The sequence below is a fragment of the Mesorhizobium sp. M0317 genome (genome assembly GCF_040321555.1).
Classification (GTDB): domain Bacteria; phylum Pseudomonadota; class Alphaproteobacteria; order Rhizobiales; family Rhizobiaceae; genus Mesorhizobium.
In genome coordinates this window covers 1-55778 of sequence record NZ_JAMYRV010000028.1, presented here as the reverse complement: position 1 = coordinate 55778, position 55778 = coordinate 1, and the positions used below count along the sequence as shown (strand labels likewise).

The 55778-nt window shown below is 62.5% G+C and carries 54 protein-coding genes (1 of these 54 running past the window's edge); 24 read left to right on the top strand and 30 right to left on the bottom strand.

Going from position 1 to position 55778, the window contains the following annotated elements; all coding sequences use genetic code 11:
* From NKI88_RS19685 to NKI88_RS19655, 7 genes are all read right to left on the bottom strand, one after another.
* Positions 1 to 707: the 5' portion of a DUF5681 domain-containing protein gene (locus NKI88_RS19685; protein WP_352656697.1), read on the bottom strand. It extends 112 nt beyond the left edge of the window; 707 of the gene's 819 nt are visible here — the first part of the coding sequence; the start codon lies at positions 705 to 707; its stop codon lies off the left edge, out of view.
* Complete coding sequence (locus NKI88_RS19680; RefSeq protein WP_352656695.1) at positions 704 to 2092, bottom strand: site-specific DNA-methyltransferase; 1389 nt, start codon at positions 2090 to 2092, stop codon at positions 704 to 706. Before NKI88_RS19680 ends, NKI88_RS19685 begins: the two co-directional genes overlap by 4 nt.
* Before the next feature lie 981 nt (positions 2093 to 3073).
* Complete coding sequence (locus NKI88_RS19675) at positions 3074 to 4060, bottom strand: methyltransferase (RefSeq protein WP_352656693.1); 987 nt, start codon at positions 4058 to 4060, stop codon at positions 3074 to 3076.
* Positions 4061 to 4297: 237 nt separating this feature from the next.
* Positions 4298 to 5689, bottom strand: a complete 1392-nt coding sequence (gene chrA, locus NKI88_RS19670; RefSeq protein ID WP_352459733.1) for a chromate efflux transporter — start codon at positions 5687 to 5689, stop codon at positions 4298 to 4300.
* The gene (locus NKI88_RS19665) at positions 5686 to 6504 is read right to left on the bottom strand and encodes a chromate resistance protein ChrB domain-containing protein (RefSeq protein WP_352656691.1); all 819 of its coding nucleotides are present in this window, start codon (positions 6502 to 6504) and stop codon (positions 5686 to 5688) included. Before NKI88_RS19665 ends, chrA begins: the two co-directional genes overlap by 4 nt.
* Before the next feature lie 140 nt (positions 6505 to 6644).
* The gene (locus NKI88_RS19660; RefSeq protein ID WP_352656689.1) at positions 6645 to 7433 is read right to left on the bottom strand and encodes a 3-hydroxybutyrate dehydrogenase; all 789 of its coding nucleotides are present in this window, start codon (positions 7431 to 7433) and stop codon (positions 6645 to 6647) included.
* A 348-nt stretch (positions 7434 to 7781) separates the two neighbouring features.
* Complete coding sequence (locus NKI88_RS19655; RefSeq protein ID WP_023670057.1) at positions 7782 to 8318, bottom strand: TetR/AcrR family transcriptional regulator; 537 nt, start codon at positions 8316 to 8318, stop codon at positions 7782 to 7784.
* 149 nt (positions 8319 to 8467) lie between these two features.
* Between NKI88_RS19655 and NKI88_RS19650 the strand changes: the two genes are divergently transcribed.
* Positions 8468 to 9772, top strand: coding sequence for an efflux RND transporter periplasmic adaptor subunit (locus NKI88_RS19650; RefSeq protein ID WP_023670058.1), 1305 nt, complete (start codon positions 8468 to 8470; stop codon positions 9770 to 9772).
* Positions 9769 to 12852, top strand: a complete 3084-nt coding sequence (locus NKI88_RS19645) for an efflux RND transporter permease subunit (RefSeq protein WP_352656687.1) — start codon at positions 9769 to 9771, stop codon at positions 12850 to 12852. The genes NKI88_RS19650 and NKI88_RS19645 overlap by 4 nt, the downstream gene beginning before the upstream one ends.
* Before the next feature lie 164 nt (positions 12853 to 13016).
* Here NKI88_RS19645 and NKI88_RS19640 read toward each other — a convergent pair whose 3' ends face one another.
* Entirely contained in the window at positions 13017 to 13478 is a 462-nt protein-coding gene (locus tag NKI88_RS19640) for a L,D-transpeptidase (RefSeq protein WP_023683946.1), read from the bottom strand.
* A 331-nt stretch (positions 13479 to 13809) separates the two neighbouring features.
* Between NKI88_RS19640 and NKI88_RS19635 the strand changes: the two genes are divergently transcribed.
* Together NKI88_RS19635 and NKI88_RS19630 are read left to right on the top strand one after the other, a co-directional pair.
* The gene (locus NKI88_RS19635) at positions 13810 to 14142 is read left to right on the top strand and encodes a hypothetical protein (RefSeq protein ID WP_023670061.1); all 333 of its coding nucleotides are present in this window, start codon (positions 13810 to 13812) and stop codon (positions 14140 to 14142) included.
* Positions 14143 to 14175: 33 nt separating this feature from the next.
* Positions 14176 to 14346 (top strand): hypothetical protein, encoded by a 171-nt coding sequence (locus NKI88_RS19630; protein WP_023670062.1) that lies wholly within the window; start codon positions 14176 to 14178, stop codon positions 14344 to 14346.
* Between the two features lie 71 nt (positions 14347 to 14417).
* On the opposite strand, the gene NKI88_RS19625 is transcribed toward NKI88_RS19630, so the two are convergent.
* Complete coding sequence (locus NKI88_RS19625) at positions 14418 to 15122, bottom strand: response regulator transcription factor (protein WP_023670063.1); 705 nt, start codon at positions 15120 to 15122, stop codon at positions 14418 to 14420.
* A gap of 94 nt (positions 15123 to 15216) precedes the next feature.
* Here NKI88_RS19625 and NKI88_RS19620 point away from each other — a divergent pair, with 94 nt between their 5' ends.
* Positions 15217 to 15945 (top strand): response regulator, encoded by a 729-nt coding sequence (locus NKI88_RS19620; RefSeq protein ID WP_023670064.1) that lies wholly within the window; start codon positions 15217 to 15219, stop codon positions 15943 to 15945.
* Positions 15946 to 16167: 222 nt separating this feature from the next.
* A complete protein-coding gene (locus NKI88_RS19615) occupies positions 16168 to 18258 on the top strand; it encodes a PAS domain S-box protein (protein ID WP_352656684.1) in 2091 nt (696 codons plus the stop codon).
* A 235-nt stretch (positions 18259 to 18493) separates the two neighbouring features.
* On the opposite strand, the gene NKI88_RS19610 is transcribed toward NKI88_RS19615, so the two are convergent.
* On the bottom strand, positions 18494 to 18874 hold the full coding sequence (locus NKI88_RS19610; protein ID WP_023670066.1) for a hypothetical protein: 381 nt from the start codon (positions 18872 to 18874) through the stop codon (positions 18494 to 18496).
* Positions 18875 to 19377: 503 nt separating this feature from the next.
* Between NKI88_RS19610 and NKI88_RS19605 the strand changes: the two genes are divergently transcribed.
* The gene (locus NKI88_RS19605; RefSeq protein WP_023696407.1) at positions 19378 to 20580 is read left to right on the top strand and encodes an aromatic ring-hydroxylating oxygenase subunit alpha; all 1203 of its coding nucleotides are present in this window, start codon (positions 19378 to 19380) and stop codon (positions 20578 to 20580) included.
* A 15-nt stretch (positions 20581 to 20595) separates the two neighbouring features.
* Here NKI88_RS19605 and NKI88_RS19600 read toward each other — a convergent pair whose 3' ends face one another.
* Positions 20596 to 22008 (bottom strand): aminotransferase, encoded by a 1413-nt coding sequence (locus NKI88_RS19600; RefSeq protein ID WP_023701365.1) that lies wholly within the window; start codon positions 22006 to 22008, stop codon positions 20596 to 20598.
* A 292-nt stretch (positions 22009 to 22300) separates the two neighbouring features.
* Between NKI88_RS19600 and NKI88_RS19595 the strand changes: the two genes are divergently transcribed.
* The 3 genes from NKI88_RS19595 to NKI88_RS19585 all read left to right on the top strand — a co-directional run bounded on the left by NKI88_RS19595 (position 22301) and on the right by NKI88_RS19585 (position 25204).
* On the top strand, positions 22301 to 23218 hold the full coding sequence (locus NKI88_RS19595) for an ABC transporter permease (protein WP_023701363.1): 918 nt from the start codon (positions 22301 to 22303) through the stop codon (positions 23216 to 23218).
* Positions 23215 to 24039: an ABC transporter permease gene (locus tag NKI88_RS19590; RefSeq protein WP_023745792.1), complete on the top strand. Its 825-nt coding sequence runs from the start codon at positions 23215 to 23217 to the stop codon at positions 24037 to 24039. The genes NKI88_RS19595 and NKI88_RS19590 overlap by 4 nt, the downstream gene beginning before the upstream one ends.
* Before the next feature lie 91 nt (positions 24040 to 24130).
* The gene (locus tag NKI88_RS19585) at positions 24131 to 25204 is read left to right on the top strand and encodes an ABC transporter ATP-binding protein (protein ID WP_352656681.1); all 1074 of its coding nucleotides are present in this window, start codon (positions 24131 to 24133) and stop codon (positions 25202 to 25204) included.
* Positions 25205 to 25243: 39 nt separating this feature from the next.
* Here the strand turns inward: NKI88_RS19585 and NKI88_RS19580 are convergent, their stop codons facing one another.
* From NKI88_RS19580 to NKI88_RS19560, 5 genes are all read right to left on the bottom strand, one after another.
* A complete protein-coding gene (locus tag NKI88_RS19580; protein WP_352656679.1) occupies positions 25244 to 26539 on the bottom strand; it encodes a flavin monoamine oxidase family protein in 1296 nt (431 codons plus the stop codon).
* The gene (locus NKI88_RS19575; protein ID WP_023715005.1) at positions 26536 to 27612 is read right to left on the bottom strand and encodes an extracellular solute-binding protein; all 1077 of its coding nucleotides are present in this window, start codon (positions 27610 to 27612) and stop codon (positions 26536 to 26538) included. Before NKI88_RS19575 ends, NKI88_RS19580 begins: the two co-directional genes overlap by 4 nt.
* A 116-nt stretch (positions 27613 to 27728) precedes the next feature.
* Positions 27729 to 28811 carry an ABC transporter substrate-binding protein gene (locus NKI88_RS19570; RefSeq protein ID WP_023696413.1) on the bottom strand — a complete coding sequence of 361 codons (1083 nt, stop codon included), beginning with the start codon at positions 28809 to 28811 and terminating at the stop codon, positions 27729 to 27731.
* A gap of 58 nt (positions 28812 to 28869) precedes the next feature.
* On the bottom strand, positions 28870 to 29550 hold the full coding sequence (gene betI / locus NKI88_RS19565; RefSeq protein WP_023715006.1) for a transcriptional regulator BetI: 681 nt from the start codon (positions 29548 to 29550) through the stop codon (positions 28870 to 28872).
* A gap of 27 nt (positions 29551 to 29577) precedes the next feature.
* Positions 29578 to 30378 carry a class I SAM-dependent methyltransferase gene (locus tag NKI88_RS19560; protein WP_023715007.1) on the bottom strand — a complete coding sequence of 267 codons (801 nt, stop codon included), beginning with the start codon at positions 30376 to 30378 and terminating at the stop codon, positions 29578 to 29580.
* A gap of 201 nt (positions 30379 to 30579) precedes the next feature.
* Here NKI88_RS19560 and NKI88_RS19555 point away from each other — a divergent pair, with 201 nt between their 5' ends.
* Genes NKI88_RS19555 through NKI88_RS19540 form a run of 4 tightly spaced genes read left to right on the top strand, consistent with a single transcriptional unit; the run spans position 30580 to position 35280 of the window.
* Positions 30580 to 32199: a phytoene desaturase family protein gene (locus NKI88_RS19555; protein ID WP_023715009.1), complete on the top strand. Its 1620-nt coding sequence runs from the start codon at positions 30580 to 30582 to the stop codon at positions 32197 to 32199.
* Positions 32186 to 33751 carry a phytoene desaturase family protein gene (locus tag NKI88_RS19550; RefSeq protein WP_352656676.1) on the top strand — a complete coding sequence of 522 codons (1566 nt, stop codon included), beginning with the start codon at positions 32186 to 32188 and terminating at the stop codon, positions 33749 to 33751. Before NKI88_RS19555 ends, NKI88_RS19550 begins: the two co-directional genes overlap by 14 nt.
* A gap of 51 nt (positions 33752 to 33802) precedes the next feature.
* On the top strand, positions 33803 to 35029 hold the full coding sequence (locus NKI88_RS19545) for an aminomethyl transferase family protein (RefSeq protein ID WP_352656674.1): 1227 nt from the start codon (positions 33803 to 33805) through the stop codon (positions 35027 to 35029).
* A 2-nt stretch (positions 35030 to 35031) separates the two neighbouring features.
* Complete coding sequence (locus tag NKI88_RS19540; protein WP_352656672.1) at positions 35032 to 35280, top strand: hypothetical protein; 249 nt, start codon at positions 35032 to 35034, stop codon at positions 35278 to 35280.
* Between the two features lie 3 nt (positions 35281 to 35283).
* Here the strand turns inward: NKI88_RS19540 and NKI88_RS19535 are convergent, their stop codons facing one another.
* The 4 genes from NKI88_RS19535 to NKI88_RS19520 form a co-directional block, all read right to left on the bottom strand.
* The gene (locus tag NKI88_RS19535; RefSeq protein WP_352656670.1) at positions 35284 to 36342 is read right to left on the bottom strand and encodes a dipeptidase; all 1059 of its coding nucleotides are present in this window, start codon (positions 36340 to 36342) and stop codon (positions 35284 to 35286) included.
* A 249-nt stretch (positions 36343 to 36591) separates the two neighbouring features.
* Positions 36592 to 36891, bottom strand: coding sequence for a GNAT family N-acetyltransferase (locus NKI88_RS19530; protein ID WP_023683956.1), 300 nt, complete (start codon positions 36889 to 36891; stop codon positions 36592 to 36594).
* The gene (locus NKI88_RS19525) at positions 36884 to 37516 is read right to left on the bottom strand and encodes an alpha/beta hydrolase (protein ID WP_352656668.1); all 633 of its coding nucleotides are present in this window, start codon (positions 37514 to 37516) and stop codon (positions 36884 to 36886) included. Before NKI88_RS19525 ends, NKI88_RS19530 begins: the two co-directional genes overlap by 8 nt.
* Positions 37517 to 37520: 4 nt before the next feature.
* Positions 37521 to 38453, bottom strand: coding sequence for a VOC family protein (locus tag NKI88_RS19520; RefSeq protein WP_352656666.1), 933 nt, complete (start codon positions 38451 to 38453; stop codon positions 37521 to 37523).
* A 218-nt stretch (positions 38454 to 38671) separates the two neighbouring features.
* Here NKI88_RS19520 and NKI88_RS19515 point away from each other — a divergent pair, with 218 nt between their 5' ends.
* The gene (locus tag NKI88_RS19515; RefSeq protein WP_352656664.1) at positions 38672 to 40210 is read left to right on the top strand and encodes an alkaline phosphatase family protein; all 1539 of its coding nucleotides are present in this window, start codon (positions 38672 to 38674) and stop codon (positions 40208 to 40210) included.
* A 103-nt stretch (positions 40211 to 40313) separates the two neighbouring features.
* Here the strand turns inward: NKI88_RS19515 and NKI88_RS19510 are convergent, their stop codons facing one another.
* On the bottom strand, positions 40314 to 41618 hold the full coding sequence (locus tag NKI88_RS19510) for a PRC-barrel domain-containing protein (protein WP_352500615.1): 1305 nt from the start codon (positions 41616 to 41618) through the stop codon (positions 40314 to 40316).
* A 258-nt stretch (positions 41619 to 41876) separates the two neighbouring features.
* On the opposite strand from NKI88_RS19510, the gene NKI88_RS19505 reads away from it, so the two are divergent.
* On the top strand, positions 41877 to 42797 hold the full coding sequence (locus NKI88_RS19505) for a diacylglycerol/lipid kinase family protein (RefSeq protein WP_023670088.1): 921 nt from the start codon (positions 41877 to 41879) through the stop codon (positions 42795 to 42797).
* A 26-nt stretch (positions 42798 to 42823) separates the two neighbouring features.
* Here NKI88_RS19505 and NKI88_RS19500 read toward each other — a convergent pair whose 3' ends face one another.
* Positions 42824 to 43051: a hypothetical protein gene (locus tag NKI88_RS19500; protein ID WP_023670089.1), complete on the bottom strand. Its 228-nt coding sequence runs from the start codon at positions 43049 to 43051 to the stop codon at positions 42824 to 42826.
* A gap of 112 nt (positions 43052 to 43163) precedes the next feature.
* Here NKI88_RS19500 and NKI88_RS19495 point away from each other — a divergent pair, with 112 nt between their 5' ends.
* Positions 43164 to 44738, top strand: coding sequence for a sensor histidine kinase (locus NKI88_RS19495; protein WP_502909478.1), 1575 nt, complete (start codon positions 43164 to 43166; stop codon positions 44736 to 44738).
* Positions 44739 to 44795: 57 nt separating this feature from the next.
* On the opposite strand, the gene NKI88_RS19490 is transcribed toward NKI88_RS19495, so the two are convergent.
* The 3 genes from NKI88_RS19490 to NKI88_RS19480 all read right to left on the bottom strand — a co-directional run bounded on the left by NKI88_RS19490 (position 44796) and on the right by NKI88_RS19480 (position 46481).
* Positions 44796 to 45257 carry a hypothetical protein gene (locus NKI88_RS19490; RefSeq protein ID WP_352656659.1) on the bottom strand — a complete coding sequence of 154 codons (462 nt, stop codon included), beginning with the start codon at positions 45255 to 45257 and terminating at the stop codon, positions 44796 to 44798.
* Positions 45258 to 45268: 11 nt separating this feature from the next.
* Positions 45269 to 45595, bottom strand: coding sequence for an ElaB/YgaM/YqjD family protein (locus NKI88_RS19485; RefSeq protein WP_023670092.1), 327 nt, complete (start codon positions 45593 to 45595; stop codon positions 45269 to 45271).
* 124 nt (positions 45596 to 45719) lie between these two features.
* Positions 45720 to 46481, bottom strand: a complete 762-nt coding sequence (locus tag NKI88_RS19480) for a Crp/Fnr family transcriptional regulator (RefSeq protein WP_023670093.1) — start codon at positions 46479 to 46481, stop codon at positions 45720 to 45722.
* Between the two features lie 279 nt (positions 46482 to 46760).
* Between NKI88_RS19480 and NKI88_RS19475 the strand changes: the two genes are divergently transcribed.
* The gene (locus NKI88_RS19475; protein ID WP_023670094.1) at positions 46761 to 47138 is read left to right on the top strand and encodes a response regulator; all 378 of its coding nucleotides are present in this window, start codon (positions 46761 to 46763) and stop codon (positions 47136 to 47138) included.
* A gap of 56 nt (positions 47139 to 47194) precedes the next feature.
* On the opposite strand, the gene NKI88_RS19470 is transcribed toward NKI88_RS19475, so the two are convergent.
* On the bottom strand, positions 47195 to 47746 hold the full coding sequence (locus NKI88_RS19470) for a sigma-70 family RNA polymerase sigma factor (protein ID WP_023670095.1): 552 nt from the start codon (positions 47744 to 47746) through the stop codon (positions 47195 to 47197).
* A gap of 3 nt (positions 47747 to 47749) precedes the next feature.
* Entirely contained in the window at positions 47750 to 47953 is a 204-nt protein-coding gene (locus NKI88_RS19465; protein WP_023670096.1) for a NepR family anti-sigma factor, read from the bottom strand.
* 212 nt (positions 47954 to 48165) lie between these two features.
* Between NKI88_RS19465 and NKI88_RS19460 the strand changes: the two genes are divergently transcribed.
* From NKI88_RS19460 to NKI88_RS19435, 6 genes are all read left to right on the top strand, one after another.
* The gene (locus NKI88_RS19460) at positions 48166 to 48960 is read left to right on the top strand and encodes a response regulator (RefSeq protein WP_023670097.1); all 795 of its coding nucleotides are present in this window, start codon (positions 48166 to 48168) and stop codon (positions 48958 to 48960) included.
* A gap of 220 nt (positions 48961 to 49180) precedes the next feature.
* A complete protein-coding gene (locus NKI88_RS19455) occupies positions 49181 to 49348 on the top strand; it encodes a DUF1328 domain-containing protein (RefSeq protein WP_023670098.1) in 168 nt (55 codons plus the stop codon).
* Positions 49349 to 49508: 160 nt separating this feature from the next.
* On the top strand, positions 49509 to 50543 hold the full coding sequence (locus NKI88_RS19450; protein ID WP_023670099.1) for a sensor histidine kinase: 1035 nt from the start codon (positions 49509 to 49511) through the stop codon (positions 50541 to 50543).
* Positions 50544 to 50672: 129 nt separating this feature from the next.
* Positions 50673 to 50849 (top strand): hypothetical protein, encoded by a 177-nt coding sequence (locus NKI88_RS19445; RefSeq protein ID WP_023693685.1) that lies wholly within the window; start codon positions 50673 to 50675, stop codon positions 50847 to 50849.
* A gap of 142 nt (positions 50850 to 50991) precedes the next feature.
* A complete protein-coding gene (locus NKI88_RS19440) occupies positions 50992 to 51318 on the top strand; it encodes a hypothetical protein (RefSeq protein ID WP_023670101.1) in 327 nt (108 codons plus the stop codon).
* Positions 51319 to 51401: 83 nt separating this feature from the next.
* Entirely contained in the window at positions 51402 to 51644 is a 243-nt protein-coding gene (locus tag NKI88_RS19435) for a YMGG-like glycine zipper-containing protein (protein WP_023670102.1), read from the top strand.
* A 39-nt stretch (positions 51645 to 51683) separates the two neighbouring features.
* Here NKI88_RS19435 and NKI88_RS19430 read toward each other — a convergent pair whose 3' ends face one another.
* The 3 genes from NKI88_RS19430 to NKI88_RS19420 all read right to left on the bottom strand — a co-directional run bounded on the left by NKI88_RS19430 (position 51684) and on the right by NKI88_RS19420 (position 55612).
* Positions 51684 to 53330 (bottom strand): CHASE domain-containing protein, encoded by a 1647-nt coding sequence (locus NKI88_RS19430; RefSeq protein WP_352656656.1) that lies wholly within the window; start codon positions 53328 to 53330, stop codon positions 51684 to 51686.
* A 155-nt stretch (positions 53331 to 53485) separates the two neighbouring features.
* Positions 53486 to 54283, bottom strand: coding sequence for an ATP-binding cassette domain-containing protein (locus NKI88_RS19425; protein ID WP_023693682.1), 798 nt, complete (start codon positions 54281 to 54283; stop codon positions 53486 to 53488).
* Positions 54284 to 54295: 12 nt separating this feature from the next.
* Complete coding sequence (locus tag NKI88_RS19420) at positions 54296 to 55612, bottom strand: sugar ABC transporter permease (protein ID WP_352656654.1); 1317 nt, start codon at positions 55610 to 55612, stop codon at positions 54296 to 54298.
* Positions 55613 to 55778 lie beyond the last annotated feature (166 nt).

Below are 55778 nucleotides of genomic sequence, written 5' to 3'. Positions count from 1 at the left end.
TTTTTTATGACTTTTATGTCGTTTTGAATGTTTCTAATGAGGCGCTTTCGTCGGGTCGGACTGCTTTCGGCTTCAAGCGCTTCCTCAGAGCCCGCAAGTCGGTTCTTGATGAATTGCACCATTTGGCGCGAATCGTCTCGGTATTCTTCATAGGCAGCGATCGATTGGGCTTTTTCCTCCTTGGTCCAAGGGTCAACAAACCAAATCTGGTTGTTGCGGATATCGATCGTGATCTGGTCGGGATGGGGGATGATTTCCGGTAGGTCTTTTAGGCCAAGTCGAGCACGTCGCTCGAGTTCTTGCTCCGCCCAGATTTTGTAGTCTATGAATCCTGAAAAGTTTTCGCGTTCAATTCGGGCCTGCTCCTGCTGGGCAGCATGCAACAGTTCGGTAGCTCGGCGCTGGGCGTGTACGTTGCCCTTGAGAGCATTGATGCCAATCGCGCGCACTACGGCCCGTGCGACCGATAGCTTGATCGAGCGCCCGCCGTCATTGATCTTGATGGAGCGCTGAGCTTCTTCCAAGACGATGGATGTGAGGTCGCTATCCTTGACTTTGTTTTTGGAGCCACGCGGGCGACCGGCGGGATTGCCTGACCGACCGGGCTTGAATTTTCTCTCGGCCGGCGGCTTGGCATAGCCGACCTCGTAGTGTCGTTCTGGCTTCTGCGAAGAAAGCTCTCCACCTTGGTTCTTTGCCTTCCTCATTGTGCTGCCTCCTGGAATTTGGAACTGGTTGACGTGCCTTCAACGATACGGATCGCTTCGTCCTTGGCGTAGACCTCCCAGCGTCGAATGATGCGACCGCAGTAGATCGGGTCGAGTTCGCACAGAAAGCCCCGCCGGCCGGTCTTCTCGGCCGCAATTAGCGTCGAACCTGAGCCGCCGAAAATATCGAGAATGATATCGCCGCGGCCAGAGCAATCCTTGATCGCGTCGGCAATCATCTGAACGGGCTTAACCGTTGGATGAAGCGCAAGCTCGTCCATTCGGCCGGCTTTCAAAGTGTTGACGCCCTTGTACTGCCAAACGTTGGTTCGATAGCGCCCGTGCTGACCAAGCTCGAACGTGTTGATGTGCGGCGCCTCGCCATTCTTGAAGGCAAAGATCAGTTCATGGCGAGAGCGGTAGAATGTTCCCATTCCGCCATTGTCCTTTGCCCAGACGATCAGGTTCTTCAGGTCGGAATAGACACCTTCGCCGGCCTTGAGCATTTCACCCATATGGCGCCAGTCCATGCAGATGAAGTGAATTGAGCCATCGCAGGAGTGACGCACGAGATTGCGAAACGAGGCGCCTAGGAAGTCGGTGAACTCAGTAGAGGTCATCTCGCCCGAAGCCATCGCAAACTCGCGATGCTTCGTCTTTCCCGAACCGCCGACGTGTCCCTGGATCTCCACGTTATAGGGCGGATCGCTAAATACCATTCTTGCGATTTCGCCATCCATCAGGGTGGCGATCACCTCAGCGTCGAGCGCGTTGCCACAGACCAGACGGTGCCGGCCAAGCTGCCAGACGTCGCCTAAATAACATCGCGAGGCTTCTTCGAGCGGAGGTAAGGAGTCGTCTTTGGGGTTGCCTTCTTCCTCTGGGATCAGCCCTTCCACTAGGTTGTCGATCTCAGCGATCGAGAAACCGGTGATCTCGGCGCCGAAGCCAAGGTCCACATCGACATCCAAGAGCGCTTTGAGTTCTTCGGCAAGCAAGTCTTCGTCCCAGCCTGCGTTGAGAGCCAGCTTGTTGTCTGCCAGTACGAAGGCGCGCTTCTGCTGCGGCGTCATCGTGTGCAGCATGACGCAGGGGACCTGGTCCATTTTGAGCAGCTTGGCTGCCTCGACCCGGCCATGACCGGCTAGAATAGTTCCCTCCTCATCCAGCAGGATCGGGTTGGCGAAGCCGAAGGTTGTGATGCTGTCGGCGATCTGTTTGAGCTGTTTGCGGGAGTGCGTCCTTGCATTGCGCGCATAGGGCGTCAGCGATGCAATCTGGCGGTATTCAATCTGCAGTCCCTCGTTGTGCGTTCTAGTGCCAGTGGGTCGTTCTCGCTCTCCATCACGAGGGCTTAACTTACATGTTCTATTCTTGTTCGACATACGTAATCCTTTTGTTCACACATTGTGTAAGGTCCGACCGACACTGGCTGCGCAAAGCGTGGTGGCGGCTCTCGGCGCCGCGAATAAGGACGCGCCCACGCCCGGCAACTAACAAATGTCTTGGGGTGATTCGTTTTATCGCGTCGAGATCGTACTATTTCTGTCCCACGATCTAATCACTCACACACTAAACGGCGCTGAGTTGAAGGCGACCAATTTGCGTCAACGGCTGTCAGAACGGTTCTAGCCGAGATGCGAGATAGCCCGCTTCGCGAAGGTCGAGGGACTTGCAGGGATTTCCGGAGTTCCTCGCAAAGGCAATCAAGGACGCTGTCGTCGCCGTCCGATCCCATGTGCCGAGCGGCCCGATGCTCAAAGAAGAGACAAAGCCATAAGTCCTTAGCGCTTCCACGCCAAGGCGAACGGCCGTCCCGGACATCTGTGGCGATCGTGCGGTGCATACGAGCGAGCTCATCAAACCCGCCGGCTTCCTTGTAGCCATTCAAGAAATGCGCAAAGCGCGCCGACTCACTCCAGAGGAAGGGATGCGGTATTCGGGAGAAATCCCCAGCTAGCGACCGTCGCTCCCAATCTTCCAACTTGTCGTCCAAGTGTGTTGTTACGGCCGTTATCCTGATGAAGACGTTCGCTCTGGTGCGGGACGACCGCAAGTCCTTTTTGCAGGGTTTTGGTGACTAGGTCCACGACCGGAGAGACTCGAACGCCTGGCGATAATCAAATTCCGCAGCTTCGAAAATTTCAGTTTATTGGGTCAGCGATAGGTTTCGGAGGATCTAGTTTCTGTTGTCGGTTCCCTGCTACGAAAAGGGCACGCGTTAATTATATCCACCTGATTTTATTAAACTAAACAGCAAAATGTGGGGCGAGGCAACGTCGCTAAGGGAGAAAATCAATGTAATTTCCCTGTAAACAGGCAGAGACGGGTTCGCCTCAGACTGCGTCCTTCACCAGCAGCCACGATCAGTCCGTGAGGCGCCCACGAAACAACGTGGTGCCGTCGGTCAGCTGCGACCTGGAGATATCCCGGAACCCAGCTTCGGCCATCCACCCGCGATACTGACCTTCCGTGTACGATTCGCCTGCGCGGTAAAGGTTCAGGAAGGTGAGATTGAGAAAGACGCCCTCAGGCGGGCCGAGACGGTCGTCATCGACGACACCCCACCCCGCAATTGCGATCTCGCCTCCTTGGGTGAGGCAACGCGCCGCGTTCAGGATCGAACTGCGCGCCTGGCCCGGCGGCAGGACCTGGACGACAGCCTTCAGGATTGCCAAGTCATGCCGGCCGGTCGATGGCGCGACCGTTATGTCGCCTTCTTCGACAACCACATCGCCGGCACCGTATTCCGACAGGATCGCTGGTGCGACCGCCGCGACCGTCGGGAGTTCCATCAAAGTCGCCGCAATATGCGGCCATCGCTCGCGAAGACCGACCAGAATGGTCCCGGCGCCGCCGCCGATGTCGATCACCGAACTGACCGCCGAGAAGTCCAGTTCACGGGCGAGATTTCGGCCGAAAATCACCCCTCCCGGTGCGAGCATGCGGCTGAAGGCCGCTGCGGATTCTGGCCCCGCTTCGGAAAAGTCGTGCAGCGCGGCCGGCCGGTTCTGCCGCAGCGACTCTGCGGTCAAAAGGTCGGCTCCCCAGAGTTCGCGCAGCAGCACATGATCGCCGCCGCGATAGGTCGGCTTGGACGCGTCAAGAAACTCCGACGCTTCGGCTCCGTTGCGAAACTGACCATCCTCGACGTCGAGGAGACCGATGCTGGCGAGCGCGTAGAGGAGCCGCGACAGACGAGCGGGCTCGACTTTGAGCGCTGCCCCAAGGCTGTCGGCAGTCGCAGCATCGCCGCCGAGCCAGGTGAAGATGCCAAGGTCCAGCCCGGCACGAAGCGCCAAGGCGGGGGGCACCCCTGCGATCAGCTTGTCGATCCGATCGGAATCCACCATGTCATATCCCGTTGTGCGATCCAGGATCGACTTTGAACAGCTCGGCCAACCTCGTCAAATCAGTTCGCCAGCGCGCCGCTCTCCGCGTCGAGCAGGTTCAGCTTGGCGGTATCGGGTTCGACGTAAAGCGTATCTCCGGGGCCAGCGCTGATCCTACCAGCGCCCGCGACCGTTGTGCGCCGGCCCGGCATACCTCAAAAATCCGGCTGTGATAATGGCTGGTCGCGCCTTCGGACGCTACGCAGGCAAGGCCAGCAGCGCCAGTCCGGCCAGCGCCGAGCCGGCCAATGTCGGCAGCATGCCGATCCTCAGTTTCAGCATGGCGACCATAGCGGCTGCCGCCAGCAGCGCGGCACGCCAATCCAGCGACGACAGCACCGGCACCTCCATGCCCAGGCCAACGCGGTGCACCGCGCCGAAGACGACATGCAGTGCGAACCACAGCGCAAGGTTCATCACCACGCCGACGACAGCCGCCGTGATCGCACTCAGCGCCGCCGACAGTGCCTTGTTGCCGCGCAGCGCTTCGATGTAGGGGGCACCGAGAAAGATCCAGAAGAAGCACGGCACGAACGTCACCCAGAGCGTCAGCAATGCGCCGAGCGATCCGGCGACAAGCGGTCCCATCGCACCGGCGTGACGATAGGCGGCGACGAAGCCGACGAATTGCAGCACCAGGATCAATGGTCCCGGCGTCGTCTCGGCCAGGCCAAGCCCATCGACCATTTCACCCGGCGCCAGCCAGCCGAACGAGGTCACGGCTGCCTGCGCGACATAGGAGAGCGCGGCGTAGGCGCCGCCGAATGTGACCACCGCCATCAGGCTGAAGAAGCCGCCAAGCTGTGCCCAAACACTGGCAGGGCCGGTCAGCGCCAGGATCAGTACGACCGGCCCGAGCCAGATCGGCAGCCAGATCGCGATGGTGCGCGGCGCGTGCCATTTCGTCGGCTTGGTGTGAGCGAGTTCGCCGCGTTCGAACATGACGTCGACGGCGCCCCTGACATCGGGCAAATTGTCCTTGCCGCGTGCGGCTCCGGAAAAACGCGCCGGTGCCAGGCGGTTGCCGATCCAGCCGGTCAGCCCTGCAACCAGGATGATCAGCGGAAACGGCAGCCTGATGACATAAATGGCAAGGAACGCGGCCGCCGCGATCGCCATCATCACCCGGTTCTTGAGCGCCCGTTTGCCGATGCGGAGGACCGCCTCGACGACGACGGCCAGCACCGCCGCCTTGATGCCGAAAAACAGCGCCTCGATGACGGGCGCATCATTGTAAAGCACGTAGAAGATGCTGAGGCCCAGCATGACAAACGCACCGGGCAGCACGAACAGGATGCCGGCAACGAGGCCGCCGGCGGTCCGGTGCAGCAGCCAGCCGATATAGATGGCGAGCTGCTGTGCCTCGGGGCCTGGCAGAAGCATGCAGTAGTTGAGCGCATGCAGGAACCGCTGCTCGCCGATCCAGCGGCGATCCTCGACCAATTCCTTGTGCATCAGCGCGATCTGTCCGGCCGGCCCGCCGAAGGAGAGCAGGCCGATCCTTGCCCACAGTTTCGCGGCTTGGCGGAAGGTCGGGACGATCGGAGCCTCGGTAGCCTGTGCATCGTCGTCCGCGGCGAGGGCGCTCATGGCGCTTTGCCCGCGCTGGGCCAATTGTGGGTTTCGTCAGTGGCATCGCGGCACCATCTGAAGAACGCATCGTAGAGCAGCATGCCGGCATCAAGCTGTTCGAGATCGTCGCGGAACATGCGCGACAGCCCGAGCGATGCAGCGAGGAACCCGGCCGCCTGCGGTACGAGATCGAGGCGCGCCGTATCGGCTGCACGCACGATCAGCGCAAGGCGATCGAGCGCTTCGGACCGCAACCCGAACTCTTCGATCATCGTGTCGAAGGTGCAGCGCTCGCCGCGATGGCTCCAGAACACGTCGTCGATGTCGAAGGCAACCGCCCCAAACCGATCGGCGGCCGCCAGCACTTCAGACGGCTCGACAAACAGGAACACCGCCGAGGGATCGACGAAGCGGCGGATCAGCCAAGGACAGGCGATGCGGTCGACCTTGGGGCGGGCACGCGTCACCCAGACCGTGCGGCCCTTGTCGTCGCGGGGCGGTATCTTGTCGGCCTTGACCAGAAGTCCCTTGGCCGCCTGCCACGCCTCGAAGCCGCCTTCAAGGGATTCGGCAGCAATGCCCTCATGGCGCAGCCATGCGGCAACGCCTTGCGAGAGCTTCAGCCCCTTCTGGCAGATGACGACAGCATGAGCCTCCGTGAATTCGGCCGCCCAGCTCGAAACAGACTTGAAGTCGCGCCGGCACGAGGCCGGAAGCAGCCGCGGATCGGCGTCGTAGTCTTCGTCGATGCGGACATCGACAAGAACAGGCGCGTCGGACAGACCGACAAGGCGGGAAAGCTGCGCTACGGTGATTGCGGTTGTTGACGGCATGGCGTCCACCTCCAGAGTGAGAGTTTGGACGCGATCATTGGGCTGACGCCTCACGGGGTCGTCGCGAAGGAACCCCTTGCCACAATGCTGGATTGATCCTTCGTCTTTGTCAAGGAAAGAGCGGCGCCGGGGGACCGCGCCTACTGCGCCGTCCAGCCGCCATCCATCGGCAAAGTCGTGCCGGTAATCTGCCTGGCCGAGTCCGAGCACAGAAACAGCGTTAGCGCGGCGAGCTCCTCCACGGTGACGAATTGCTTCGTCGGCTGTGCCGCCAGGAGCACGTCGCGCTTGACCTGTTCCTCGGTCATGCCGCGCGCCTTCATCGTGTCGGGGATCTGCCTTTCGACCAGTGACGTCCAGACATAGCCGGGCGCGATGGCGTTGACGGTGATGCCGTCCTGCGCGACTTCCAGCGCTACCGCCTTGGTCAGACCCGCTATGCCGTGCTTGGCCGAGACGTAAGCCGACTTGAACGGCGAGGCGACCAGTGCATGCGCCGACGCGGTGTTGATGATGCGGCCCCATTTGCGCGCCTTCATGCCGGGCACCACGGCCTTGATCGCGTAAAAGGCGGCAAGCAGATTGATGCGGATGATGGCTTCCCACTTGTCGTCGGGAAACTCCTCGATTGGCGCGACATGCTGTATCCCGGCATTGTTGACCAGAATGTCGAGGCTGCCTAAGGCCTGCTCGGCTTCGCGCACCATGGCGGTCACCGCTGCGCCGTCCATCATGTTGGCGCCGGAGTAGCGGCACTGGACGCCGAAATCCTTCTCGATGCCGGCGCGCTCCTGTTCGATCGCCGCGGCTTCGCCAAGGCCGTTGATCGTGACGTTGGAGCCCTCGGCGGCAAGGGCGCGGGCAATGGCCAGGCCAATGCCGCTGGTCGATCCGGTGACGAGCGCATTCTTCGAAGAAAGGGAACCCATGGAGATCTCGCGACTGTTAGGAGGACTACAAAGGCACATAGTTTGTGCGCCGCAACATGACAATGCCATAACCATATGCCGGCGCCATCACAGCCCTAAAACGCGCTTTGCCGGCCTCGCCGAGCGCCGTCTCAAGGCTGACACGTCAAGGCTGGCACGGCAGTGTTATGGTGCGGCGCAACATAGTCGGCCGCGCATTCGCGCAGTCATTCCTGAAGCATCGATCCAACGAATCAGGGGGGCTGTAGCTTGAAATCGCCGATGTCGTGATGCGTGCCTATGCCATGCCGCTCACTAACCGTCCTTTCCGCCCGGCCCGTATCGCTTCTTCGACCGCGACGCCCTAAGCTATCCCGCAATCTCCAGTAGGGCCGATACCAGCAAGTGGCGTTCGTCGGCGGACAGCACGTCGGAATCGAAGAGGTTCATGCTGCGCAGCCCTTCGATGGCCAGAAAGCAGACCAGCAGCGTCTTGAGGTCCGGCGTCTCGCTCTTCAGCCGCTGCAGCAGCTGTGACTTGAAGGCTTTTATCGGCGTCAGGAAATCCGGATCCTCGGCGATCGCCGAGAATATCCACGAAGCCGTCGGCTTCGGCTCCTCACAATCATCCGCCGAGAGCCGGATATAGGTGGCGAGCAGGCTCTCGCCGCTGGCGCCGGCGACACGGCCCGATTCCAGCGCCAGCTCGAACGCGCGCAGGTAATTCTCCACCAGGCCCTGCATCAGTTTGGCCTTGGTCGGAAAGTTATATAACAGGCCGCCTTTCGACACGCCGGCGCGGCTGGCGACGGCGTCAAGCGACAGGCTGCCGGGACCGGTCTCGCGTGCGACATCGGCGGCGGCGGCGAGTATCTTGTCGCGCGAATTTGCCCTTTGGGTCTTCATCGATCCCTTCCCCCGCACCAGCCTAGGCGGAATTGACAAGACCGTCCAGACGGTACAGTAAGTTCGCCGTCATTTGTAATCGGGACCTGGCGTCGATAAGTGTCCCGCTATTCGGCTATTTTGCCGGACACCGGCCGAGGGGACAGTTCGTGAAGCGCTTCATCTCTATCACCGCAATTCTGCTTCTGCTCGCTCTGGTGTGCGTCGGCGTTGTCGGCTTCAACCTGTTCCGCGACAACGCTATCAAACAGTATTTCGCCACCATGAAGCCGCCGGCGACGACCGTATCGACGGTTGTCGTCAAGCCTTCCGACTGGACGCCGGGCGTCGAGGCGATCGGCACGGTACGCGCCGTGCGCGGTGTCGACCTTACCGTCGAGACCAGCGGCATCGTCAAGGACATCCTTTTCCATGCCAACCAGAAGGTGCCGGTCGATTCGGTCCTGCTGCAGCTCGACGATGCCGTCGAACGCGCGGATCTGGTCGCGGCCAAGGCGCAGTCCGTGTCCGACAAGACGGCGCTCGAACGCGCGCTGGAGCTGCAGCGGCGCGGCGTCGGAACGGATGCCACGCTCGACACCGCTCAAGCCGCTGCATCGGCCTCCGCCGCGCAGGTCAACAAGCTGCAGGCCGTGCTCGATCAGAAGCAGCTGACGGCGCCGTTCGCCGGCACCGTGGGCATCCCCAAGATCGACCTCGGCCAATATCTCTCGCCCGGCAACGCAGTGGTGACCTTGCAGGATCTGGACACCATGCGGGTCGATTTCTCGGTACCCGAACAGCAGCTGCCGCTGCTCAAGATAGGCCAGGCGGTGCGGCTCGGCCTCGGCGGCACCGGCGGCGGCGCCGACATGCCGTTTGCCGGCTCCATTCGCGGCATCGATCCCAAGATCGACGCTTCAAGCCGCCTGGTGTCCGTCCGCGGCGAGGTCGCCAACCCTGACGGCAAGCTGACGCCCGGCCAGTTCGTCCAGGTTCGCGTCGAGCTGCCGCAGGAGAAAAACATTCTGTCCTTGCCGCAGACGGCATTGACGTCGAGCCTCTATGGCGACTTCGTCTTCGTCGTCGTTCCGGCGAAGCCGGCGGAAGGCGCCCCAGCCGCGAAACCCGAGGAAAAGCCTGCCGCGGGGGCCGACGCAGCAAAGCCGGCGGCAGATGCAAAGCCGGCAGACGCGAAACCGGCTGCCGAAGACGCCGCGGCGAAGCCCGCGGACAAGCCGGCTGTCGACCCCGCGAAGCCCGCGGCAGAACCGGAAAAGCCGGCGCTCGTGCTGTCGCAGGTGTTCGTGAAGCCCGGCCGCCGCAACGACGGCATGGTCGAGATCATCGAGGGCATCAAGGCCGGTGACGAGGTCGTCACCGCCGGTCAGAACCGTCTCTTCAACGGCATGTCCGTCGCTGTCGACAACACCATTGACCCCAGCAAGTCGGCTAACCAGCAGGCTCAGCAATGAACTTTTCCGACATCTTCATTCGCCGGCCGGTCCTCTCCACCGTCCTCGCCTGCATGATCCTGCTCCTGGGTTTCCAGGGCATCTTCAACCTGTCGATCCGGCAGTATCCCAAGGTTGACGAGACGGCGATCACCATCACCACCGCCTATCCCGGCGCCAGCGCCGACCTGATCCAGGGCTTTATCTCCGCCCCGATCGCGCGGGCCGTCGCCTCGACCGAGAACATCGACTACGTCACCTCGTCCAGCCGGCCGTCTTCGAGCACTGTGGTCGTCCAGATGAAGCTCGGCTCCAATCCGGATGTCGCGCTCACCGAGGTCCTGTCGAAGGTGCAGGGCGTACGCGGCACCTTGCCGGATGCATCCAAGGACCCGGTCATCGTCAAGGGCACCGGCCAAGAGTTCGCGATGATGTACATCTCGATGCAGAATCCGAACATGAGCAAGGAGCAGCTCACCGAATATATCGAGCGCGTCGTGCGGCCCCGCATGTCGACGGTCGAAGGTGTCGCCGACGTGCAGATCTTCGGCGCCGAGGAATATTCGATGCGGGTCTGGATCGACCCGGTCAAGCTTGCTGCGCGTGGCGTCACCGCCGCCGAAGTGCTGGCGGCGATCAACAACTCCAACTTCCTGTCGGCGCCCGGCAACACCGAGAACGAATATGTCGTCTCCTCGATCACGGTTCGCTCGACGCTGCAGACGCCTGAGGCCTTTGCCGAGCTTCCGCTGCGCTCGACGGACGGCCAGGTGGTGCGCTTGCGCGACGTGGCGCGAGTCGAGCTTGCCGCCGAGAGCACCGACACGAGGGTGAGCTTCAATGGCAAGCCCGGCACCTTCCTCGCCATCTTCCCGACGCCGGCCGCCAACCCGCTGACAACGGCGGAGGCGGTCCACAAGATCGTGCCTTTGATTCAAGAGACGCTGCCGAAAGGCATGACCATCGAAATCGTCTACGATTCCACCGAACAGATCAGCGCCTCGATCGATGAAGTGTTCAAGACCATCGCCGAAGCCGTCGCCATCGTCGTCGTGGTCATCCTGTTGTTCCTCGGCTCATTCCGCTCGGTGATGATGCCGATCGTGACCATCCCGCTGTCGCTGGTCGGCGTCTGCTTTCTTTTGTTTGCGGTCGGCTATTCGATCAACCTTCTGTCGCTGCTGGCCATGGTGCTGGCCATCGGCCTTGTCGTCGACGACGCTATCGTGGTGGTGGAGAACATTCATCGCCACATGGAGGAGGACCACATGTCGCCGATGCAGGCGGCCTTCAACGGCATGCGCGAGATTTTCTCCGCCATCGTGGCCATGACCATCACGCTCGCCGCCGTGTTCGCGCCGCTGGCCTTCACCGGCGGCCTGACCGGCGCGCTGTTCCGCGAGTTCGCGGTGACGCTCGCCGGTTCGGTGGTGCTGTCCGGCCTCATAGCCGTCACCATCACGCCGATGATGGCGGCGCGTCTGCTCAAGGCGGGATCGCACAGTCGCTTCCAGCGCGTCGTCGACGGAACCTTCAGCCGTGTCGAGCATGTCTATGAGCGGGCGGTCACCGCCTCCTTGAGAAATCGACCGGTGACACTGCTGATGGTCGTGGCGCTGGTTGCGCTCACCGGCTTCATGTTCACCAAGACCTCGAGCGAACTGGCGCCGGAAGAGGACCAGGGCTTCCTGTTGTCGATCGTGACGGCACCGCGCTACGCGACCTCGGACTACACCGAGACCTACGTCAACCAGATCCTCGGCCTGGTGAAGGACATTCCCGAAACCAGGGCGCAATTCTCTGCCGTTGCCTTTGGCGGCGCCACCAACGGCGCCTTTGTCGGCTTCGCCTTCAAGGATTGGGCCGAGCGCCAGCGCAACTCAAAGGAGCTTCAAGCCGATATCCAGGGACGCCTCGGCAAGGTGGCCGGCGTCGAGGCCTTCGTCTTCGCGCCGCCGACGCTGCCGGGCTCCGGCGGCGGCCTGCCGATCTCCATGGTGGTGCGCTCGACCGGTGGTTCCGCCGAGGTCTACGAGGCGGCCGAGCAGATTAAGAACAAGGCGCAGGCCTCCGGCCGCTTCATCGTCGTGCAAAACTCGATGTCCTTTGACGCTCCGCAGGTGACGGTGACCATCGACCGCGACCGCGCGGCGGCTCTCAACCTGCCGATCGCCGACATCGGCCAGACGCTGACGCTGCTGGTCGGCGGCGCCGAAGTGGCTCAGTTCGACCGCGACTCCAACAGCTACGACATCATCCCGCAGGTGCCGAAGGAATTCCGCGACAATCCCGAGAAGCTCGGCGAATATTTCGTGCGTAGCGTGACCGGCGAAATGGTGCCGCTTTCAGCGGTAGTGAAGATTTCGACCAACGCCGCGCCGGCCGCGATCGAGCAGTTCAACCAGCTGAACTCGGCGACGATATCAGCGCTGCCGCTTCCCGGCGTCACCACGGGCGACGGGCTGCAGACCCTGGAGAACCTTGCCAAGGAGAGCCTGCCCGATACCTTCTTCATCGATTATTCCGGCCAGTCCCGGCAGGAGAAGGAGCAGGGCAACACGATCCTTATCGCGTTCGCAGCCGCCGTAATCGTCATCTATCTGGTGCTGGCGGCGCAGTTCGAAAGCTTCCGCGACCCGCTGATCATCATGATGGCGGTGCCACTGTCGATCTTTGGCGCCATCGTGCCGCTCAATCTGGGGCTTGGCACGCTCAATATCTACACGCAGGTCGGCCTGATCACACTGATAGGTCTGATCACCAAGCATGGCATTCTTCTGGTCGAGTTCGCCAACCAGCAGCGCGAGCTGCATGGCATGAGGCGGCGCGATGCGATCGTCGCCTCGGCCAAGGTGCGCTTGCGGCCGATCCTGATGACGACAGCGGCGATGGCGCTCGGCGTCGTGCCGCTGATCGTGTCCAGTGGTGCTGGTGCGGCGGCGCGCTATTCGATGGGCCTCGTGATCTTCACCGGCATCCTGGTCGGAACCATGTTCACCCTGTTCGTGGTGCCGATGTTCTACACCTTCATCGCCAGCAAGGACCTGCCGCACCACGCCGAAAAGCCAGACCCGAAGCTGATGCCGGTGCACGCGGACTGAGCTGCGAACGGCGTTAGCGAACAAACGAAAAGAGGCCGGAAATTTCCGGCCTCTTTTTTGACTGGATTGATTTACCGCGAAGCTCTGATGGAGCTTCAGGCGGGAACTTGCGGTGCGGCATGACCTGGCCGGCTGCGCTGCACCATCGCTCCAAACGCAGTCTGCTACTTGACGATGACGATGCTGGTGTTGGTCGGGCCGAAGGTTTCGACCAACTGGTAGAAGTCGGCGGCATTGTCGGGATGCAGCCGCACGCAGCCATGCGACGCCGGCCGTCCCAGCCGCTTGATGGCGTTGGTCGCATGCACGGCGTAGCCGCCGCTGAAGAAGACCGAATGCGGCATCGGCGCGTTGTCGTATTTCTTCGAATGCCACATCTCGTGCATGCGGGTCGGCTTGAACGAGCCGGTCGGCGTGACATGCGCACTGTCGCCGGTCGAGACCTTCCAGGCGAAAGTCGGCCGGCCATCGACCAGCACTTCCATGGTCTGCTGCGACAGCGAAACACGCGCCACGATCTGGTTTGCCGCGGCATGGGCGGTGCTGTTGGCGGTGCCAAGCAGAAGCGCGGCGCCGCCGGCTGCGGCGGTGACGTTGATGAGTTTGGCGGAAATGGCTTTGTACATGATGGCTCCTCTTTGCCGGTCCTGCCGGCGTCAATTCGGTGGCCGCCTTATCCCCGCGCCATGTTTCAGACTGACTTCGCTGAGGCTCGTTTGTGTTTCGAATCTGTTTCCTCTGGTTAACAAGCAAGGTGGACAAGGGAAGCGTGCTCCGCCTTCGCTGCGCACTCCCGATCACGCACCGCGCCCCCAAACGAAAGTGCTGATGTCCTTATATGAAAGAAGATTGGCTTCGCTCGAAACCGACTTGCAACAAAGCGCGGCCTGGGCGGCATGATCTGGTTACAGGCTCGCGGCACAGTCATCCCAACGAGAACAGCCGGCGCCAACGAAAATGAGCATCAAATCGACCACCCTGTCCTGGCTCTTCAGGATAAGCATCGCCGCATTTGTCGTCGGCGGCATCGGCACAGTAGCCGGCACCCCGATGACGAAACTGGCGGTGATGAATTCGGGTGAGATTTCGACGCTGCATGCCGCGCTGTTCATAGCCTTGGTCTGGATTGTCTCCAGTCTGCGCATCAACCGTCTCAGGGCCCTCTGGCGGGTCGGCCTCGGGTTGAAGTGGATGCGCGGCCCCTCCGGCAACTTGCTGCCGAGAGGACCGAAGGCCCGCGTCGCAACGGGGGGCTCCGTGGGCGACGCGGGCACTTCGGGTTTATCCTGAAGCACCCGCGGTTCTGATTTTTGGGGACAACCGATGAAGACGAAATCTGCAGCCTCCGTGCTTTCGGTACTGCTCTATGCACAAGGCCTGCTCGGCTTTGCCGGTCTCGCCACGGTTCTCCTGAAGGACCGCGCGCATGCCGCCAGCGAAATCGTAGTCGCCAGCGAATTGCCGTCGGGACCATCGCTTCTGGTGGTGCGCTGACGCCTATGCATGGCGCCCGAGATTGCGCAGCTTTTTTGGGCGAGCCGAGGAACAATCCAGCCTCCCGACCCTCAGTCGGCGCGCTGCGTCGGCGGGTCGAACCGGTAGCCTGCGCCGCGTATAGTTGTGATGGTTTCGGTGTCGAGCTTGCGGCGCAGCCGCACGATGCGCGAATCGATCGAGCGGTCGAAGGCATCGGCATTTTCGGCGGGCGCCGCCGCAATGATGTCGTCGCGCGTCAGCACCTTGCGCGGGCTGGCCAGAAACAGCCTGAGCAGCGCCACCTGGCCCGGCGACAGCTGTTCTTCCGTACCCGAACGGTGCATGACGATGGCCGACCGCAAATCGACGGTGGCATTTTCCAGCACGATCAGTTCCTGGGCGGACCTGCCGCGCCGCGTCAGCAGGCCGCCGATGCGCGCGGCAAGCTCCCTGACATTGAGCGGACTTTCGACGACATCTGCGGCGCCAAGCTCGAGCGCCAGCACCTTGTCGACCAGATCGGCCGGCCGGCAGATCAGGATGAAATCCGGCCCCGCCTTCCCGTCCGCGCTCTGGCCGCCGCCATAACGCCTGAGCAGGTCCCGCCCTTCCGCCTGGCTGAGGCTGTCGCCGACGATGACGATATCGATGCCTCCGGCCGAAAGCAGGGATTCAGCTTCCCAGGGCTGCCGCGCCTCGCGCACGTCATGGCCGCGCCGGTCGAGATGATCGGCAAGATCGCCGGCCACCACATCGGCGACGGAAACCAGCGCGATGACGGATCGTGCAGCCATGTTTTTCTTCCCGTTCCCCCGCAACCGGATATGAGTGCTGGACATCATGTTTATACCCAATCTACTTTCCGCTGAAAGCGGGAGCGAGGCCATAGTGCGGGCACGGATTGTCATCGTCGAGGACGAGCCCGATCTCCGGGACGCGGTCGCCGAGTATCTCGGCGCCAACGGCTACGATGTGACCCAGGCCGGAAGCGCGGCCGAGGCGCGCGCCTTGCTGGAGACGGAATCGTTTCATTTGGCCATTCTCGACATCGCCATGCCGGGCGAGGACGGACTGTCGCTCGGCCGCTGGCTGCGCTCGAAAATACCGGTCGGCATCATCTATGCCACGGCTGCCGGCACCGCACTCGACCGCATTGTCGGGCTGGAGCTTGGCGCCGACGACTACATCGTCAAGCCCTACGAGTTGCGTGAGGTGCTGGCTCGTGTGCGCAGCGTGCTGCGCCGCGTTCCGCAGCCGAGCCCGCCCCAGGCGGCGAAGACACAAGCCGATGGCGGCCGCCGCCTGACCTTCGGCCCGTTCCAGGCCGACCTCGACGGCAGGCTTGTCACCGGCGCCAACGGCGCCGTCATCGACATGGCCAAGAGCGAGTTCGATGTGCTGGAGGTTTTCCTGACCCGCGCCAACCGGCTGTTGACGCGATCGGCGATCTCCGAGGCGATTGGTTTTGTTGAGGATCCTGAATCGTCGCGCGCCGTCGACATTCGCATCATGCGGCTGCGCAAGAAGATCGAAACCGATCCGGCCAATCCGAAATTTTTGCGCACAGTGCGCGGCGAAGGCTATATCTTCTCGCTGCCGACCGGTGACGGGCACTAGAGCAATTACAGGAAAAGTGTACGCGGTTTTCCGCCCGGAATTGCGTAAAAACAAAGAGATAGAGGCTTCTCCGTTTCCGTGAAACGGTGAAACGCTCTAGCAATTCCAGGAACAGTGCGTAGCGATTTCCGTTCGGGATTGCATTGAAACATGGAGCGTTTCACCTTTTTCGTGAAATGCTCCATAGCTGCCTAATTCGACGGCCCTTTACTGATGGCTGACATGACCGCTGAACCAGCACCACGTATGGACCCGCAAGGCGCTCGCCAGAGCGCCGCGATGGCGGCTGTGCGCGTCGTCCGCCGGTTGCGCGATGCCGGCGACTGGCAGCGCGAGATGGAAACCATCCTCGAAACGCTCTGCAGCGCCATGAATTGCCAGCGCGGCATCCTGTTCAGGCTGCGCGAATTGCCCGGCCAGGGCTTCGCCCAATCGGTCGCCGCCTACTGGATCGATCCTCGCTTCGGCGGCGAACTGGCTTCGCCGACGGTGATCATGCAGTCGATCGTCGATACCGATCCGCTGCTGGAGCGGATTGGAGAGGACGAGCGGCAAGGCAAGATCTTCGCCGGCCATACGCGCGATCTCGACGGGTTCCTCAGGGCCGATTTCGAAAAGCAGCACATCAAGTCGTTCCTGTCGGTATCGGTGTTCGCGCACGGTCATCTGTGGGGCACGTTCGCGGTCAATGACTGCCTAAACGAGCGCGAATGGACCGAAGAGGAAGAGGCGACGATGCACATCATCGCGCTCGCCATCGGCGACGCCATCGAGCACTCGCCGTCCGACGCCCATGCCAGCGAAGTCATCCGCCGCACCATGCTGCAGGCGTCGCTCGACGCCATCATCGTCATCGACGAGACCGGCTCGATCATCGAATTCAATCCGGCCGCCGAAAAGATGTTCGGCTATCAGCGCAGCGACATCCTCGGCAAGGACCTGCTCGATACCGTGGTGCCGGAATATTACCGCAAGGGCTATGTCTCGGGCGCCGAATACATGTCTGGCCGCGGCGCGCCGATGGTTGGCCAACGGCTTGAGACCGTGACACAGAATGCGGCCGGCGAGGTGTTTCCCATCGAATTGACGGCGACCGAGATGCGGGTGGCTGACCGTCAGCTCATCTTCGGTTCGATCCGCGATCTGCGCGATAAGCTGCGCGCCGAAGAAGAGATCAACCGCCAGCGCGAAAAACTGCACCAGAACGAGAAGATGGCGGCGATGGGTTCACTGCTGGCCGGTGTTTCGCACGAGCTCAACAACCCGCTCGCCGTGGTCGTTGCGCAGTCGACGCTGCTGCATGAATTCGCCACCGACCCGCAGACCAAGGTTCGCGCCGAGAAAGTGCGCGCCGCTGCCGAGCGCTGCGGCCGCATCGTCAAAAGCTTCCTGTCGATGGTGCGCCTGCATCCGGCGGCGCAGGCCGAGACCGATCTCAACCAGGTGATCCGCGCCGCACTCGAAGTAACCGCCTATGGCGCACGCTCGAGCGGCATCATCATCGACACCGATTTCGCGCCCGGCCCGCTGCTGGCGATGGCCGATGCCGACCACGTCACGCAGGTGGCCGCCAATTTCCTGATCAACAGCCAACACGCTCTGGCCGGTATCGGCGGCGACCGCCTGATCAAGGTGCGGACATTCCGCAGCGATCGCGGCAACCCCGGGTTTTCGGTCGAGGACAACGGACCGGGCATTCCCGAGGCGATCCGCAGCCGCATCTTCGAATCCTATTTCACCACCAAGCCGGTCGGCGTCGGCACCGGCATCGGCCTGTCGATCTCGAAATCGATCGTCGAGCGCCACAACGGCAATATCTGGTTCGAGGAGGTGCTGCCGCGTGGCGCGCGCTTCGTCGTCCAGCTGCCGGTAATCACCGGCGGCGCGGCAGCAGCCGGCGACAGCCCGGCTCGTTCCAGCGGCTTGCGCCATGCGCTGATCATCGACGACGAACCCGACGTCGCCGGCTCCCTCTCCGACATCCTGGAACTGATGGGTATCAAGTCGCGGGTCGTGCCGGCCTGGACGTCGGCGGCGGCGACCTTGACCGGCCACATGCCGCCAGACATCGTCTTTTCCGACTTGCGCATGCCCGGCACCAGCGGCATTGCCATCTACCGCGAATTGCTCGCCGACAACCTGGCGCTGGCCAAAAGCTTCGTGCTGGTGACCGGCGACCTGATCGGCGCCAAGGCCGAGATCGAAGCCTTGCCGGCGCCGCAGCGCCCGCAAATCCTGGAAAAGCCGTTCTCGACGCTGGACGTCCGCGGCGTACTCTCGGCAATAGCCGACCAGGTCGCCGCCGCCGGCTAAGTTTTCGGAAGCACCCATGTAGGGTCTATCGAGATTCGGGTCAGGCCGAGTCGAGAATGGTGGTTCCCGAGAACCGGAGCGGAGCGTACTTGAAGTACGCGAGCACCGGAAGCGCAGGGAACCTCCATGCGCAGGCCGGCCTCACCCGAATATCGATAGGCCCTAAAAAAGAGGCTCCCGACCGAGGGAAGCGGCGGGAGCCAAGAACGAGCGCGGGAGGAAGCGCTCGGGAGGTTCAGAAAACGTTGGGTGTCGTGGTCAGCGGCGCTGCGTTGGCGATCATGCGGACGGAACGCGCCTTGTGCACGCCGGACTGGGCGGCGATGACGCGCAGGCACTCCGCGCTCTCGGCGCCCCAGGCCTGACCCTGGCAGGCAAAATCGATTTCCGGCTCCGGCAGCCGGGCGGTCTTGATGGTGGTCGGCGCGCCCTGGACAACATTGGCCGGCGGGTTGAGCGAAGCAAAAGCCGGACCGGAAGCCGGTGTCAGGAACATGACGGCCAGAGCGCAGGCGCCCAGCATGGAGAACATCGCAACCGGATGGTCGCTGGCGCGCTGACGCAGTGCCAGTTTGGCGCGTCGTTCGTTGCTAGTGATCTCGACTTTCGTATGCATTGCTGCTCCCCTTCGTTTTCTTATGAAACGAACCTAAGCGCGCCTGGTAACGGGCGAATGATGCGCTTGGCTTGCCCGCGTAACAGGTTTGAAACAAGAAATTCGGGCATATCCGGACAGATCCGGTCATGTGCCGACGGCAAGATGCGTTTGCGAAGCTGTTTCATCCGGGCAATCAAATGTTGACGACAGGCGGGCCGCGAACGCACCAAGCCCGCTTCCTGTCGGCCGCACTATGAACAAGCTCACACTGCGGATCGAATTTGCGGACGCCAGGTATTTTCGTCTCGGAGCGGGCCGTGTTTGCAAGCTCGGCACGGCCAAATCCGCATGCCGGACAGCTATTTCACGCCCCCGGTTAACGCCCGGATATTCCGGGATTTTCTGGCTTTCAGCTGGTCCTGTTGTGCCGACTTGAAAAGTTGTGATTCCTACAAGCCATTGCATTTCAATGTAAAATATGGTTTTATTGAATGAGTATTCAATAAAAGAAGAGCTTTTTTATGAACCCGCATCTCCGTGACGTGGCGATCCCCAATGATTGGGACCGGCGGGGTCTGCCGGGCTGGAGTTATCACTCCGACGCGCTTCTCGAACTTGAGAAGGAATACGTCTTCCGCAACCATTGGCAGATCGCCGGCCATGTCTGCGACGTGCCGAATGCCGGCGACTATCTGACTATGGACGTGGTCGGCGAGCGGGCGCTCATCGTGCGCGGCAAGGACGGCGTCGTGCGCGCCTTCAACAACATGTGCCGGCATCGCGGCAGCCGCGTCGTCGCCGACAGCCAGGGCACCTGCAAGAACGCGCTGGTCTGCCCGTTCCATGGCTGGGTCTACAATCTCGACGGCACGCTGCGCGGCGCCGCCCGGCCGCGCTCCTTCCCCGAGCTCGACAAGACCGAATTCGGCCTGATGCCGCTCGACCTTGAGATATGGATGGGCTTCATCTTTGTCCGCTTTCGCAAGGGCGGCCCGCAGCCTTCGGTGGCCGAACTGTTGAAGCCGATCGAGGCCGAGATGGCACACTACAACGTGGCCGAGATGGTGCCGTCCTGGGGCATCTGGACACAGAAAACGCCGGTCAACTGGAAGTCGGTGCGCGACGTCGACAATGAAGGCTACCACGTCGCCATGGCGCATCCGGCGCTGCAGGATCTCTACGGCTCGACCTATTTCGACGAGCCGTTCATCAACGGCGTGTCGCGCTCGTTTGCCACCTACAATCCGCATGCCGGCCGGCGCTGGAGCGTGCGCGAATACATCAAGCTCACGCCCGATGCCTCACACCTGCCGGAGCATCTGCGCAGGGCCTGGATCTATTACGGCATCTTCCCCAACAACGCGCTGTCGATCATGCCGGAATCGGTGCAGTTCTATCAGGAGTTCCCGCTGTCGACCGGCGAGACGCTGCTGCGCGGCGCCATCTACCGCTACCCCGACGAGACCCGGGAACAGGCGGCCGCCCGCTATCTCGCCTACCGCATCGACCGCGATACCATGAACGAGGACGTGCAGCTTTCCGTCTGGTCAAACGAGTCCATGATCTCGGAGGCCTTCGAGGGTTTTTATCTCTCCGACCTCGAATACGGTGTGCGCACCCACCACGACCATCTGCGCAAGCAGATCCCGGTGCTGGGCCTGGAGACGGCGCCGGAGGAGAAGGACATGTGGAACCTCAATGAGGCTATGCGCTCGCAGGTGTAGGGGCGGAACTGCCAGTCACCCCTGCCACACGCCCTCTTTGCGCAGATCGTCCATGGTCCGCGAAATGCCTTCGCGCAGGATCGCCACCATGTCGTCGATCTGCTCTCGCGTGATGATCAGCGGCGGCGACATCACGCACATGTTGATCAGCGGCCGGACCAGGAGGCCGAGTTCGTGGCAATGCGCGTCGATGCGCTTGCCGACATCCTTGTCGAGCTGCAGCGGATCCTTGCTTTCGCGGTCGGCTACGCACTCGACGCAGCCCATCAGGCCCATGCCGCGGACTTCGCCAACCAGCGGCAGTTCCTCCAGCGTCTTCAACTGCGCCTGGAAATAGGGCGCGACATCGCGCGTGTGGGCCAGCACGCTGTCTTCCAGGATATCGAGGTTCTTCAGCGCCACCGCGCAGCCGATGGGATGACTGGTATAGGTCAGGCCATGGCCGAACATCGCATCGGGATGGTTGGAACGGCGCATTTCCTGAAGCAGCCGCTCCGAGATGATGACGCCGCCAAGCGGGAAATAGCCTGATGTAACGCCCTTGGCGAAGGTGATCATGTCGGGGTCGATGCCGAAGCCATCGCCGGAGGCAAAGACATGGCCGAGCCGCCCGAAGCCGGTCACCACCTCATCGGAGATATAGAGGATATCGTTGTCCCTGCAGATTTCGCGAATGCGCTTGAGATAGCCATCCGGCGGCACGACGACGCCGCCGGATGCCTGCACCGGTTCGCCGACGAAAGCACCGATCTTCTCTGCGCCGACGCGGGCGACCGCATCGCGAAACTGATCGACCAGGAAATCGCAGAAGGCGGCGATGTCAATGCCTTTCGGCCGCCGGAACGGGTCTGGCGAGGACAGTTTGACGACCAGATCGTCGGCGCCGTCCATCCAGTCGCGGTCGCGCGGCCGGCCGTTGAGCGAGGCCGACAGATAGGTCGAGCCGTGATAGGCGCCGCCGCGGCTGAGGATCAGCTTCTTTTCCGGCCGCCCGCGCACATTGTTGTAGAACTGCATGAAGCGCAGTGCCGTCTCGACAGCCGACGATCCGCCGGTGGTGAAGAAGGTATGGCTGAGATCGCCCGGCGCATGATCGGCGAGGCGCTTGGCGAGCTCGGCCGACGGCGCATTCATCGTATACCAGGGCGTGTTGTAGGACAGCATCATCGCCTGGTCGTACATCACCCTGGCCAGCTCCTCGCGGCGGTGGCCGACATTGATGCACCACATGCCGGCCGGCCCGTCGATCAGTCGCTTGCCTGTTACATCGGTGATGTAGATGCCATCGCCCTCGCCGATCAGCGCACGCGCTTCATTGCCGACCGAGCCGGCATAAGGCCAGGGCTGGATGAGATGGCGCTTGGCCAGCTCGACCGCATCGCCACCGTCAGCCATTTCCATCGCTCTTAGGTCTCTTGCAGCCGCCATCATTGCCTCGCATCGTCTGAGCGTAATTTCACCGGACAGAAAGCGAAGCGCCAAGGGCAGGAAAGCCGGCTTTCTTCACTTCATTTTGAATGTCCGTTCAATCAATATTACAGAAATAGCGCTTGATTTCAATGCACGGATGCGCTCATGATGAAAGAAAGCCGGCAAGCTTGGAGCGCAACCAGCAAAGCGCGCTCCGCAAAAATTGGGAACAGGCAGCCGGCCCGGTCAATGGGAGCATCATGGCGGAACAGTTCGAGCCAGCAACCGAGATCACGCCCGGGTCGCTGCAATGACGGTAGCTGCCGAAGGGGTGCCCACGCGACGCATGACGCGAGCAAGGCGAAACGCCCTTCTGCAGTCCGAATCCGTCCAGGGCCTTGCCCTGATCAGCCCGACCTTGGTCTACGCTTTGATCCTGCTGCTGGTGCCGATCCTGGTGGTCTTCGCCCACTCCTTCTGGACGCAGAACTACCTCACCATCGACCATACATTCACGCTGGAGAATTATCGCATCGCGCTGACCGAGCCGATCTACCGCGATCTTCTGTGGCGCTCGCTCTACATTTCCCTGACGGTGAGCTTTTTCACCGTCATCCTCGCCTATCCGATCGCCTATTTCATCTCGTTCCATGGCGGTCGCCACAAGAGCCTGTGGCTGTTCCTGATTACCATCCCGTTCTGGACCAGCTATCTCCTGCGCGTGATGTCATGGAAAGTCATCCTCGGCTATAATGGCGTGCTGAATTCCGGCCTGATGGGCCTCGGCATCATCGACGAACCATCGACCGCGCTACTCTACAATTCCAGCGCCGTCATCATCACGCTCACACACGCCTGGGCGGCCTTCGCCATCCTGCCGATCTTCGTTTCGCTCGAGAAGGTCGACCGCACCTTGGTCGAGGCTGCCACCGATCTTGGCGACGGCCCGCTGCGCTCCTTCCTGCGCGTGACGCTGCCGCTGTCGGCGCCGGGCGTCATCTCGGCCGCTCTCATCGTCATGATCCCCACCGTCGGCGACTACGTCACCCCAAGGCTGGTCGGCGGCAAGGATGGCGTGATGATCGCCAATGCCATCGAGTCGCAGTTCCATAAGGCCTCCAACTGGCCACTCGGCGCGGCATTGTCCGTGACCACCATGCTGGTCGTGACGCTGATGGCGGGCGCCACCGTGCTCATCATCCGCGCGCTGCAGAGGCTGGCGCGATGACGGCGAGGCGGCGCCTTTTTCCCGGCGGCTGGCTGTCCGCCTACGCCTTCCTCTACGTCGTCTTTCTCTATCTGCCGGTGATCTTCCTGCCGATCTTCTCGATCAACACCACGCCGACGCCAAAATTTCCTCTCACCGGCTATACGCTGAAATGGTACCAAGACCTGCCGAAGACGCCGGCGCTGCTTGACGCCGCCTGGAACAGCCTGATCGTCGGTATCTCGGCATCGGTGCTGGCGACGCTGCTCGGCATCCTCGCCGCCCGCTCGATCACCCGCTACCGCTATCCCGGCCGCCGCACAATCAATGGCCTGATCATGGCGCCGCTGGTGCTGCCGGAAATCATCCTCGCCATCTCCATGCTGCTGGTCATGCTGCAGTTAGGCCTGAGCCTGTCGCTGTTCACCGTCGTGCTCGGCCATGTCCTGATCTGCATTCCCTATTCGATGACGGTGCTGACCGCCGGTTTCGAGGGCTTTGACCGCAGCCTCGAAGAAGCCTCCGCCGATCTCGGCGAGAGTGCCTTCGGCACCTTCCGGCGGGTGACGCTACCGATGGTGGCGCCGGCGATCATTTCCAGCCTCCTGGTCTGCTTCACCATCTCGCTCGACGAGTTCGTCATCGCTTTCTTCCTGACCGGCACCGAGACGACGCTGCCGATCTATATCTGGGGCCAGTTGCGCTTTGCCGCCAAGCTGCCGGGTGTGTTGGCGCTGGGCACGCTGCTGCTGGTTGCCTCTTTCGTTTTGATGACCGTTGCCGAGATCCTGCGCCGCCATGCGGCCAGACGCACCCAGAGCGAGGGAGGCCTCTATGCCTGAGCAGTCCCGGGCCGAACGGCCTCAGGATGAGCCATCCAAGCAAGATAATTCCGAGCGGGCCCAATCTGATCGACCCCAAACCGACCGGGCAATGATCGAAATCCGCAGCGTTACCCGCAGCTATGGGGCGTTCAAGGCGCTCGACGACGCCTCGCTGACCATCAAGGAGGGCGAGTTCTTTTCGCTGCTCGGCCCTTCCGGCTGCGGCAAGACCACGCTGCTGCGCATGATTGCCGGTTTCGACAACCCGACCAGCGGCTCGATCTCGGTCGGCGGCCAGTCGATGGAAGGCATCCCGGCCAACCGCCGGCCGACCAACATGGTATTCCAGAGTTATGCCATCTTCCCGCATCTCAATGTCGAGCAGAATGTCGCCTATGGGCTGAAACGGCTCAGGCTGGGAGGAACGGAAGAAAAGCGCCGCGTCGAGGAAGCGCTGGCGCAGGTGTCGCTCACCGGCCTCGGCAAACGCCTCGCCACCGAGCTTTCCGGCGGCCAGCGCCAGCGCGTGGCGCTCGCCCGCGCCTTGGTGATGCGGCCCAAGGTGCTGCTGCTCGACGAGCCGCTGTCGGCTCTCGACAAGAAATTGCGCGAGCAGATGCAGCTCGAACTGCGCCGCCTGCAGCAGGCGGTCGGCATCACCTTCGTGCTGGTCACCCATGACCAGTATGAGGCGCTCGCTATGTCCGACCGCATCGCCGTAATGTTCGGCGGCAAGATCGCCCAGGTCGCCTCGCCCAAGGAAATCTACCAGCGGCCGGTCAACCGCCAGGTCGCCGATTTCCTCGGCGGCATGAATTTCGTAAAAGCGCAGATCGTCGAGGAGAGCAGCGCCTCGCTGGTCGTCGACACGCTGGGCTTCGGCCGGGTCAGGACCGACAAGCCGAAGGCCTTCGTGCGCAATGGCGGCGGCGCCACTCTGGGCATCAGGCCGGAGCGATTGCGCGTGCTGTGGGACAATGCGACGGCGAAATTCGAAGTGGCCGGCAAGGTGGTCGAACGCCACTATTTTGGCGAGATCACCCACCTGATCGTCGAGATACCCGGATTGGAAAAGCCACTGTCGGTCACCGAGACCAACGACTTCGGCGCCGACGATATCCCCGTCGGCACTTCGATCCGCCTCGGCTACGATCCGGAGGCCTTGGTGGCGATGGCGGACTGAGCATGATCCCGAAAAGTGGAAACCGGATTCGGAATAAGATCATGCTCCACTAAGAATTTTAAGTTCCGTCGCGATCTGTTTGGCTGCGATCCGCCCCATCACGATGGCGCCTTCGACATAGCCCGGGAATGACGGCGACAGTTCCGACGATGCGAAATGAACAGGATCTGCGCCGGCACGGATCGTGCGCTCGGCATCCCGTGCCGTCACATCGACAATAAGGTCGCTGTAGGCGCCGCCGCTCCAGCGGTCATCGATCCAGTCCCGCTGGCTGAAATCGATAATATCGGCCGCCTCCGGGCCAAGGGCATCAACGAGCCTTGCCGTGACCTCCGCACGCAACGCCGCGTCCGCGAGCGGACGCCAATGCAAGGCCAGCGGTCCGCCGACGAAGACGACCAGCGCAGCATGTTGCGCATCCTTGCTGGCGTCACAGGCGAACAGGCCCGGCAGGTCGCGCCACATCACCATGCCGCACAGGTCGCGCTTGCGCCAGAACGGCGTGGGATAGCGCACCAGGATCTTGATCACCGCACCGCTTTCCCAGACGCCGAGCGCCTTTGCGAGAGCGGGCGGCAGAGCGGGCGCGAAATCCAGCTTCGCGGCCCTCGCCGGCGGCAGCGCGACCAGCACTCTTCGCGCTTCGATGGCGCTGCCTGCCGAGACGGCACGAACCCCTTGCGGCCCGTGCTCGATGCGCGTAACCGGCTCGTTCAGCCGAACGCTATCGCCGAGATCTCCCGCCATGTCCTCGGCCAGCGACTGCATGGTTTCGAGCAGCGAATATTGCAGCTCGGGCACCTCGTTGGTGATGCGGCGGTCATTGTCGATGAGGTACCACAGCGGCACCTTGTCCATCGCCAGGCACCACAGGCCTTCGATCATCGAGCGGAAAGCCGTCTTGGCGTCAGTGGGATCATGCTGGCATTCGAGCCAGGCGGCAGCGCTCATGCCGGCGATCGAGGGATCGTCCGGCTCGATCGCATTCATCCGCTCGCGGATTGCCATCGCGCCATGATAGGTCCGTTCGGCCTCTTCGACCGACAGCGATGGATGGGTGATGAAATCGCCATTCACATAGGTTTCGACGAAGGCCTTGCCACGGGACGCGGCCAGCGCCGTCACCTCCGGCATGTCTTCGCAGAAAAACTGGCCGCCGCTGTCGATGCGCTCGCCAAGCCCGTTGCGAATAGCCTCGACCCTGCCGCCGACGCGGTCGCGTGCTTCGAGCAGCACGACATCGATGCCGGCCTTTCTCAGCTCAAGCGCAGCCGACAGGCCCGTGAAACCGGCGCCGACGATGACGACATCGGTTCTTTCAGTCCTGTCGCTCAATAGCCGGCCTTGATCTTCTCGAATTCCGTGACCATGCGCTGCTTGAGCTCAGGCGGCACCGGCTGCTGGAACAGCGTCTTGTCCAAAAACTTGTCGAGATTGTCGAAGCCACGGTCGCTCAGCACCTGATGGTCTACCGCGGCCATCCCGGCGCTGTTGCCGTGGCCGTAGCCGAAGGTCTTGACCAAGTAATCGGAAACGGCATGCGCGTTGACCGCACTGAGGAAATCATAGGCCTGATCGAGCTTGCCCGGCGCATCCTTCATCAGCACATAGCCGCACACCCAGGTGGATATGCCTTCCCTGGTGTCGCGGTTCATGGCGATCGGCATGCCTTGGCCCTTGAGCGTCACGAAGGTCTCATTCCAGCCCCAGACGAGGTCGACCTCATTGCCGGTAAAGGCCTGGTTGAGGTCGGTGTCGTCGGTCCAGTAAAAGCGGATGTTCTTGTGGACGTCACGCAGGAACGCGGACGCCTCCTGGAACTGCGCGTCGGTCATCTTGGTCCAGTCCTTGAGGCCGATGACCAGGCTGGCCAGCGCATAGGCGTCATCGACATTGTCGCCGATGGTGACGCGGCCCTTGAATTTGGGATCGGCGAAAATCTTCAGCGACTGCGCTTCCTCCGCCGTGACCTTGTCGGTGCGGTAGAGCAGCGAAGTGTTGCCCCAGTCGAACGGCATGAACCAGGCCTTGCCGTCGGCGGTGACGGCGAGATCCTTCATCGCCATGATGCCGGGATTGAGATCCTGCCAGCCGGCGATCCGGGAGGTGTCGAGCGGCTGCAGAATGCCGGCCGCGCGCCACTTGGTCACGCTTTGCGAGCAGGGGTGGGCGATGTCGGCCTTGAAGCCGGCGCGCATCTTCTGGAACGCTTCCTCCTCGTCGCCGAAGAAAGCAAAGGTCGGCTCGGCGCCGTATTTGGCGGTGTAGTCGGGGTGCAGCAACGGATCCTCATAACCCGACCAGTCGAACACGACGAGGTCTCCGCCGCCTTCGGCATAAGCAAGCACGGCGCCTGCGCCGACCGTAAGGGCGGCAGCAAGAGCAAGGCGGCGAAGCATGGAATTCATGGCGCGAAACTCCTCATCGCGAAAAGCGGCCGGGCGACGTTACGGAATTTCAGCGGCCTTGGCGAGACCGTCTGCCCGGCGCACTGACAGGCAGACGGAGGAAGCCGGACAGAGCTTTAGTACCCCGCCTTGATCTTCTCGAATTCGGCGATCATCTTGAGCTTGAGCGACGACGGCACGGGCGATTGGAACAGGGTCTTGTCGACGAATCTCTGCACATCGTCATAGCCCTTTTCTTTCAGGATCGCCGGGTCGACGCCGGCCATGCCCTTGGCGTTGGCCTGGCCATAACCCCAGTCCTTGACCAGCACCTTGGCGGTCTCGGGATCGTTGATCGCGTTGAGGTAGTCATAGGCCTTGTCGACATTGCCGGGTGCGTCCTTGAACAGCACGTAGCCGCAGACCCAGGTCGAGATGCCTTCGTCCGTATCCTTCTTGGACTTGATCGGCACACCGGCAGCGACGGATTGTACCGTGGCATCGTTCCATGCCCAGGCGAGATCGACCTCGCCGCCGCTCAGCAACTGGACGACGTCCGTGGTATCGGTCCAGTAGGAGCGGACATTCTTGTGCACCTGGCGCAGGAAGTCGGACGCCTGCTTGAACTGGTCGTCCGTCATCTTGGTCCAGTCCTTGAGCCCCATGGCAAGGCTGGCCAGCGCATAGGCGTCGTCGACATTGTCGCCGATCGAGACCCGCCCCTTGAACTTGGGATCGGCGAAGGCCTTCAGCGACTGCACATCCTTCGCGTCGATCTTGTCGGAGTTGTAGGTGAGCTGGGTGTTGCCCCAGTCCCACGGCATGAACCAGGCCTTGCCGTCCGAAGTGGTGGCCAGATCCTTCATCGCCATGATGCCGGGATTGAGATCCTTCCAGCCGGTGATCTTCGAGGTGTCGAGCGGCTGCAGCAGCCCCGCCTCGCGCCACTTTGTCACGCTCTGCGAGCAGGGATGACCAAGATCGGCCTTGAAGCCGGAGCGCACTTTTTCGAAGGCTTCGTCCTCGTCGCCGAAGAAGGCGAAGGTCGGCGAGTCGCCGTTCTTCTCGACATATTTGGGGTGGAAGCTCGGGTCCTCATAGCCGGACCAGTCGAACACGATCAGGTCCTTGTCGGCGGCGACCGCAATCGCCGCGGCCGAACCAGCCAGCGTCGCCGTCAGCGCCAATGTCAGTGTCAGGCGTCGGGCTATTCTTTTCATGCTGTTCCATCCTCTTTGTTTCTGATTGTTCGCTCCGGCTTGGATCCGCCGGTTGTTGTCAACGTCCGCTGTCCGGCGGGTAGTGCTTCGGAAAGGCGGCCGACAGGAATTCGTTTGCCGCCTGTAGCGCGCTTTCACGGGTGACGTCCTCGGTCCCCATCATCAGCCGCAGCCACAAGCCCTCCAGCATGGCGCTGAGCGCCAGCGCCATGCCCTGCGGCTCATAGGCGTAACCACCGCCCTGCTTGAGCGTGGCACAGAGGTCGATGAAGATCTTCTGGTAGGCCGCGTCGCGCGCGCCGCACAGCGCCTGGTAGGTCGGCCGCGACTTGGCCTCGCCCCAGAACGCGCACCACGCCGCGAGCTTGCGCTTGTTGCAGATCGAACGGTCGAAATCGGCGGCGACCAGCGCCCGCAGCTGCCGGGCTGGATCCTCGCCGGCCTTGGTCAGCGCGACGCGCCAATGCGCCGCATATTCGTCGGCCATATAGGCCAGCGTGGCGACGAGCAGCTTCTCCTTGCTCTCGAAATGGAAGTTGACGATGCCGCGCGACAGGCCGGCGCCGTCAGCGACATCGGCCATCGTCGTTTCCGAATAACCGCGCTTGGCCAGCGAATCGATGGTCGCTTCGATCAGCTGCTGTTGCCTGACCTCCTTCGACGCCTTGCGGCCGCGTTTTTCCGGCTCGGTTTTTCCAGACGTGTCGGAGGATCGCTCTTCGCGCGCTGCAGCTTTCATCGGTGCCGTCATGCTCCACATTGCCGGCTATCCCACCACAGCCGGCTTCCACCCGCGAAGATGAGTGGGACGGTGCTCGCCACTGTCAAGCACCTTCTGCATGGCTTCCCAGGTCTTGATGTTCTTGTCGACATAGGCCGCTCCGACCGCGACTGCCGCCGTCTCGTAGAGCGGGCCTTTCAGCCTTTCCAGCTCGCCGCGTGCGACCTCGCGGTACCAAGAATTGCGGTCCTTCACAGTGACATCGGCAAAGCCGGCGCTGCGCATCGCTTGCGCATAGCGTGCCGGCGAGGCCATGGCGAAGGACAGGCCTTCGGCCGCGACATAGGCCTTCATCTCAGATGACGGCTCGCCGTCATGGCCGATCAGCCAGTCGGAGGCGGCAAGGACGCCGCCCGGCTTCAGCACGCGGAAGATTTCCACAAACAGCGCGTCCTTGTCGGACACGTGCACCAGCGCATCCTTGGAGAAGACGACATCGAACGAAGCGTCGGCAAAAGGCAGCGGCCCCGGCGGCGCCTGGACGAAGCTGGCGCGGTCTGAAAGCCCTCGTGCAGCGGCATGCTTTCTGGCCGCCTCGATCACCGGCCGCTCGATGTCGAAGCCGGTGGCATGAGCAGCACCGTGGCGCTCCACCAGATGCAGCGCGATGCCGCCGGAGCCGCAGCCGATGTCGAGGATCGTCTTGCCCCTGAGCGACAGCCCTTCGACCACCCGGTCGACCTCGTCGGGTCCGCCCGGCGACAGATAACCCTCGCCCCACAGCGCCTCGAGGAAGCGGATCGCGGCAGCGTCATATTCCGGCTCGCCATCTGCCGTTTCGATCATCAGACCTTAAGTCCCATCAGCCGAATTGCGCAGGTTCGAATGCCGGCAAAGCGTAGCGTATTAACAGGAAAACGCAATATCATTTGTTGAACATTCATTCAGAATGGCTGGACAGAATAGCCGCTGCCGTGCCAAATTCCGCGCATTCGGCGACAAATCACGCGAAAATGAAGGGTCGAGCACCATGAAGGCTGGGCGCGAATGAAAGCTTGGGATGCGATCGTCATCGGCGGCGGACACAACGGCCTGGTCAACGCCAGCTATTTGCAACGCGCCGGGCTCGACGTGCTGGTGGTGGAAAAGAACGACTGGGTCGGCGGCGCCGCTACCAGCCGCGAGCTAACGCCGGGCTTCCTGTACTCCAACTGCTCCTATGTCTGCTCGCTGTTTCGCCCCGAAATCATGCGCGACCTCGAACTGCCGCGCTTCGGCTTGCAGGTGATTTCCTATGAGGGCGGCGCCGTGTTCACGCGCGATGGCGACTACCTCGCCAACTACCGTGACCACGATGCGCACCGGCGCGAATTTGCCCGCTTCTCCAGGCGCGACGCCGAGGCCTATGACCGTTATTCGCGCGACGTGACGCGGCAGTGCCGCTTCATCCAGCCGCTGCTGATGCGCACCGCACCGGACCCGACCAGTCTCAAGCCGCGTGACCTCGGAGAGCTTCTCTACCTCGGCAAGAAATTCGCCGGCCTGTCATCAGAAGAAATGGCGCTGACGCTGCGCTTCTGGACCATGTCGATCTCGGAATTCCTCGACGAATATTTTGAGACCGATGTCATCAAGGCGAACTTCGCTTTGTCCGGCATCATCGGTACCGCGCTCGGGCCGATGTCGCCCGGCACAGCCTACGTGCTGCTGCACCATTATATGGGTGAGGTCGACGGCTCGGTCGGCGCCTGGGGCTATGCGCGCGGCGGCATGGGCGCCGTCGCCAAGGCGCTCGCCGGTTCCTTCAAGGCGTCCGGCGGCACCATCCGTACCGGCGCCGAGGTCGACCATGTGCTGGTGAGCCGAGGCAAGGCCAAGGGCGTGGTGCTGGCTGGCGGCGAGGAGATTTACGGCAAGCTCGTCGTCTCCAACGCCGACGTCAAACGCACATTCCTGAAACTGGTCGAGGAGAAGGAACTGCCCGACATTTTCCTGCGGCGGGTCAGGAACTTCAAGATCCGCGGCTCCTCCGGCAAGGTCAACATCGCGTTGGATTCTCTGCCGGAATTCCCGGCACTGCCGAAGGATTCACCCGTTTATCGCGGCGACATGCATTTCACCGATTCCATGGAGCGCATGGAGCGCGCCTATGACGACTGGAAGGCCGGTCGCTGGTCGGCCGACCCATTCCTCGACATGGTCATCCCAACGACGCTCGACCCGACCATGGCGCCGCCGGGCAAGCATTTTATGAGCTGCTTCGTGCAGTACGCGCCGCCCAAGGTGAATGGCCAGGACTGGACCGATGCCGACCGCGACGGTTTCGCTGAAAGCGTGGTCGCGCAGATCGCGGAATACTCGCCGGGCTTCCGCGACCGCATCGTCCACATGGAGGTTCGCACGCCGCGCGAGATCGAAGCCGAGGTCGGCCTCACCGAAGGCAACATCTTTCAGGGCGAGCTGACCTTCGACCAGTTGCTGTTCAACCGGCCGGTGCCGGGCTACGCACAATACCGCTCGCCGGTCGGCGGGCTCTATATGTGCGGCTCCTCGACCCATCCCGGCGGCGGCGTCATGGGCGCACCCGGCCGCAATGCAGCAGCCGAGATCCTGCGCGACCTCGCCAAATCGACCTCCCATATGAGCGCGGCCCATGACGTCATTTGATGCCATCATCATAGGCGGCGGCCATAACGGCCTTGTCGCTGCCGCCACTCTGGCCAAGGCCGGCCGCAAGGTGCTGGTGTTGGAAGCCGGGACCGAAGTCGGCGGGGCCGCGCGCACCGAAGAGTTCGCCCCTGGCTTTCGCGTCTCCTCGATCGCCCATGTGCTGAACCGTCTGCATCCCGACGTGGTAAAGACATTGGAGCTGGAGAAACACGGGCTGCAGGTCACCCGCGCAGACTTCATGCCGTCGGTCGCCTTGGCGAAGGACGGCCCGCCGCTTGTCCTGCATGGCGCCTATGGCGAAGTGCTGACCGGCTCCACTCCGTCCGAGCAGTCCGACTGGAAGGAATTGCGCGCGCAACTCATGCGCTACGCCGGCATCCTGAAACCGTTCCTGTCGCGGCGCCCGCCCGATCTCGGTGGCATGTCCCTGCTTGAAACCGCAGCGCTCGGCCAGACGGCCGTGGCGCTGAAAAAGCTCGGCAAGGAAGACATGCGCGACTTCCTGCGCGTTCTCCTGATGAACGTCGCCGACCTGCTCGACGAGCAGCTTGCCGATATCAGGCTGAAGGGCCTGCTTGCCTTCGACGCCACGCTTGGTAGCCACCTCGGCCCGCGTTCGCCGACCTCCCTGCTCGGCCTCTACTATCGGCTGGCCGGCGAGACCGGCGGCAAAACCGGCGCGCAGATGCTGCCGAAAGGTGGGATGGGTGCAGTCGTCGCCGCGATCGGCGCGGCGGCGGAGAAAGCCGGCGTCACCATCCGCACGGCAGCGCCCGTGGCCAGAATAGTCGTCGAAAAAGGGCGCGCCCTCGGCGTGACCCTCGACGGCGGCGAGGTGCTGCACGCCAGAACGATCGTCTCCGCCATCAACCCGGCGACGACCATGCTCGATCTCGTCGGCCCGCGCGAGATCGACACGGGTTTCGTGCGCAAGGTAAAGAACATCCGCATGAGGGGCGACGCGGCGAAGCTCCATCTGGCGCTCGAACGGCAACCGCAATTTTCCGGCGTCGGCGCCGATAATCACAAGGGCCGTCTGGTCATCGCGCCCTCGGCCGACCATGTCGAGCGCGCCTTCAACCCGTCGAAATATGGCGAGTTCTCAGCCGAACCGGTGATGGAGATCACACTGCCGTCGCTCTCCGACCCGTCGCTCGCGCCAAGCGGCGCCTGTGTACTGTCGGCTGTCGTGCAATACGCGCCTTATGCGCTGAAAGAGGGTTGGGACGCCGGCAAGCCGAAATTCCTCAGCGCTGTCATGGCGCAGCTCGAAGCCTACGCCCCCGGTATCGGCAAGTCCGTGCTGCATGCCGAGCTTTTGACGCCAGCCGATATCGAAGCCAACTACCGCATGCCGGGGGGCCATTGGCACCACGGCGAATTGCAGGCCGACCAGATGTTGATGTCGCGGCCGGTCTCCGGCTGGTCGGGCTACGACACGCCGATCGAGGGGCTGTTCCTGGCCGGCGCCGGTTCGCATCCAGGCGGCGGCGTTTCGGGTGCTCCCGGTTTTAATGCGGCGCGGCGCATCATAGCGACGAAGGGATGACCGGATGTTTCAGCCAGTCAACGCCGCACTCTACGGCGAAGGAATGCCGTGATGACGAGTCAGATCAACAACGCCGCCCGCACCCCAGCGCAGGGCCATTTCCGCACCTTGCGTCTCGGCACGCCGTTCCAGCCGCGCATCGATGCGCTGGCCAAAACTCAGGACTGGTACAATTGGGCCGGCTATCGCGCGCCGCATTCGCTGTGGGACGAGGAACTCGAATATTTCGCCATCCGCAGCCAGGCGGCTTTGTTCGACATCTCGCCGATGACCAAATACCGCATCGAGGGGCCGGATGCCGAAGCCTTCCTCGATCGCGTCACGCTGCGCGATGTCACCAAGCTGAAACCGGGCCGCGTCCACTACACCGCATGGTGCGACGACGAAGGTTTTGTCCTCGATGACGGCACGCTGTTCCGGCTGTCGCCGACCCGCTTCCGCCTGTGTTCGCAGGAGCGGCACCTGCCCTGGCTGCTGGACAGCGCGACCGGTTTCGAGGTGACAGTCGAGGAAGAGACTGAAAGCGTCGCTGGTCTCGCTCTGCAAGGCCCAACCTCCTTCGCCGTGCTGCGCGAGGCGGGTTTCGCCGGCGTTGAAAAACTCAAAGTGTTCGATCTCGCCGAATTCCCGCACGATGGCGGCACTATCACCATCTCGCGCACCGGCTTCACCGGCGATCTCGGCTACGAACTGTTCGTGCCGGCCGAAAAAGCGCTCAGCCTCTGGGACCGCCTGATGACGGCAGGCGAACTGCGCGGCATCCGCGCCATCGGCTACGCCGCCCTCAACCGCGCCCGGCTGGAAGCCGGCCTCATCGTCGCCAATGCCGACTTCACCACCGCAGACCATGCCATTCGCGCCGACCGTCTGCGCATGCCGGACGAGATCGGTCTCGGCTTCATGATCGATTTGGAAAAAGGCCATTTCAACGGCCGACGCGCCATCCTCGAAGCCCGTGCCAAACGCAAGCTGCGCCACGTGCTGGTCGGGCTGGAGATCGAAGGCAACATCCCGGCCGAGCACGCCATCGTCTACCACAAGAAGCATCAGGAGGTCGGGCTGGTCAGCGCCGCCATCTGGTCGCCGATGGCCAAGCGCAATATCGCCATCGCCTCGCTGACGCGTCCCTATGGTGATACGATGGTGGAAGACCTCTGGGTCGAGATCTACGCCATGCGCGAGTTGCAGTACCAGAAGCTGATGAAGCGGGCCAAGGTGGTGGCCCGTCCCTTCATCAAGCTCGACCGCCGCACCGCCAATCCACCGGCGGATTTCTGACTGTGGCCGACCAACAAGATGATGCGGCGGAAGCCGCCGAACAATGGCAGCTGGTCAACACGCCGCTCGGCGAAAAATGGTCGGGTCGCACCCGCTATGCCGCCGCCATGTACTTCTACAAGCGCGGCGAAATGAGCGCCGAGACGCTCGAAGTCTACCGCATCTGCGCGCGGCTGGACTGGGAGAACCCGCTGCCGATCATCCGGGATCGCGGCGGCGGCCAGGACTGGCTGAAGCGCATGGGCGCTTAAGCCTCAGCCTATAGTTCTTTCGAGAACGTTCAGCCAGTTGCGATAGGCGATCTTCTCGATCAGCGCGCGTCCGAAGCCGCGCGCGGCCAGCGCATCTACCAGCTTCGGCAAGCCGGCAACGTCGCCGATGACCGCCGGGATCATGGCCCCGTCGAAATCCGAACCCAGCCCGACGCCATCTTCGCCCAGCGCCTGCAGCAGTGAATCGACATGGCGCACCATGATGTCGAGGCTGGTGTCCGAATTCATCCGTCCGTCTTCACGCAGGAAGCCGGTGGCGAAGTTGAGCCCGACCATGCCGCCGGTCTCGCGGATGGCGCCGAGCTGCCAGTCCGTCAGGTTGCGCGAATGGGTGCACAGCGCATGCACGTTCGAATGAGTGGCGACCAGCGGCGCATCGCTGAGCGCGGCGACATCGCGAAAGCCTTTTTCGTTGAGATGCGACAGGTCGATCATGATCTTGAGCTGATTGCAGGCCTTGACCAGCGCCTTGCCGGCATCGGTCAGCCCCGGTCCAGTATCGGGCGACGACGGAAAGCGGAACGGGACGCCATGGCCGAAGGCGTTGGGTCGGCTCCAGACAATGCCGAGCGAGCGCAGGCCGGCTTCGTAGAGCACGTCGAGCAAGGCAAGTTCGGGATCGATCGCCTCGACGCCTTCAATATGAAACACCGCCGCGATCGAACCTTTCGCCATCGCCTCGCGAATGTCACCGGCACTGCGGCAGACGGTCAGCGCCCCCGCGCGCTCCAGCCGAAACAGGATCGAGGCCATGCCGATGGTGGAATTGAGCGCATCAGCGCGTGGCAGTTCCGGCGGCAATGGCTCATTGTCGCTCGGCGCCGGCGGCACCGCAGAGCGTTTGCTCTTCTCGACCGGCGGTGGAAAGATCGCGAACATGCCGCCGGCAAAGCCGCCCTTCTTGGCGCGCGGCAGATCTATATGACCGCCCTGCGTCCCCTCGATGAACAGCTTTTCGACGTCTGTGTCTTTCGACTGGTACAGTCGCAGCAGCGTGTCGTTGTGGCCGTCGAAGACGGGGACGAGATCGGATTCGGTCATCAGGAAGCCATTCGGTCAGTTGGCAGGAGCGGACGAGCCGCGGCGAACTGTGTACTTAGGCAAGAAGGCCGAACTGCGCAAATACCAGAGAGGTGTTCGCTCTTGTGGCTGAGCGACTCCGACCACCTGCCGGGTCCCCGCTGCTTCGCAGCGTCCCGGCGTTCGCTGGCCTTTCATCGTGCCACCGGCACGATGAATTCGCCTTCGGCGACCGGCAACTCACCCCACAAGGGAAGAAGGGAAAAAGGTCTATTGCTTCAGCACATCCGCCCATTCCGGATGGCGGCGGAACTGGGCGTTGGCGAAGGGGCAGAGCGGGATGATCTTCTTGCCCACTGCCCGCGCATCCTCGACGGCGCGGGTGACGAGCCGAAGGCCGGCGCCCTGGCCGCGAAACACGTCCGGCACTTCGGTGTGATCGATGATGATCTGGTGCTCGCCGACCTTGGTAAAGGTCATCTCCGCCTCGGCGCCGCCGGGTCCGCGCAGCACATAACGTCCCTTCGAGCCGCGGTCCTCGAGTTCGATCTCAGGCAATTCGTCAGGCATCGCTTGCTCCTTCAACCGGCGCATCGGCAAAAAGCCGCCTCGCCGCTTCGATCTCGTTTGGTCGAATTTCGTGGCCGCCATCGTGCCACTCCACTGTGACATCGGCGCCATCGGCGCGCAAATAGGCCTTCAGCCGGGACGTCAGGTTGGGCGGGCAGATCGGGTCGCGCTTGCCGGCGGTGACCAGGATGCGGCGTCCGGCAAGGCTGCCCTGCACCTGCGGTTCGAACGGGATCAGCGGGTGCATCAGCACCGCCGCATCGAACAGCTCGGGCGCGGCGAACATTACGGACGCCAGGATGTTGGCGCCGTTGGAATAGCCGAGACCCAAGACCGAAGATGGCCTTGCCGCTATCACCTGCGCCTTGATGAAACCGGCCATCTTGGCGGTCGCCCGCGCGAGGTCGTCCATATCGTAGACGCCCTCGCCGGTGCGGCGGAAGAAACGCGCCGCACCATGCTCGGAAACATCGCCGCGCGGCGATACGATCGTCGCCTGTGGCGCGAGGTCGCGCCCGAGCGACAGCAGCTGGCTCTCGTCCGCGCCGGTGCCGTGAAAGACGAAGAGCAGCGGGCCGCCGGGCGAACCCGGCAGCGCCTTATGGATGTAAGCTTCCTTGCTCATCGTCTCAGCCTTCCAGCTTCTGCAGATGCTCTTCAAGATAGGGCCGCAGATGCTGGTGCTGCGTCGGCAGTTTCAGGGCTTCGCCGAGATGGGCGGTGTCCTCGTCGCGGTCGAAGCCCGGCTCATTGGTAGCGACTTCGAACAGCACGCCGCCCGGCGTTCGGAAGTAGATCGCCCAGAAATAATCGCGGTCGATTACCGGCGTTACGCCATAACCCGTATCGATCAGCGCCTTGCGCACTTCGAGTTGCTGGGCGCGGTTCTCCACCGCGAAGGCGACATGGTGGACCGAGCCGGCGCCGAGATTGGCAAAACCCGCGGTAGGCAGCGATTCGATATCTACGACATCAGCGCCGTTGCCGTTCTTGATGGCGAGCCGGCTGACACTGCCGGACTTGTCCACTTGCTCATAGCCCATGAACTTCAACAGCTCTTCCGTGGCGCCACCATCCTTCAATCTGAGCGAGACCGAGTGGAAGCCGCGTATCGCCTCATCAACGGGAATGCCGCCTTTCAACCATGGCGCGCGGCTGTCCGCCTTGTCTTCGACCAGCGCGAAACCGTCGCCGTCGGGACCGGCGAAGGCCAGCCGCTTCTCGCCGAACGTCTCTTCGCGGGAGACACCCGCAACGCCTTCATCGGCGAAGCGCTTTTCCCAATAGCCGAGCGTGCCGGCCGGCACCGAATAGGCCGTGGTACCGACCTCGCCGACGCCGTGGCGGCCCCTGGCAATGTCCGGGAACGGAAAATAGGTCATCACCGAGCCGGGCGTACCGTGCTCGTCACCATAATAGAGGTGATAGACATCTGGCGCGTCGAAGTTGACGGTCTTCTTGACCCGGCGCAGGCCGAGCTTGTGCGTGAAGAAATCATTGTTCTGGCGCGCATCGCCGGCCATCGACGTCACGTGATGCAGGCCCTTGATCTGGTCGAGCATTGGTCTTGCTCCTTCCCTTGGGTTTGCGGCCCTTGCCGCTGTCCACGCCTATATGAGGGGCCGCCCAACAATGGCAAAGGCGGCAAACTCAGAATGGACTGTATCCCAATAGTGAACAGCAGGAAATTTTCGTTCACCATTTAAGCAAGACCGACAGGCTTGCGCCGCAGCCAAATTCCGGTTCATTGAACGTCTTCCCGACGTGACAGGATAGAGCATTGGCCGCGAAAAGCAGACGCCCGAACATCCTATTGATCTCCTGCGACCAATGGCGGGGCGATTGCCTGTCGGCTGCCGGCCATCCCGTGGTGAAGACGCCGAATGCCGATGCGCTCGCCGCCGAAGGCGTCCGTTTCAAGCGGCATTACGGCGGCGCGGCTCCCTGCTCGCCGGCCCGCGCGTGCCTCTACACCGGCCTCTACCAGATGAACAATCGCGTCTGCCGCAACGGCACGCCGCTCGACGCCCGCCATGGCAACATGGCGCTTTCGGCACGCGCCCTCGGCTATGATCCGACTTTGTTCGGCTACACCGACGTCTCGCCCGATCCGCGCACGATGGCGCCGGGCGATCCCCGGCTGAAAAGCTATGAGGGCGTGCTGCCCGGCTTCAGCGTGCGCCAGCTCCTGCCTGAGCATCAGAAGCCATGGCTGTCATGGCTGAAGGCACGTGGCGTCGACACCAGCGCCGGCTCTCCCGGCATCCATCGTCCCGTGTGCGGGGAAGCGGCCAACGCCGTGACCAACGCGCCACCTGTCTATTCCAGGGACGAGACGCCGACCGCTTTTCTTGCCGGCGAATTCATTCGCTGGCTCGACGAACAGGATGCGCCATGGTTCGCGCATGTCTCCTTCATCAGCCCGCATCCGCCCTTTGTCGTAACGCAGCCCTACAACACGCTGTATGATCCGGCGGACGGACCGCCCTTCCGCCGTGCCGAGACTTGGCAGGCTGAGGCGCAAAGGCATCCCTATCTGGCTTACGACCTTGGCCGCCAGAAGCGGAAAAGCTTCCGCCCGGGCTCCGACCGCCACGTGCGCGACTGGGGCGAGGACAACATCCGGGCCATCCGCGCGATCTATTACGGCATGATCTCGGAGGTCGACGCGCAGCTTGGCCGCATCTGGCAAGCGATCAAGGCGGCGAATGCATGGGATGACACCATCATCGTGCTGACTTCGGACCACGCCGAGATGATGGGAGACCATTTCATGCTGGGCAAAGGCGGCTTCTTCGACGGCAGCTATCACATCCCATTGATCGTGCGCGACCCGCGTCACGGCAATGCAGCCGGCTCGACCGTCAACCACTTCACCGAGGCCGTCGACATCTTCCCGACCTTGCTCGATCTGCTGGACGCCGACGCCCAGCTGCATCTCGACGGCCGCTCGCTAAAACCGTTCCTGCAAGATGAACCGCCTAAGGATTGGCGCGACGCGGCGCATTGGGAGTTCGACTTCCGCTCGATTGCCAGCGGTGAGGCCGAACGGCATTTCGGCATCGGCTCGCGCCAGTGCAACCTCGCCGTCATCCGTACGGAAAAATTCAAATACGTGCATTTCGGCGGCGGCCTGCCGCCGCTGCTCTTCGACATGCAGAAGGATCCGGGCGAACTGGCCAACGTTGCCGCCGACCCGGCCTATCTCAGCGTGCGGCTTGAATTTGCCGAGCGACTGCTTGCCTGGCGCGCCGAGCATCTTGACCAATCGTTGGCGCTTGCAGAGCTGACGGACGAAGGGGTGGTGGGTATGTGGTAGGCAGTAGGCAGTAGGCAGTAGGCAGTAGGCAGTAGAATGTTCTGGCGGCCTGATGCCTCGTCACTCGGTTTCGCCTACTGCCCAATCCCTACTGCCTATTCCCTTACTGTACCATCATCCGCTGCTGGTCGCGCTTCTCGGCATAGCTGCCCTTGTCATAGGCGGCCTGCGCCTGCAGCTGCTCCTTGGTGAAGTTGGTGTAGAGATATTTGTTGCCGTCCTTGTCGGTCATGAATTTGAGCTTGTCCATGCCGACCGCGACCTCCTTGGCGCCGATGCCCAGAAAGCCGCCGACATCGATGATGACGGCATCTGGCTTGCTGTCGGGCGTGAGCACGACGTCGCCGATCTCGCCGACCTTGGCGTCGTTGGCGCCATAGACGGTGGTGCCCTTCAGGTCGTCGCCTCTGATGTTACCGACCGGCATTTCGGTCAATGTGGACTTGTCGATCGCTGCCGTTTGCGTCGGATCGGTAGCCTTTGTCCCGGCCGGAGCTTCCGCGGTCTTGTCCGCTGGCTGAGCATTGTCAGCCGGTGCAACGGCCGTCGGGGCAGCCGGAGCAGTCGGCTGCGTCGCGTCGGAGGTTGTCGTCACGGGCGCCGGATCATAGGGCTTCCGGTCGAAATCAGGCTGCGCCTGCAGTTCCTCCTTGGTCGTCTGCGCCACCAGCCAGCGATCGCCGTTCTTTTCGGCCCACCGCGCCTTGGCGAAATCATAGGTGACGTTCTTTTCACCCATGCCGAGGAAGCCGCCGACGCCGATCACCAGCGACTGCGCCTTGCCATCCTTGGTCAGCACGATGTCGTTGACGTCGCCGATATTCTGGGCATCGTCGCCAGTGCCATTGTAGACATTCTCGCCGATGATGTTGGTTGCGAGATTGCCGTCAGCGCGTTTCACCGCCGGTTCTGACGGCGCGGCGTTGAGATCAACGGGCTTCTGCGGGTCGTTCTGCGCCGTGGAAGCAGGCACCGAGGCCGGATCGTAGGGCTTACGGTCGAAGTCGGGCAGCGCCGTCAACGCTTCTTTCGTCGTCTCGGCGACGAGCCAGCGGTCACCATTCCTCTCGACCCATTGCAACTTGCCGTAGTCGAAGGCGACGTTCTTGCTGCCTATGCCGAGGAAGCCGCCAACGCCGATAATGGCGGATTTCGCCTGGCCGTTTTCATCGAGGACGACGTCGCTGACGTCACCGATCTTCTGCGCATCGTCGCCAGTGCCATTGTACACGGACTCGCCGATGATATTGGTCATCAGCGCGCCGTCGGCCTGTTGCGGCGCCGGCGCGATGGTAGCAGGGGCTTCAGCCGGCGCTGGGGTCGTCGCCGGGGCCGTCGTTGACTGCGCAAACGCACCGGTAGCGATCAGCGTTGCGAGTGCAGTCGTCGCGAACAGTGTGCGGATCATGATTAAGTCTCCTCTTGCGTGATCTCATGCGCGCCGCAATCGGCAAACCACTTGCCGGGAGACCGAAGGCGGCGCATCCAATGGGATCACAACGTTGTGACAAGGCGCTTGTTCCAAAAAAACGGGAGCATCGAAATACCCTGGGCAAGTCCGCGGAATCGCCCGACATTCCCGCCCGGCCGATGGAACCTTTGCCAAGCTTGCCCGTTTCAGCCTGCGGCTGGCATTCCGGCCGCTAAAAAGAATACGGAGTGGGGCATGCGATTTGCAGCGGTGCTGAACCGGGACGGCGGCACCTTGCGGACCACCGATCTTTCAGCGCTAACCGACCGGATGCGCCAGACGCTCGAGGCGGCTGGTCACTCCATCGAGATCGACATCGTCGCCGGCAAGGAGATTGTCGCGGCGCTCGACAAGGTCGCCGCGCGGCGCGACATCGACGTCGTGCTGGCCGGTGGCGGCGACGGCACCATTTCGGCCGCCGCGGGGCGGCTGATGAATGGCAAGAAGGCGCTGGCCGTCCTGCCTGCAGGAACAATGAACCTGTTCGCCCGCGGCCTTGGAATTCCGCAGACCATCGATGGCGCGCTGAAGTCCTTTGCCGACGGCGAGATCATGGCGGTCGATATCGCGAGCGCGAATGGCCGGCCGTTCGTGCATCAGTTCTCGATCGGCCTGCACGCCAGGATGGTGAAGCTGCGCGACAATATGGAATTCGCCTCGCGCTTGGGAAAGATTCGCGCTTCGGCCAAGGCCGCTTGGACGACGATCAACAATCCTCCCGCCATGAAGGTGACATTGACGGTCGGCGAAGCCGAGATCGTGACCCGCATCAGCGGCATCGGCATTTCCAACAATCTGTTTGGCGAAGGCCATCTGCCTTATGCCGACAATCCTGCCGGCGGCGTGCTCGGCATCTATGTCACCGTGGCGCGGCAGCGTGGCGAGCTGGTCAGGGCGCTCTTCGACATGGCTCGAGGCAGGTGGCGCGACAGCGATCATGTCGAAACTCATCAGGCCGACAAGGCAATCGTGAAGATCCATACCGGGAGCAAGAAATTCGGCGCCGTCATCGACGGCGAACTGGTCAAGCTGGAGCGCGAAACGACAATCCAGATCCACCCTGGAGCACTGAACGTCCTGGTTCCGGCGCAAGCCGCCCAGGCGAAGGCCGCCTGATGCGATTACGAATGACGCGGAAAACCCTAGCCGCCCGACTGCCCCTCGCCGGCTGGCGAGCTCTGGTTGGCCGGCGCGGTCTGGCCGGTGGGCTGCCCTTGGCTTTCAGGGGTATCTGGATCTATCTTTTGGCCATAAATCTCGGCCGCTCCCCAAGCAATAAAAGCCAGGAGCAACGCGGCGACCAATATGCGCAGGCCGTGCCAACCCCAGCGCCCCTGACGGGCTTTGTTTTCAGGGGCGATCTTGGTCATTGGCGGCGTTCCTATCGTGCAACCGGCATGGTCGATGAAACCATCGCCGGCGAAACATGGTGGGGTAACGATTGCTTGCTACAAAAGTTCCGGCGCGCGACGGCCGCGCAAGATGCGCGCCACCGCGGGTGGGGCCTGCAAGCGAGGGGGCTTGGTGGATAGCAACGTGGCGAAGCAGGCTGGTTTGCCGGTTGAGGTCCGCCGCGCCGTGGCGGCGCCGGAGCGGCTTGCCGTACTGCACGGGCTTGACGCGATCGACACCGACTCCGATCCCGACTTCGATCACATCACCGACCTTGCCGCAGCCGTGATGCAGGCGCCGATCGCGCTCGTCACGCTGCTCGACACCGAACGACAGTGGTTCAAATCCTGTGTCGGCTTTAACGAGACCGAAACCGCGACCGACATATCGTTCTGCGCCCATACCATTGCCGCCGGCGACGAGCCGATGGTGGTGCCGGATGCCAGCATGGACCCTCGCTTCTCCCGCAACCCGCTGGTCACCGGCGAACACCATGTCCGCTTTTATGTCGGCGCGCCGATGGTGGTCGCCGGCGCGCGCGTCGGCACGGTGTGCGTACTCGACCGGGAGCCGCATGAATTTCCGTCCGCTGCCGCGCTCGATCATTTGAAATCGCTGGCCAGCCTCGCCGCCAGCCTGTTTACCCTCAAGGACGCCACCCGCAGCGGCGCCATTGCCACGGCTGCTTTGGCGCAGGAGGAAAAGCGCCGAGCCATAGCGCTCGACGCCGCCTCGCTCGCCAGTTGGGCCTGGGATATCCGCACCGACATGATCGAATGCGACGTGCGTTTGTCGGAGCTGTTCAACCTGCCGCGTTCGAACCGGCTGCGGGCGCGCGACATTCTGGCCGCCATCGACCCGCGCGACGTCTACCAGACCGAGACGCGCTTTCGCGATGCCCTGACCGGCAGCGACGACTATTTCGGCGAATACCGTGTCAAAGGCTTCGATCCGCCGCGCTGGATAGTCACCCGCGGCCGCGTCATCGAGCGCGACGGCGAAGGCAAGCCGACGCTTATCTTTGGCGTCAACTACGACATCTCGGAACGCAAGCTCGGCGAGGACCGGCAAAGGCTGCTGCTGCGCGAACTCAACCATCGGGTCAAGAACACGCTGGCGACGGTGCAGGCGCTGGCGACGCAGACCGTTCGCCACGCTCGCCGCCCAAGCGAATTCCTGGAAGCCTTCGGCGCCAGGCTGCAGGCGCTGGGCGCTGCCCATAACCTGCTGTCGGATCGCGAATGGCGCGGCATCGGTATTCGCGAACTGATGCAGATCGAGGTCAAGCCGTTCGATTCGGCAGAACGGCCGCGCATCGTGATCTCCGGTCCGGAGCTGCTGCTTTCGCCCGACCAGGCGGTGGGGCTCGGCCTGATCATGCACGAACTGGCCAGCAACGCGCTGCAATACGGATCGCTGTCGGTTGGCTCGGGGAAGGTCGATGTCGACTGGAAGGCGGCGGGCAAGAAAGGCGCGCGCCGCCTTGTGCTGACCTGGAGCGAAAGCGGCGGGCCGAAAGTCGACCCGCCGGAACGCCAGGGCTTCGGCTCTATCCTGATCCGCCGCAGCCTCGCCAAGGTTTTATCGAGCGAAGTGACCCACGAATTCCGCAGCGAAGGCGTGTTCGCCGAAATATCGATGCCGCTTGAAGATCTGCCGGCCTAAAGCGATTCCAGAAGTGCGAAGCGATTTTCCGGGAAAAGCGCATCAGCGCCACGCGCTTTAGTCGGCTTCGCTGTCCGGATCGCCCCGGTCCGGTTTGACGTTCTCGCGGTAGATGGCATAGGCCGCGAGCGCGATCATCGGGCCGAGAATGACGCCCTTGCCGCCTTTCCCCTTGAGCAAAGCCGGCAGCACGGCAAGCGCCGCGGTGATACCGAGCGCCTTCAGGTCGGCATTGCGCCTTCGCGCACGTCGGCGCGCACGCGTTCCGGCCGCAAGTTGATGAATGAGCACGATAAGCCCGGCCGTTACCAGGAAACCGGCCGCGAAGCCGAGACAGGCGGCCATTGAGCCATAACGGTCAGCCGCCCAGATGTAGGCCGCCCCCAGGAGAAATCCGAGGCCGCACAGGGCAGCCACGGCGGCGAGCCCATAGACGATTGCCGCCGTGCGCGCGCGGCGCATGGCGGCAATGGCTTCACCCGAGGCCAAGGCCGAGATAAGCGGTGCCAGCATGCCCATCTCTGTCGAAACTAGCGCCGGGCAAGAAGCGCAAACAGGAAGCCGACGCCGGCCGCGATCGCCAGTGAAGTTACCGGCTTCTCGCGCACATTGGCCGTGATCTGGGCCTCAAGATCCTTGGCGTTGCCACGCAGGCTGTCGAAGACGGCTTCGCCCTGCGCGCGCAACTGGTCGACGCCTTCGGCAGCAGCGCGCCGCGCCGTGCCGTAACCATGTTCGCCGGTCTTGGCCAATTGCTTGGTCAATTTTTCGATATCCGCCTTCAACTGCCGAATGTCGGCCTCGAGGTCGGCGTTCGTCTGACTTTCGTTGGCGGTTTTTCCTGCGGCAGTTGCCATTCTAAACTCCTTGCGTTTGCTTGGCTTCAAACGCCCGACACACATCATGGTTCCGAAATCGGAGACCGTATCCATGAAAGGGTGTTTGCAAGTGCGAGTCCAGCCCCAGATGGAGGCCTGCCTGTCAGATCAGCGGCCGACGGCCTTCGCTTAGGCCCTCCCAGCGCGCGAGATCCTTCAGCCCCTCCCCGTCGATCACTTCGCAACCGCCGTCGCGCCAAGCGATCAGCTTGCGATCGATGAGCTTGCGGATCGTCTTGTTGGTGTGGACCAGCGACAGGCCGAGCGTATCGGCGACATGCTGCTGGGTAATCGGGATTTGCACCGGCGCCTTGCCGTTGAGCCCGACTGCCGCCGCGCGGCTGGCGATGAAGGCAATGAGATAGGCGGTGCGCTCGACCGCCGTGCGCCGACCGACGCTGAGCAGGTTCTCGTCCAGCATGCGCTCCTCGCGCGACGCCAGCCAGGTAATGTCGTAAGCAAGGCCCGGATGGTTGCGGTAGAGCTCGTGCAGGTTTTCACGCTCGAAGACGCACAACAGCATGGGCGACAGCGCCTCGACCGAGTGCTGCATTTCGCCCATCAGGCTGCCCTGCAGCCCGATAAGATCGCCGGGCATGGAGTAGTTCAGGATCTGGCGCCTGCCGTCCGACAATAGTTTGTAGCGGAAGGCCCAGCCCGAAAGCACGGTGTAGAGATGAGCACTTTGGCTGCCTTCGACCAGCACTGTGGCGCCCTTGTCGACGGCCAGTTCGCCCTTCTTGAACATGCTGACATAGGCAAGCTCCTGCTTCTCGAATTCCCGGAACACCGGCAATGGCCGAAGCGGGCAGATCTCGCATGGGTACTGACGGCTGGAAAACGAACGACCATTCTGGCCAGACATTTCGATCCCTCTTTCGAAAGTCTCTTGCCAGAGACTGAGTGCTACGCCTTTGCAAGGCCGCGGTTCCGCTGCCGATGGCATGTCTTTTTTAAATGACAGGATGGCAAATAGCGATCATGACTCGCTACACTCCACTGAGGCGAATTCGAAGCTCGCTTGTGGAGTAGAGCCGGTGGGCGAACTTTTCGGATTAAGGCCTGACCGATCCCCCAAGGTCCACGATGCGGTTGACTGGAGTCACGGTACCCGATGCTGCAAGAATTGAGGAGAGATTGCCAAGTGCCGCCATTGCTTGAGGGATTGCGAATTCTTGTCTTGGAGGATGAATTCCTGATCGCCATGGATGTCGAGCAGCTTTGCCGCGACCATGGCGCGAACGACGTAGTGATTGCCCGCGCTCTGGCCGAGATCGATGAGCAGAAGGTCGTTGGCGAGTTCGACGCCGCTATCGTGGACCTCATGCTGGGCGGAACGTCCACACTCGATTTCGCCGCGCGGCTGCGCCAATCGGGCCTGCCGTTTGTCTTTGCCTCCGGCTATTCGGACCCCGATGAGATCAAAGGGTCTTTTCCCGGCATCCGCCTGGTCACCAAGCCCTATTCGGGGACCGATCTCGTCGAGGCTCTGGCGGCGGCCTGCGGCCGCGCGCCAGTCTGAGATATCTTCGATGCGTATGTGTAGAGAGCCCAGGCCCGCAAACGGGGCCTCCGCCGTCAGGCAGCGTTTGAACCCGTCACCTGGGACGAGATCGCGTCCGGCCCGTATTCGTCTTCGCCGGAGATTTTGAGGATCTCCTGCAACCGCGTGCGGGCCCGGCTGACCCGGCTCTTGATCGTTCCGACCGCACAGCCGCAGATTTCGGCGGCCTCTTCATAGGAAAAGCCTGAAGCGCCGATGAGGATGATGGCTTCGCGCTGGTCCTCGGGGAGTTGCTCGAGCGCGCCGCGGAAATCCTTGAGGTCAAGCTGGCCGTGCTGAGCCGGATGAACGGCAAGCCTGGCCGTCATGATGCCGTCGCTGTCCTGCACCTCGCGGCCGCGCTTGCGCATCTGGGAATAGAACTCGTTGCGCAGGATGGTGAACAGCCATGCCTTGAGATTGGTGCCGGGCTGAAAGCTCTCATGCTTGTCCCAAGCCTTGACCAGCGTCTCCTGCACCAGATCGTCGGCCTTGTCGGCATTCTGCGTCAGCGACACGGCAAAAGCCCGCAGGCTCGGGATCGAGCCGAGCAGGTCGGTCTTGAACCCTTGTGAGACAGCTGCCATGCCTCAGTCCTTCTTCTGTGCGGGTTCGGCCTTTTCCAGTTGGCTGAGCAACTGGGCAAAGCGATCCGGCACATTGTCCGAGACCAGCTCGTCATAATACTGTTTGAGTTTACGGCCAATTTCCGAATTCGCCCCGAGCGGGTCGCCGGAATTGGCCCGGCGCCTGTCAGCGGCGCCAGCCAGCGTTTCTTTATTCATGTCCTTCATTTCGCCCTTAAATCCAGCGCCCCGAGCCGCCCCATTACACAACGCAAAGCGGCCCCCTCGTCTGGTTGCCCATCGCACCACAAACGTCGCCCGTGCAGTTTCGTTCCACAAGTGTCGGAACTTTTTCGCAAAACCCGCGTTTGGGTGTTGGGGCTTGCAATCAGCTTGACCTGCAATCTATGCAATCACGTCATCTGAGGGAGACGTCTACCATGAGCCTTTCCGCAACCATCGCTCCGCACCTGCCGTTCCTGCGCCGCTTTTCACGCGCCGTATCCGGATCGCAGGAGAGTGGCGATGCGCTGGTAGCCGCGATGCTCGAAGCCATCATCGCCGACGTCGACATCTTCCCGCAAGCGTCAAGCGACCGCATCGCGCTCTACAAGGTATTCGCCAAACTGTTCACCTCCATTGCCATCCGCGTTCCGCAGGAGCAGGCGCAATCGGCATGGGAGCAGCGCGCCGCCGCCAATCTGAACGCCATTGCGCCACGGCCACGCCAGGCTTTCCTGCTGGTCGCGGTCGAAGGCTTCGGTGAAGACGAGGCAGCTGAAATTCTCGATGTCGACGCCAAGGAATTCTCCGAACTGCTTGCCCAGGCGAGCAACGAGATCTCTCGCCAGGTGGCGACCGATGTGCTGATCATCGAGGACGAGCCGCTGATCGCCATGGACATCGAGGAAATGGTCGAGAGCCTCGGCCACCACGTGGTCGGAACCGCGCGCACCCATACCGAGGCGGTGGCGATGTTCGGCAAGACAAGGCCGAAGATGGTGCTGGCCGACATTCAGCTTGCCGATGGCAGCTCGGGTATCGATGCGGTCAACGAAATCCTGTCGTCGACTTCGGTGCCGGTAATCTTCATCACCGCCTTCCCCGAACGTCTGCTGACCGGCGAGCGGCCTGAACCGGCCTTCCTCGTCACCAAGCCGTTCAATCCCGACATGGTCAAGGCGCTGATCAGCCAAGCGCTGTTCTTCGACCGGCAGGCCAAGGCCGCCGCGTGAAGTAGGGCCTTCAATCTCCAACTTTTCGCCGCCTCGCAGCGTTGGCGGCACTGGCGATCGCCTAACCCGGCGATCGGCGGCTGCCCGTCGCGCCGTATGGCGCTCACGCGCGCGAATCAATTCGCGTCCGGGCCTCTTCCAAAGACCTTCTTTTTCGGCAAATGGTGGAACAAACAGCAATCACTCACGTTCTTGATCCAGTATCGGAAGGAGACAGATCATGCTCTACTGGGCGCTCGTATTTCTCGTCGTGGCGATCATCGCCGGCGCGCTTGGTTTCGGCGGCATCGCCGGTACCTCGGCCGGTATCGCGCAAATATTGTTCTTCATCTTTCTCGCCTTCCTCGTCATCTCGCTTCTGGCCGGCCTGTTCAGACGGGCGTCGTAGGAGCGGGCGAACACTGGAAGCCGCACCCCTCAAACGGTTTCCAGCCACCGCCGGGCGATGTCCTCCAACGGGACATCGTCCGGCGGACCTTTTCTGGGGACCTACTCAGGAACTGAGTCCAAGTGAATCGTTCGGTCCTGATCAGGTGGACAGGTGATTGATGCGTTCCATTGGCGGAGGCGAGAGCGGACAGGGCGACGAGGTGATCGCACTGCACCCGGCTGAAAGCGGAATGCAGCTTGGCCGGGCCTTGCTTCACGCTCTGCACAATGCCGGCATTTCCGTCCTCTATCAGGATCGTGAATTGAAGACTGTATGGGCCCGCAACATGCGTGCGCCGTGGGTTTCCGACACAGCCGACAGCAACGGCGCGTTGCCACCGGCGCAAGCTGAGCAAATCGCCGCCGCCAAAAGCAATGTGATCGCTTCCGGCAATCCGGAACGCCTTGAACTGAGTGTTCCCACCGGTGATGGCATGCGCTGGTTCCAGGTATGGGTCGATGCCGATCGGGGCCATCGCGGCGACGTGCAGGGCGTCGTCACCACGATGGTGGAAACCACCGAGCAGAAGCGCCGCGAACAGACGCTGAAGACGCTGTTGCGCGAAGTAAGCCACCGCTCCAAGAACCTGTTGGCCATCATCCAGAGTATTGCCACCCAGACCGGCCGCTATTCCGAGACACCCGACGATTTCCTGAAGCGCTTTCGCGGCCGCCTGCAGTCACTGGCTTCCTCGCAGGACCTGGTGACGTCGTCGAACTGGCGGGGTGCAGCACTTCGCGAGCTTATCCGCGGCCAGGTCGTTCGCTACGGCGCCGATCCCGCGCAGAGCCTGCGCTTCAATGGCGTCAACCCCTACCTCAATCCCAACGCAGCCATTCATATCGGCCTGGCTATGCACGAACTCGCCGTCAATTCATTCAGCTACGGCGCCCTGGCGCGGCCGGACGGCTTTGTCGAGGTAACCGCGGATCTGTCGAACGTCGCAGAGGCCGCAGACAAGCCGGCTTTGTCGCTGACCTGGGTCGAGGCCATTGTCGCCAATGATAACAGGCGCACCGAGAAACGCTTCGGCAGCGTTGCCCTCGAACGTGTCGTGCCGGCATCGCTGAACGGCACGGCGACGCTGGAGATCACCAGTGACCGCCTCGAATATCGCCTCGTCGTTCCGCACGGCAATTTCGAAACCGAATGAGCGGCGGGATTCCTTAACCGGCTGTTCACCATAAAATCCGATGCTGTGGTTCCCAGAGATTGCTGGATCTTGACCGATTCAACCGATGTTTCGGCCGCAGCCTGCAACGCGAGTATGGGAGGAATGATCATGACAGTTGCCGATATGAACAGGCTGGAGCAGGCCGCCCGGGTCTCGATGAGCGGCTTTCAGGATCCTGATGCTTCAGCCTCGCCTTTGCAGCACGCCTGGCATCCCTTGCTTCGCTTCGCCGCTGTCGCGCTCGTCGCCGCTGTTGTGCTGATCGTGGCGTCGCAATTGGTCTGAGCCAGATGCTCAGGTTCACGCTGCTCCCAAGCAGCCTGGCTCAGAAACTGTCCAGCTCGTAGCCGACCAATTATTAACGCCCCTTTCGGCACAGGAACTTTGACGGCTGTGGACCGTTCTTATGGCGAGAGGACGTGTCGCCGTGGAACACATCGCCGCTTTGCTTCTGGTAATTGGCTGTTCGAACAACATGACCGAATGCCGTGAACTGCCGGTGCCGGTCAGTGTTTTCGAAACCGCCGAAGCATGCACGGCAGAACGTCCATTCGCTGCCGGCGACGTGCAGGGTCAGGCCGAGCACGTCGTTGCCAAATGTCTTACGGTCGACCCCGCGCTGGAGGATGATTACGACCAGATCGTCTGGAACGTGCGCCCGGACGGCACCCTCGACGCGTCTTTGCAGATTTCCAGTGTCGTGGTCGCGTCGAACGCCACGCGCCGCGAAAAAGACTCTCTTAGCCAACAATAAGATCGAGCGGGCAAAGGCTGCTGTTTCGTGCTAAATAGCGGCTGGAGCTTACTAAAGTGAGGACAAAAGTGAGGAGAGATTCCATGCGGAAATTGATTATTGCCATGGTTGCGGTGGTCGCCGTCAGCGGCTGCAGCACGACCGAGCAGGATGTCGGTGTCGGCGCCGGTGTCGGTGCTTTGGCCGGCGGACTGATCGGCGGCGGCAAGGGTGCGCTGATCGGCGCAGCCGTTGGCGCCGGTTCCGGCCTGCTGGTGCGCAACCTGCGCAACGGCTATTGCCAGTATCGCGACAATCGCGGCCGGCTCTACACCGCTCGCTGCTGATCCGCTTCAAAAGCGTCAGACAATCGCGACGGAGACCGGTCAGCCGGTCTCCGTTTGTTTGACTGCATCAGGCTGCGGGATCCTGATTTCCACCGTAAGCCCATCGATGCGAAAATCTCGGGCAATCGTGCCGCGCAATTCGCGCGTGACATTGAGGTCGATCAGCTTGGTGCCGAAGCCGGTCTTCGCCGGCGCTTCGAGTTCCTTCTGCCCGGCCTCGCGCCAGTTCAGAACCAGCATCCGCTCGGACCCGCGCCCCTCGAACGACCAGTCGACCTTGAGCGCACCCACGGAATTGCCGGCCTCGCCATATTTCAGCGCATTCGTCGCCAGCTCGTGAAAGGTCAGGCCAAGCGCCTGCGTCGTCCTCTCGTCGAGCAGCACCTGAGGCCCTGACAATATCCCTTCCGGAAGCTCCTTGCCGAATACCTGGCCGAGCTCGATGCGCAGCAGGTCGCCAAGATCGGCCTTCTGCCAGCGCGAACGCGTCAGCATGTCCTGGGAAGCCGCCATTGCCTGCAGGCGGGCCGAGAAGGAAGTTGAGAACTCCTGCACGTCGGTTGCTTGCGCCGCCGTCTGGCGCGCAATCGCCAGCACCCGCGTGATCGAATTCTTGATTCGATGCTTCATCTCCTGCAGCATCAAATCCTTTTCGAGCAGGCTTTTTTCCGTCGTTTCATGCAGCAGCGACTTGGCGTCGTAGGCGCGCTCCTGGTAGCGGGCCACCAACGCTATGGCGCCGGCCAGAAGCAGGCCGAACAGCCCGAGCATGACCGGAATGGCGCGCGAGGACGGTTGCGAAAATGCACTTGTCGGCCGAAACAGCACCGTCCACGGCCGACCGGCGACGATGATCTTGCGCGTCACCAACAGCCTGTCGCCAAAGCTCGCAACCGGCGGCGTTTCCGACTGGAACAGAAGATTGTCGGCGTCGGCCCTGCCGTCATAGACAGCGGTGTTGACCGGCAGCAAAGGCGTGCGGCTGAGCGCGGTCTGGAACAGGTCGCGGGCGCGGAAGGCCGCGTAGAGAAGGCCTGATGTCGATGATCTGGACGCGTTGATACCATCCGGCGCGGTTTCGACATTGAGCCTGACGAAGACCAGGAAACCGGTAAAGGTCTGCGCCGCGCCCGTGTCCTGGCCGAGTTGGACCAGACCGCTTGCGTGCTGTGCGTCATCGGCCAGCGCTTTTTCGATCGCCTCGCGCCGCACCGGCTCGGTGAACATGTCGTAGCCGATGGTGGATTCGTTGGCAGGGTCGAGCGGCTCGAACAGCACCACGGGGGTGCGCCACGGCTGTGTCGTGTCCGGATAGACCGTGTGGGCGGCGCCGCGGTCGCGCAACATGTCGCGCTCGACCGCCGCTTCGTCACCGGTCTTGGCCAGCCTGAGATAGCCGATGCCGCGCAGGCCAGCGAAATTGTTATCGACATTGAGGGCGCTGAAGAAGGCCTTGAATTCGCTACCTGAAATCTCGCCATTGCGGGCGTCGAACAGCGCCTGCGTCGAGCGCAGCAGTGACAGATGCAGATCGATACGGCTTTCGATGCGGTTGAGCGCGTCGTCGGCCGTCGCCTCGAACTTGATGCGCGCCGCTTCCTGGGTGGCGAAATAGGCGAAGCCCGCCATCGTAAGGCTGATCAGTGCAACGGCAATGAAGGCAAGGAGCGGGAAAAACTTCTTCAACGCAGGCCCATGGACGGTTCGGGAACCTTTATGGGCAACTCGCCGCGGCAAGACAATGGCGCGGCCAAGCCATAATGACGGCTGGCATATTACGTATATTTAGCCGGCTTATCGGTCGAACATCAGTGAACATGACAGCTGACGATAGCGTGGTCTCAGGCCGCGATCTTCAGCGCACCCGGACCGGGAATGGCGCCGGGCGGGCACTTTCCCAGGATGATCATGCCGAGCACTTCGTCCTGGGTCACATCGGTGGTGCGCGCGGTGCCGACGACCTGGCCGTTCTTCATTACGCAGACTCGGTCGGCAAGCTCGAACACGTCGTGAATGTCGTGGCTGATCAGGAAAATGCCGATGCCGTCGGCCTTGAGCTGCTTGACCAGTTCGCCGACCTGCGCCGTCTCCTGCGGCCCAAGCGCGGCCGTCGGTTCGTCCATGATCAGGATGCGGGCGTTGAACAGGATGGCGCGTGCGATCGCCACCGACTGGCGCTGGCCGCCCGATAGCTTGATCACGGGCTCCTTGAAGCGCTGGAAGCGCGGATTGAGCCGGCCCATCACCTTGCGCGCCTCGGCCTCCATGGCGACATCGTCGAGTGTCCCCCACGCGGTCATCAGTTCGCGGCCGAGGAAGAGGTTGGCGGCAGCGTCGACATTGTCGGCCAGCGCAAGCGTCTGGTAGATCGTTTCGATGCCGTATTTCTTGGCGTCGCGCGGATTGGAGATCGAGGCCTCCTGGCCGTTGACCAGGATCTGGCCGGCATCGCGCTTGTAGGCTCCCGACAGGATCTTGATCAGCGTCGACTTACCGGCGCCGTTGTGGCCAAGCAGCGCCACCACTTCGCCCGGGAAAAGATCGATGGACGCATCGTCGACGGCGCGAATGCCACCGAACGCGATCGAGATGTTGCGCATGTCGATCAGTGGCGTACCGGTGGGAGCAGTTTTTTCCATAATCGTTCCTCCCTAGACGCGCTTGCGGTAGACGGTGTCGAGCCAGACGGCGATGACCAGGACAGCGCCAACGACAATGCTCTGCAGCGGCGAGTCGATGCCGAGCAGCACCATGCCGGATTGCAGCGACTGCATCAGAAGCGCGCCGAGCATGGCGCCCATCACCGTTCCGGCGCCGCCCGCGAGCGACGTGCCGCCGATGACAGCGGCCGCGATCACCAAAAGCTCGTCCAGTGTGCCCAGCGCATTGGTTGACGCATTGAGACGGGCCGACGAGATCGCCGCGCTGATTGCAGCCAGCACACCCATGATCATGAACACCTTCATGGTCACCCAGCGCGTGTTGATGCCGGCGAGTTCCGCTGCCTCCGGATTGCCGCCGATGCCGAAGACATAGCGGCCGAAACGCGTGCGCTTGGTGATGAACGTCATGATGATGCCGACAATCACCGCCATCAGCACCGGTATGGCGATGCCATGCGCGATGAACAGCCCGCCTTCGGGAACGGTGATGCCGTTCTGCTGTGCGTACTGGCGCACGATGCCGATCGGCCATGGATAGGAATTGGCGATCCACACGGCGCCGAGGATGGCCGCGCAAGCGACCACGCCAAGCAGGGTCTCGGCCCAGACGGGGCGCAGTGGAAAGCTGAAGCGCTTGCGCTGCGAGCGACCGTTGAGCAGCGCGAAGGCGACCGCCGCGCAGGCGACGATGCCGACGATCCAGCTGGCAGCGGCGCCAATCGAGCCGCGTGGTCCGCCGCCCATCAGCTGGAAGGTGGCGTCGAGTGGCGCGACCGTGCGCCCGCTGGTGATGAGCCATGCCATGCCACGCCAGACCAGCAGGCCACCAAGCGTCACGATGAAGGCCGGAACCTGCATATAGGCGATGATGAAGCCCTGGAACGCGCCGATCAGCAGACCAAGCACCACGCCGGCGGCAAGCGCGACGACCCAGAGCCAGGGGTTTCCAAGCTGGAGGCCGATGATGCGAATCAGGAATTCGGCCTGTGCCACGCCCATGATCATGCCGATCACGCCTTCGACGGAGCCCACCGAAAGGTCGATGTTGCGCATGACGATGACCAGTACCATGCCGGTCGCCATGATCGCGACCGAGGACGTCTGCACCGACAGGTTCCAAAGATTGCGCGGCGTCAGGAAAAGCCCACCCGACAGGATATGTATGCCGACCCAGATGACCAGCAGCGCGCCGACCATGCCGAGCATGCGCGTGTCGAGCTCGGTCGCTTTCAGGAACCGGGCGGCCGCGCCGAGTTCAGACGCTCGTGCCGTATCGGCCTGCGGATTTGAGGTCGTGTCGGTCATGATGTCCTCCAGCGGCTTGCCGTCTGGCGCGGATGCCGGACCACAGCCTAGAAGTTTGCCGCCGATGGCGGAAACACACAATTCTCGTAGAGAAAACGCCCCGCGGGGGGCCCCCCCGGGGCCGCAGTTGTTTAAGAGGGTGGGATTTGAAAAAGACAGCCCCCCC

What these genes read in the sequence shown, in the direction of transcription:
- NKI88_RS19525 (WP_352656668.1), bottom strand. Translation starts at nt 37,516, where the DNA reads ATGAGCAAGGAAGCTTACATCCATAAGGCGCTGCCGGGTTCGCCCGGC.
- NKI88_RS19645 (WP_352656687.1), top strand. Translation starts at nt 9,769, where the DNA reads ATGAACTTTTCCGACATCTTCATTCGCCGGCCGGTCCTCTCCACCGTC.
- NKI88_RS19420 (WP_352656654.1), bottom strand. Translation starts at nt 55,612, where the DNA reads ATGACCGACACGACCTCAAATCCGCAGGCCGATACGGCACGAGCGTCT.
- NKI88_RS19485 (WP_023670092.1), bottom strand. Translation starts at nt 45,595, where the DNA reads ATGGCAACTGCCGCAGGAAAAACCGCCAACGAAAGTCAGACGAACGCC.
- NKI88_RS19510 (WP_352500615.1), bottom strand. Translation starts at nt 41,618, where the DNA reads ATGATCCGCACACTGTTCGCGACGACTGCACTCGCAACGCTGATCGCT.
- NKI88_RS19490 (WP_352656659.1), bottom strand. Translation starts at nt 45,257, where the DNA reads ATGGGCATGCTGGCACCGCTTATCTCGGCCTTGGCCTCGGGTGAAGCC.
- NKI88_RS19455 (WP_023670098.1), top strand. Translation starts at nt 49,181, where the DNA reads ATGCTCTACTGGGCGCTCGTATTTCTCGTCGTGGCGATCATCGCCGGC.
- NKI88_RS19665 (WP_352656691.1), bottom strand. Translation starts at nt 6,504, where the DNA reads ATGCCGTCAACAACCGCAATCACCGTAGCGCAGCTTTCCCGCCTTGTC.
- NKI88_RS19460 (WP_023670097.1), top strand. Translation starts at nt 48,166, where the DNA reads ATGAGCCTTTCCGCAACCATCGCTCCGCACCTGCCGTTCCTGCGCCGC.
- NKI88_RS19600 (WP_023701365.1), bottom strand. Translation starts at nt 22,008, where the DNA reads ATGGCGGCTGCAAGAGACCTAAGAGCGATGGAAATGGCTGACGGTGGC.
- NKI88_RS19470 (WP_023670095.1), bottom strand. Translation starts at nt 47,746, where the DNA reads ATGGCAGCTGTCTCACAAGGGTTCAAGACCGACCTGCTCGGCTCGATC.
- NKI88_RS19480 (WP_023670093.1), bottom strand. Translation starts at nt 46,481, where the DNA reads ATGTCTGGCCAGAATGGTCGTTCGTTTTCCAGCCGTCAGTACCCATGC.
- NKI88_RS19495 (WP_502909478.1), top strand. Translation starts at nt 43,164, where the DNA reads ATGCGCGCCACCGCGGGTGGGGCCTGCAAGCGAGGGGGCTTGGTGGAT.
- NKI88_RS19660 (WP_352656689.1), bottom strand. Translation starts at nt 7,433, where the DNA reads ATGGGTTCCCTTTCTTCGAAGAATGCGCTCGTCACCGGATCGACCAGC.
- NKI88_RS19560 (WP_023715007.1), bottom strand. Translation starts at nt 30,378, where the DNA reads ATGATCGAAACGGCAGATGGCGAGCCGGAATATGACGCTGCCGCGATC.
- NKI88_RS19615 (WP_352656684.1), top strand. Translation starts at nt 16,168, where the DNA reads ATGACCGCTGAACCAGCACCACGTATGGACCCGCAAGGCGCTCGCCAG.
- NKI88_RS19575 (WP_023715005.1), bottom strand. Translation starts at nt 27,612, where the DNA reads ATGAATTCCATGCTTCGCCGCCTTGCTCTTGCTGCCGCCCTTACGGTC.
- NKI88_RS19605 (WP_023696407.1), top strand. Translation starts at nt 19,378, where the DNA reads ATGAACCCGCATCTCCGTGACGTGGCGATCCCCAATGATTGGGACCGG.
- NKI88_RS19435 (WP_023670102.1), top strand. Translation starts at nt 51,402, where the DNA reads ATGCGGAAATTGATTATTGCCATGGTTGCGGTGGTCGCCGTCAGCGGC.
- NKI88_RS19555 (WP_023715009.1), top strand. Translation starts at nt 30,580, where the DNA reads ATGAAAGCTTGGGATGCGATCGTCATCGGCGGCGGACACAACGGCCTG.
- NKI88_RS19640 (WP_023683946.1), bottom strand. Translation starts at nt 13,478, where the DNA reads ATGTACAAAGCCATTTCCGCCAAACTCATCAACGTCACCGCCGCAGCC.
- NKI88_RS19550 (WP_352656676.1), top strand. Translation starts at nt 32,186, where the DNA reads ATGACGTCATTTGATGCCATCATCATAGGCGGCGGCCATAACGGCCTT.
- NKI88_RS19625 (WP_023670063.1), bottom strand. Translation starts at nt 15,122, where the DNA reads ATGGCTGCACGATCCGTCATCGCGCTGGTTTCCGTCGCCGATGTGGTG.
- NKI88_RS19425 (WP_023693682.1), bottom strand. Translation starts at nt 54,283, where the DNA reads ATGGAAAAAACTGCTCCCACCGGTACGCCACTGATCGACATGCGCAAC.
- NKI88_RS19610 (WP_023670066.1), bottom strand. Translation starts at nt 18,874, where the DNA reads ATGCATACGAAAGTCGAGATCACTAGCAACGAACGACGCGCCAAACTG.
- NKI88_RS19585 (WP_352656681.1), top strand. Translation starts at nt 24,131, where the DNA reads ATGATCGAAATCCGCAGCGTTACCCGCAGCTATGGGGCGTTCAAGGCG.
- NKI88_RS19465 (WP_023670096.1), bottom strand. Translation starts at nt 47,953, where the DNA reads ATGAAGGACATGAATAAAGAAACGCTGGCTGGCGCCGCTGACAGGCGC.
- NKI88_RS19535 (WP_352656670.1), bottom strand. Translation starts at nt 36,342, where the DNA reads ATGACCGAATCCGATCTCGTCCCCGTCTTCGACGGCCACAACGACACG.
- NKI88_RS19500 (WP_023670089.1), bottom strand. Translation starts at nt 43,051, where the DNA reads ATGACCAAGATCGCCCCTGAAAACAAAGCCCGTCAGGGGCGCTGGGGT.
- NKI88_RS19655 (WP_023670057.1), bottom strand. Translation starts at nt 8,318, where the DNA reads ATGAAGACCCAAAGGGCAAATTCGCGCGACAAGATACTCGCCGCCGCC.
- NKI88_RS19450 (WP_023670099.1), top strand. Translation starts at nt 49,509, where the DNA reads ATGCGTTCCATTGGCGGAGGCGAGAGCGGACAGGGCGACGAGGTGATC.
- NKI88_RS19675 (WP_352656693.1), bottom strand. Translation starts at nt 4,060, where the DNA reads ATGGTGGATTCCGATCGGATCGACAAGCTGATCGCAGGGGTGCCCCCC.
- NKI88_RS19630 (WP_023670062.1), top strand. Translation starts at nt 14,176, where the DNA reads ATGAAGACGAAATCTGCAGCCTCCGTGCTTTCGGTACTGCTCTATGCA.
- NKI88_RS19590 (WP_023745792.1), top strand. Translation starts at nt 23,215, where the DNA reads ATGACGGCGAGGCGGCGCCTTTTTCCCGGCGGCTGGCTGTCCGCCTAC.
- betI (WP_023715006.1), bottom strand. Translation starts at nt 29,550, where the DNA reads ATGAAAGCTGCAGCGCGCGAAGAGCGATCCTCCGACACGTCTGGAAAA.
- chrA (WP_352459733.1), bottom strand. Translation starts at nt 5,689, where the DNA reads ATGAGCGCCCTCGCCGCGGACGACGATGCACAGGCTACCGAGGCTCCG.
- NKI88_RS19505 (WP_023670088.1), top strand. Translation starts at nt 41,877, where the DNA reads ATGCGATTTGCAGCGGTGCTGAACCGGGACGGCGGCACCTTGCGGACC.
- NKI88_RS19530 (WP_023683956.1), bottom strand. Translation starts at nt 36,891, where the DNA reads ATGCCTGACGAATTGCCTGAGATCGAACTCGAGGACCGCGGCTCGAAG.
- NKI88_RS19520 (WP_352656666.1), bottom strand. Translation starts at nt 38,453, where the DNA reads ATGCTCGACCAGATCAAGGGCCTGCATCACGTGACGTCGATGGCCGGC.
- NKI88_RS19680 (WP_352656695.1), bottom strand. Translation starts at nt 2,092, where the DNA reads ATGTCGAACAAGAATAGAACATGTAAGTTAAGCCCTCGTGATGGAGAG.
- NKI88_RS19570 (WP_023696413.1), bottom strand. Translation starts at nt 28,811, where the DNA reads ATGAAAAGAATAGCCCGACGCCTGACACTGACATTGGCGCTGACGGCG.
- NKI88_RS19595 (WP_023701363.1), top strand. Translation starts at nt 22,301, where the DNA reads ATGACGGTAGCTGCCGAAGGGGTGCCCACGCGACGCATGACGCGAGCA.
- NKI88_RS19545 (WP_352656674.1), top strand. Translation starts at nt 33,803, where the DNA reads ATGACGAGTCAGATCAACAACGCCGCCCGCACCCCAGCGCAGGGCCAT.
- NKI88_RS19635 (WP_023670061.1), top strand. Translation starts at nt 13,810, where the DNA reads ATGAGCATCAAATCGACCACCCTGTCCTGGCTCTTCAGGATAAGCATC.
- NKI88_RS19445 (WP_023693685.1), top strand. Translation starts at nt 50,673, where the DNA reads ATGACAGTTGCCGATATGAACAGGCTGGAGCAGGCCGCCCGGGTCTCG.